At 73.8% G+C, this 57,671-nt stretch carries 46 protein-coding genes (1 of these 46 running past the window's edge); 21 read left to right on the plus strand and 25 right to left on the minus strand.

Annotated features, from left to right (window positions below; genetic code table 11):
- Nucleotides 1-313, plus strand: a 313-nt coding sequence (locus BU204_RS25935) for a sigma factor-like helix-turn-helix DNA-binding protein (protein ID WP_269844661.1), incomplete at its 5' end; no start/stop codon positions are given.
- Nucleotides 314-386: 73 nt separating this feature from the next.
- Nucleotides 387-3,530 (plus strand): ATP-binding protein, encoded by a 3,144-nt coding sequence (locus BU204_RS25940; protein ID WP_075128372.1) that lies wholly within the window; start codon nucleotides 387-389, stop codon nucleotides 3,528-3,530.
- Here the strand turns inward: BU204_RS25940 and BU204_RS25945 are convergent.
- Nucleotides 3,508-4,326 (minus strand): ABC transporter permease, encoded by an 819-nt coding sequence (locus BU204_RS25945; protein ID WP_233160588.1) that lies wholly within the window; start codon nucleotides 4,324-4,326, stop codon nucleotides 3,508-3,510. The two genes, BU204_RS25940 and BU204_RS25945, sit on opposite strands and share 23 nt — an antisense overlap.
- Entirely contained in the window at nucleotides 4,323-5,279 is a 957-nt protein-coding gene (locus BU204_RS25950) for an ATP-binding cassette domain-containing protein (RefSeq protein WP_075128373.1), read from the minus strand. Before BU204_RS25950 ends, BU204_RS25945 begins: the two co-directional genes overlap by 4 nt.
- A 173-nt stretch (nucleotides 5,280-5,452) precedes the next feature.
- On the opposite strand from BU204_RS25950, the gene BU204_RS25955 reads away from it, so the two are divergent.
- The 3 genes from BU204_RS25955 (at nucleotide 5,453) to BU204_RS25965 (ending at nucleotide 8,139) form a co-directional block, all read left to right on the plus strand.
- Nucleotides 5,453-6,364: a Ppx/GppA phosphatase family protein gene (locus tag BU204_RS25955; protein WP_075128374.1), complete on the plus strand. Its 912-nt coding sequence runs from the start codon at nucleotides 5,453-5,455 to the stop codon at nucleotides 6,362-6,364.
- Between the two features lie 93 nt (nucleotides 6,365-6,457).
- Entirely contained in the window at nucleotides 6,458-6,967 is a 510-nt protein-coding gene (locus tag BU204_RS25960) for a SigE family RNA polymerase sigma factor (protein ID WP_083661644.1), read from the plus strand.
- The gene (locus BU204_RS25965; RefSeq protein WP_075128376.1) at nucleotides 6,964-8,139 is read left to right on the plus strand and encodes a hypothetical protein; all 1,176 of its coding nucleotides are present in this window, start codon (nucleotides 6,964-6,966) and stop codon (nucleotides 8,137-8,139) included. Before BU204_RS25960 ends, BU204_RS25965 begins: the two co-directional genes overlap by 4 nt.
- A gap of 47 nt (nucleotides 8,140-8,186) precedes the next feature.
- Here the strand turns inward: BU204_RS25965 and BU204_RS25970 are convergent, their stop codons facing one another.
- The 13 genes from BU204_RS25970 to BU204_RS26030 form a co-directional block, all read right to left on the minus strand.
- Nucleotides 8,187-9,194, minus strand: coding sequence for a hypothetical protein (locus BU204_RS25970; RefSeq protein ID WP_143229745.1), 1,008 nt, complete (start codon nucleotides 9,192-9,194; stop codon nucleotides 8,187-8,189).
- 72 nt (nucleotides 9,195-9,266) lie between these two features.
- Complete coding sequence (locus tag BU204_RS25975; protein ID WP_075128378.1) at nucleotides 9,267-9,842, minus strand: 1,2-dihydroxy-3-keto-5-methylthiopentene dioxygenase; 576 nt, start codon at nucleotides 9,840-9,842, stop codon at nucleotides 9,267-9,269.
- Entirely contained in the window at nucleotides 9,839-10,456 is a 618-nt protein-coding gene (mtnB, locus tag BU204_RS25980) for a methylthioribulose 1-phosphate dehydratase (RefSeq protein ID WP_075128379.1), read from the minus strand. Before mtnB ends, BU204_RS25975 begins: the two co-directional genes overlap by 4 nt.
- Nucleotides 10,453-11,181, minus strand: a complete 729-nt coding sequence (gene mtnC, locus BU204_RS25985; RefSeq protein ID WP_233160589.1) for an acireductone synthase — start codon at nucleotides 11,179-11,181, stop codon at nucleotides 10,453-10,455. Before mtnC ends, mtnB begins: the two co-directional genes overlap by 4 nt.
- A gap of 8 nt (nucleotides 11,182-11,189) precedes the next feature.
- A complete protein-coding gene (locus tag BU204_RS25990; RefSeq protein ID WP_075128381.1) occupies nucleotides 11,190-12,176 on the minus strand; it encodes a translation initiation factor eIF-2B alpha/beta/delta subunit family protein in 987 nt (328 codons plus the stop codon).
- The gene (locus tag BU204_RS25995; RefSeq protein ID WP_075128382.1) at nucleotides 12,176-13,339 is read right to left on the minus strand and encodes an acyl-CoA dehydrogenase family protein; all 1,164 of its coding nucleotides are present in this window, start codon (nucleotides 13,337-13,339) and stop codon (nucleotides 12,176-12,178) included. The genes BU204_RS25990 and BU204_RS25995 overlap by 1 nt, the downstream gene beginning before the upstream one ends.
- Nucleotides 13,336-14,067: a phosphorylase family protein gene (locus BU204_RS26000; RefSeq protein WP_075128383.1), complete on the minus strand. Its 732-nt coding sequence runs from the start codon at nucleotides 14,065-14,067 to the stop codon at nucleotides 13,336-13,338. The genes BU204_RS25995 and BU204_RS26000 overlap by 4 nt, the downstream gene beginning before the upstream one ends.
- A complete protein-coding gene (locus BU204_RS26005) occupies nucleotides 14,064-14,954 on the minus strand; it encodes an ABC transporter permease (protein WP_233160590.1) in 891 nt (296 codons plus the stop codon). The genes BU204_RS26000 and BU204_RS26005 overlap by 4 nt, the downstream gene beginning before the upstream one ends.
- Nucleotides 14,954-15,958, minus strand: a complete 1,005-nt coding sequence (locus BU204_RS26010) for an ABC transporter permease (protein ID WP_075128385.1) — start codon at nucleotides 15,956-15,958, stop codon at nucleotides 14,954-14,956. The genes BU204_RS26005 and BU204_RS26010 overlap by 1 nt, the downstream gene beginning before the upstream one ends.
- Nucleotides 15,955-17,481, minus strand: a complete 1,527-nt coding sequence (locus BU204_RS26015) for an ABC transporter ATP-binding protein (RefSeq protein ID WP_143229746.1) — start codon at nucleotides 17,479-17,481, stop codon at nucleotides 15,955-15,957. Before BU204_RS26015 ends, BU204_RS26010 begins: the two co-directional genes overlap by 4 nt.
- Nucleotides 17,462-18,511 carry a BMP family ABC transporter substrate-binding protein gene (locus tag BU204_RS26020; protein ID WP_075128386.1) on the minus strand — a complete coding sequence of 350 codons (1,050 nt, stop codon included), beginning with the start codon at nucleotides 18,509-18,511 and terminating at the stop codon, nucleotides 17,462-17,464. Before BU204_RS26020 ends, BU204_RS26015 begins: the two co-directional genes overlap by 20 nt.
- 590 nt (nucleotides 18,512-19,101) lie before the next feature.
- Nucleotides 19,102-19,536, minus strand: a complete 435-nt coding sequence (locus BU204_RS26025; RefSeq protein ID WP_233160591.1) for a DUF3574 domain-containing protein — start codon at nucleotides 19,534-19,536, stop codon at nucleotides 19,102-19,104.
- 67 nt (nucleotides 19,537-19,603) lie between these two features.
- A complete protein-coding gene (locus BU204_RS26030; RefSeq protein ID WP_233160597.1) occupies nucleotides 19,604-20,476 on the minus strand; it encodes a S1 family peptidase in 873 nt (290 codons plus the stop codon).
- Between the two features lie 225 nt (nucleotides 20,477-20,701).
- On the opposite strand from BU204_RS26030, the gene BU204_RS26035 reads away from it, so the two are divergent.
- The 6 genes from BU204_RS26035 (at nucleotide 20,702) to BU204_RS26060 (ending at nucleotide 31,262) form a co-directional block, all read left to right on the plus strand.
- Complete coding sequence (locus BU204_RS26035) at nucleotides 20,702-21,547, plus strand: NTP transferase domain-containing protein (protein WP_075128388.1); 846 nt, start codon at nucleotides 20,702-20,704, stop codon at nucleotides 21,545-21,547.
- A gap of 16 nt (nucleotides 21,548-21,563) precedes the next feature.
- A complete protein-coding gene (locus BU204_RS26040; protein ID WP_075128389.1) occupies nucleotides 21,564-23,366 on the plus strand; it encodes an aldehyde ferredoxin oxidoreductase family protein in 1,803 nt (600 codons plus the stop codon).
- Between the two features lie 63 nt (nucleotides 23,367-23,429).
- Entirely contained in the window at nucleotides 23,430-26,375 is a 2,946-nt protein-coding gene (gene fdhF / locus BU204_RS26045) for a formate dehydrogenase subunit alpha (protein ID WP_083661645.1), read from the plus strand.
- Nucleotides 26,372-28,129, plus strand: coding sequence for an NAD(P)H-dependent oxidoreductase subunit E (locus tag BU204_RS26050; protein WP_075128390.1), 1,758 nt, complete (start codon nucleotides 26,372-26,374; stop codon nucleotides 28,127-28,129). The genes fdhF and BU204_RS26050 overlap by 4 nt, the downstream gene beginning before the upstream one ends.
- Nucleotides 28,126-29,346: a molybdenum cofactor synthesis domain-containing protein gene (locus BU204_RS26055; RefSeq protein ID WP_075128391.1), complete on the plus strand. Its 1,221-nt coding sequence runs from the start codon at nucleotides 28,126-28,128 to the stop codon at nucleotides 29,344-29,346. The genes BU204_RS26050 and BU204_RS26055 overlap by 4 nt, the downstream gene beginning before the upstream one ends.
- A complete protein-coding gene (locus BU204_RS26060) occupies nucleotides 29,343-31,262 on the plus strand; it encodes a molybdopterin biosynthesis protein (protein ID WP_075128392.1) in 1,920 nt (639 codons plus the stop codon). Before BU204_RS26055 ends, BU204_RS26060 begins: the two co-directional genes overlap by 4 nt.
- A gap of 3 nt (nucleotides 31,263-31,265) precedes the next feature.
- Here BU204_RS26060 and BU204_RS26065 read toward each other — a convergent pair whose 3' ends face one another.
- The 4 genes from BU204_RS26065 to BU204_RS26080 all read right to left on the minus strand — a co-directional run bounded on the left by BU204_RS26065 (nucleotide 31,266) and on the right by BU204_RS26080 (nucleotide 35,391).
- Nucleotides 31,266-32,189 carry a helix-turn-helix transcriptional regulator gene (locus BU204_RS26065; RefSeq protein WP_075128393.1) on the minus strand — a complete coding sequence of 308 codons (924 nt, stop codon included), beginning with the start codon at nucleotides 32,187-32,189 and terminating at the stop codon, nucleotides 31,266-31,268.
- Nucleotides 32,190-32,271: 82 nt separating this feature from the next.
- Complete coding sequence (locus BU204_RS26070; protein WP_075128394.1) at nucleotides 32,272-33,924, minus strand: bis-aminopropyl spermidine synthase family protein; 1,653 nt, start codon at nucleotides 33,922-33,924, stop codon at nucleotides 32,272-32,274.
- A gap of 24 nt (nucleotides 33,925-33,948) precedes the next feature.
- Complete coding sequence (locus tag BU204_RS42310) at nucleotides 33,949-34,221, minus strand: alpha/beta hydrolase (RefSeq protein WP_083661653.1); 273 nt, start codon at nucleotides 34,219-34,221, stop codon at nucleotides 33,949-33,951.
- A gap of 48 nt (nucleotides 34,222-34,269) precedes the next feature.
- Nucleotides 34,270-35,391: an alpha/beta fold hydrolase gene (locus BU204_RS26080; RefSeq protein WP_075128395.1), complete on the minus strand. Its 1,122-nt coding sequence runs from the start codon at nucleotides 35,389-35,391 to the stop codon at nucleotides 34,270-34,272.
- A gap of 128 nt (nucleotides 35,392-35,519) precedes the next feature.
- On the opposite strand from BU204_RS26080, the gene BU204_RS26085 reads away from it, so the two are divergent.
- The 3 genes from BU204_RS26085 (at nucleotide 35,520) to BU204_RS26095 (ending at nucleotide 38,365) form a co-directional block, all read left to right on the plus strand.
- Nucleotides 35,520-36,674 (plus strand): sensor histidine kinase, encoded by a 1,155-nt coding sequence (locus tag BU204_RS26085; RefSeq protein WP_075128396.1) that lies wholly within the window; start codon nucleotides 35,520-35,522, stop codon nucleotides 36,672-36,674.
- Nucleotides 36,671-37,324, plus strand: a complete 654-nt coding sequence (locus tag BU204_RS26090) for a response regulator transcription factor (protein WP_075128397.1) — start codon at nucleotides 36,671-36,673, stop codon at nucleotides 37,322-37,324. Before BU204_RS26085 ends, BU204_RS26090 begins: the two co-directional genes overlap by 4 nt.
- A 168-nt stretch (nucleotides 37,325-37,492) precedes the next feature.
- On the plus strand, nucleotides 37,493-38,365 hold the full coding sequence (locus BU204_RS26095; RefSeq protein ID WP_075128398.1) for a helix-turn-helix domain-containing protein: 873 nt from the start codon (nucleotides 37,493-37,495) through the stop codon (nucleotides 38,363-38,365).
- Here the strand turns inward: BU204_RS26095 and BU204_RS40250 are convergent.
- The 4 genes from BU204_RS40250 to BU204_RS26115 form a co-directional block, all read right to left on the minus strand.
- Nucleotides 38,329-39,567, minus strand: a complete 1,239-nt coding sequence (locus tag BU204_RS40250; protein WP_075128399.1) for an MFS transporter — start codon at nucleotides 39,565-39,567, stop codon at nucleotides 38,329-38,331. The two genes, BU204_RS26095 and BU204_RS40250, sit on opposite strands and share 37 nt — an antisense overlap.
- Nucleotides 39,564-42,029 carry a class III lanthionine synthetase LanKC gene (gene lanKC, locus BU204_RS26105; RefSeq protein ID WP_075128400.1) on the minus strand — a complete coding sequence of 822 codons (2,466 nt, stop codon included), beginning with the start codon at nucleotides 42,027-42,029 and terminating at the stop codon, nucleotides 39,564-39,566. The genes BU204_RS40250 and lanKC (BU204_RS26105) overlap by 4 nt, the downstream gene beginning before the upstream one ends.
- Nucleotides 42,030-42,171: 142 nt before the next feature.
- Nucleotides 42,172-44,730: a class III lanthionine synthetase LanKC gene (lanKC, locus tag BU204_RS26110; RefSeq protein WP_075128401.1), complete on the minus strand. Its 2,559-nt coding sequence runs from the start codon at nucleotides 44,728-44,730 to the stop codon at nucleotides 42,172-42,174.
- Nucleotides 44,727-45,779: a radical SAM protein gene (locus BU204_RS26115; RefSeq protein WP_075128402.1), complete on the minus strand. Its 1,053-nt coding sequence runs from the start codon at nucleotides 45,777-45,779 to the stop codon at nucleotides 44,727-44,729. The genes lanKC (BU204_RS26110) and BU204_RS26115 overlap by 4 nt, the downstream gene beginning before the upstream one ends.
- A gap of 226 nt (nucleotides 45,780-46,005) precedes the next feature.
- Between BU204_RS26115 and BU204_RS26120 the strand changes: the two genes are divergently transcribed.
- Nucleotides 46,006-46,968, plus strand: a complete 963-nt coding sequence (locus BU204_RS26120) for an LLM class flavin-dependent oxidoreductase (protein ID WP_075128403.1) — start codon at nucleotides 46,006-46,008, stop codon at nucleotides 46,966-46,968.
- 121 nt (nucleotides 46,969-47,089) lie between these two features.
- Entirely contained in the window at nucleotides 47,090-50,095 is a 3,006-nt protein-coding gene (locus BU204_RS26125) for a BTAD domain-containing putative transcriptional regulator (protein WP_233160602.1), read from the plus strand.
- 9 nt (nucleotides 50,096-50,104) lie between these two features.
- Here BU204_RS26125 and BU204_RS26130 read toward each other — a convergent pair whose 3' ends face one another.
- Together BU204_RS26130 and BU204_RS26135 are read right to left on the minus strand one after the other, a co-directional pair.
- Complete coding sequence (locus BU204_RS26130; protein ID WP_075128405.1) at nucleotides 50,105-50,800, minus strand: LuxR C-terminal-related transcriptional regulator; 696 nt, start codon at nucleotides 50,798-50,800, stop codon at nucleotides 50,105-50,107.
- A 136-nt stretch (nucleotides 50,801-50,936) separates the two neighbouring features.
- Nucleotides 50,937-52,139: an ROK family transcriptional regulator gene (locus BU204_RS26135; protein ID WP_075128406.1), complete on the minus strand. Its 1,203-nt coding sequence runs from the start codon at nucleotides 52,137-52,139 to the stop codon at nucleotides 50,937-50,939.
- A gap of 161 nt (nucleotides 52,140-52,300) precedes the next feature.
- Between BU204_RS26135 and BU204_RS26140 the strand changes: the two genes are divergently transcribed.
- The 5 genes in view from BU204_RS26140 to BU204_RS26160 are tightly spaced (at most 31 nt apart) and all read left to right on the plus strand, a layout consistent with a single transcriptional unit that may run on beyond the window.
- The gene (locus BU204_RS26140) at nucleotides 52,301-53,374 is read left to right on the plus strand and encodes a Gfo/Idh/MocA family protein (RefSeq protein ID WP_233160604.1); all 1,074 of its coding nucleotides are present in this window, start codon (nucleotides 52,301-52,303) and stop codon (nucleotides 53,372-53,374) included.
- Nucleotides 53,375-53,405: 31 nt separating this feature from the next.
- Nucleotides 53,406-54,896, plus strand: a complete 1,491-nt coding sequence (locus BU204_RS26145; RefSeq protein ID WP_075128408.1) for a sugar ABC transporter ATP-binding protein — start codon at nucleotides 53,406-53,408, stop codon at nucleotides 54,894-54,896.
- A 17-nt stretch (nucleotides 54,897-54,913) separates the two neighbouring features.
- Nucleotides 54,914-55,903 (plus strand): ABC transporter permease, encoded by a 990-nt coding sequence (locus BU204_RS26150; protein ID WP_083661654.1) that lies wholly within the window; start codon nucleotides 54,914-54,916, stop codon nucleotides 55,901-55,903.
- Nucleotides 55,900-56,898, plus strand: a complete 999-nt coding sequence (locus BU204_RS26155; RefSeq protein ID WP_075128409.1) for an ABC transporter permease — start codon at nucleotides 55,900-55,902, stop codon at nucleotides 56,896-56,898. The genes BU204_RS26150 and BU204_RS26155 overlap by 4 nt, the downstream gene beginning before the upstream one ends.
- A gap of 29 nt (nucleotides 56,899-56,927) precedes the next feature.
- Nucleotides 56,928-57,671: the 5' portion of a substrate-binding domain-containing protein gene (locus BU204_RS26160; protein WP_075128410.1), read on the plus strand. 438 nt of this gene lie beyond the right edge of the window; 744 of the gene's 1,182 nt are visible here — the first part of the coding sequence; its start codon is at nucleotides 56,928-56,930; its stop codon lies off the right edge, out of view.

A 57,671-nucleotide genomic window follows, 5' to 3' on the forward strand; every position in this document is an offset into this window, starting at 1 on the left:
TGCCCGGCTCCGCACGGTGATCGAGGCCTACTACTTCAACCAGCGGCCCATGGCCGAACTCGCCGCCGAACTGGGGGTCACCGAGTCCCGGATCTCCCAGCTCCGCGCCGAAGCCACCGTGCTGCTCCGCGACGCGTTGAACACCGTCCACACCACCAACCCCACCCCCGCCCCCGCCACCGCCACCGCGCAGGCTGAGGGATGCGCCGCCCGCCGCCGCACCGCCTACTACGCCGCCGTCGCCGCCCACGGCACCCTGCGCACCCGCCTCGCCCACACCACCACCACCGGCCTCCCCCTCGGCATCGCCTGACCGGACCAGCCTGAGCCGACCCAGCCTGAGCCGACCCAGCCTGAGCCGACCGGGCCGGCGCTAGCCTGGTCCGGTGACCATCGAGCTGGCCCTGCTGTCGCGAGCGTGCTGTCGCGGCAGCGAGATCACTCGGCCCCGGTTGCGTCACCTGTTCGCGCTTCTCGCCGACGACCTGCGGGCGGGCGCCAGCACCGCGCGGCTGGTGGAGGAGCTGTGGCCGGACGAGCGGCCGGTGCACCCGGCCAAGGCACTTCAGGTCCTCGTCTCCCACGCACGAGCCAGCCTCGGCGCGGACATCATCGCCAGCACACCCTCCGGCTACCGCCTCTCCCTGGGGCCCGACGAGGTGGACGCGGCGGCCGTCCTGGTCAGACTCGCGGCGAGCGTGCGCTGCGCGCGCACCGGCGACCACGCCGCGGCGCTCGAACACGCCGAGGCCGGTCTGGCGTTGTGGTCCACTCCGCCGGAGGTGAACCTCGAGCTCGGCGACCCCCTGTCCATGCTGCGTGCGGCGCGGGCCTCGACGTACCGCTCGCTCGTGCGCGAGCGGTCGCTGGCCCTGTCCCGGCTGGACAGGCGCGCGGAGGCGCTGGAGCTGCTCCTCGAGGTGGTGGGGGAGTACCCGCGCGATGAGGAGGTCCTGGCCGAGCTGCTTCGCTGCGAGGCCGCGACGGTGGGACCGGCCGCCGCGCTGGACCGGTACGAGGCGTACCGCCGCGCGGTGCGCGAGGAGCTCGGCAGCGACCCCGGTCCCGCTCTCCGCGCCGTGCACCACCAGCTGCTCCAGGGCGAGCGACCCCTGGTCCGCCGAGGCGTGCCGCACGAGCCGAACGCCTTGCTCGGCCGGGACGCGGACGTCCGCGCGGTGGCGCAGCTGCTGCGCACCTCCCGCGTCACGTCGATCGTCGGTGCGGGCGGGCTGGGCAAGACCCGGCTCGCGCACGTGGTGAGCCGGCGGGCGGAGCAGCGGGTCGTGTGCTTCGTCGAGCTCGCGGGGGTGGCGGGAGACGAGGACGTCGTCCACCAGGTCGCCTCCGCCCTCGACGTCGGCGAGCCCGGGTTCGCCTCGGTCGGGCGCGGCGACCCGACGGACGGCCTGGCCGGCATCGTGAACGTCCTGGCGCCGGGCCCTGCCCTGCTGGTGCTGGACAACTGTGAACACGTGGTCGCCGGGGCCGCCGAGCTGGTGCGGGCCCTGGTGGCGATGTGCGCCGACCTGCGGGTGCTGACGACGAGCCGCGCCCCGCTCGGCATCTCCTCGGAGTCGGTGTACCTGCTGCCGGAGCTCGAGCCGGCGACGGCCGTCGAGCTGTTCGGCCAGCGGGCGCGGGCGGCGCGGTCCGGTGTGGACCTGCCCGCCGACGTCGTCGCACAGCTCTGCGGTCACCTGGACGGGCTGCCGCTCGCGGTGGAGTTGGCGGCGGCACGCGTCCGGGTCATGTCGGTGGGCGAGATCGCTCGCGGCCTGGAGGACCGGTTCGCGTTGCTGCGCGGCGGGTCCCGGGACGCGCCGGAGCGGCACCGGACCCTGCACGCCGTCATCGACTGGAGCTGGCACCTCCTCGACGCCGCCGGGCGCACCGCCATGCGGGCGTTGTCGGTCTTCCCCGGCGGGTTCACCGGCGCGGCCGCGCGACACCTGGTCGGCGAGGACGCCCTGCGGGTGGTGGAGCAGCTGGTCGGCCAGTCGATGCTCAGGGTGAGCGACACCGGCGCGGGGGTCCGCTTCCGGATGTTGGAGACCGTGCGTGAGTTCAGTGCGGCCCGTCGTGCCGACGCCGGCGAGACCGAGGAGGTGACGGGCCGGTTTCTCGCCTGGGCCCAGGCCTTCGGGCTCGCGCACCAGGAGTCGGTCTTCGGCGGTGAGCTCGTCTCGACGGTGGCACGGATCCGAGCCGAGCAGGACAACCTCGTCCTGGCGCTGCGGTACGGGATCGACCGCCGGGACGGCGCGACCGTGGCGGCGGCGTCCGCCGCGCTGGCCGGGTTGTGGACGGTCGAGTCGAACTTCGGGCGGATGGCGACGTTGGGTGAGGAGACGGCCTGGGTGCTCTCCCACTTCCGACCCGAGCCGGTGTTCGTCGAGGTGACCAGGACGGCAGCGGTACTGGCCGCGGTGAGCGCGTTCCTCCTGCACGGGTCGGGGGCGGCGCGCTCGCTGCTCACCCTGCGCCGGCTTCCCCAGGCTCCGCCGGTCACCATGCCCCGGGCCCTGGACGTCGTGTTGCGTGCGGTGGCCCCTGCGCCGGACCTGTCCGCGCTGGACACGCTGTGCGGCAGCGCCGAGCCGCTGGTGGCGGGGCTGGCCAACGGCGTGGTCAGCCAGCTTCGGGAGACCGCCGACGACCTGGAGGGCGCGTTGGCGGCGGCCCGGCGCTCACTCGGCGCGTTCGAGCGCCTGGCGGTCCCGGTGCTCCTCGCGACCGCGCACTCCCGGATGGGCGAGCTGTGCCTGCGGGCCGACCTGCCGGACGAGACACGCCACCACGTCGGCGAGATCCTCGCCGTCGTGGACGAGGTCGGCGCGTGGACGACGGCCGCCAGGGCGCGGTGGGTCATGGTGCTCGCCGACCTGCAGCGCGGTGCCGTGGACGAGGCGGAGCGCGGGCTCGACCAGGCGCTGCGCGCCGGCGCGGACAAGGCGTTGAGCATGGCCATGTTCGACGTCGCAGTGCGCGCGGAGATCCTCCTGGCCCGGGGCCAGGTCGAGGCGGGCCTGCGGCTGTGGCGTCGGGTGACCGACCGGCAGCGCCGCGACGCCCGCCCGGACGACGGCGGCGACTGGTGGTCGCTGGAGGCCAGGGCGGTGACCGTGGTCGCCCACGCGCACCACAGGCGGCTGGACCTGGTCGAGGAGATCGTCCACGAGCTGCCGTTCCTGCTCCGAGCGGCCGCGACCGTCGCGGCGCCGTCGTCCTACTCGAACTTCCCCATCTGCGGCGCGCTCCTGCTGGCCCTGGGCATGGCGGAGGTCGCCCGCGGGCAAAGGCGGGTGGGCGTGCGGATGATCGCGCTCGCACACCGGTTCCGTTTCACCCGGAACTTCCAGCCGACCATGTCCGCCGCCCGTGCCACCAGGGTCGCCGAGAAGGCCGACGGGTCGGCGTACGCCGAGGCGGTGTCGTCCTACGCCGACCTCGCCCCCGGGGCGCTGCGCCCCGCGGCGATGGCCGCGCTTCGCGAGCGCGAGCTGGTCACTGCCTCGGATCCCTCCTGAACACCGCGCGGGCCCAGAGGTAGCCGGCCACTGCGGCGCCCGCGCACCAGGCGAACGCCAGGCCGGCGCTGGAGCCGACCGGGGTTCCGAGCAGCAGCCCGCGGAGCGTGTCGATCACCGGGGTGAAGGGTTCGTTGTTGGCGAACCAGCGCACGGCCCCCGACATCGAGTCGGGCGTGACGAACGCGCTGCTGACGAACGGCAGGACCTGGACCACGACGGTGAAACCGCCGACACCCTCGGCGTTCCTGGCCGAGAGCCCGACCGCGACCGCAAGCCAGTTGAGCGCGAGCGCCAGCAGGGCGAGGACTCCGACCATCGCGAGCCAGTCGAGCGGGTCGGCGGCCGGCCGCAGCCCCAGCGCCAGGGCTACCGCGACGACGAGCGCACAGCTGGCCATCGTCCTGGCCAGGGCACTGGCGACGTGTCCGGTGAGGACCGAGGCGCGGGAGATCGCCATGGTCCGGAACCGGGCGATGATCCCCTCGGTGGAGTCCCGGTTGACCGCCAGGGCGGTCATGGTCGCGCCGTACCCCACGGTCATGAGCAGGATCCCGGGGACGACGTAGTCGACGTAGCCGCGCCCCGGCGTGCCGCCGCCGAGGCCGGTGTTCAGCGCGCCGCCGAAGATGCCGACGAACAGCAGCAGCAACACCACCGGCATGGCCAACGTCATGATCACCATCGACGGGTAGCGGGCGAGGTGGCGCAGGGTGCGGCGCAGCATCGTCGCCGCGTCGCGGACGGGGTGGGGCACGGTATTCATCGGGCGGGTGGTCATCGGGCGGGTGCTCATCGGGCGTTCTCCTTCTCGGTGCTCGGGCGGCCGGTGAGGGCGAAGAAGACGTCGTCGAGGTCGGGGGTGTGCACGGACAGCGCGTCGACCTCGATCGAGGCGTCGTCGAGGCGGTCGAGCAGCGCCCGCAGCGACCGGACGCTGCCGTCGTTGGGCACGTGCAGGGTGAGCGCGTCCTCGTCGGCGGACCCGCCGAGCGCGCGAGCGGCCAGCTCGACCTCGGCGGCGTCGGTGAACCGGAGGCGGACGTGGCCGCCGGGCACCCGGCGCTTCAACTCGTCCGGGGTACCGGCGGCGACGAGCCTCCCCTGGTCGAGCACCGCGATCCGGTCGGCCAGCTCGTCGGCCTCGTCCAGGTACTGGGTCGTCAGGAAGATCGTCACACCGCCGGCCACGAGGTCGCGGATGATCTCCCACATCGTGCAGCGGCTGCGCGGGTCGAGGCCGGTGGTCGGCTCGTCGAGGAAGATCACCCGCGGGTCGCCGACCAGGGTCATCGCGAGGTCCAGCCGCCGGCGCATACCGCCGGAGTAGGTCGCGGCCGACTTGTGCGCGGCGTCCTCCAGGTCGAACCGCGCCAGCAGCTCGGCGGCGCGACGTCGTCCCTCCCCGCGGCCGAGGTGGTGCAGGTCCGCCATCAGGACGAGGTTCTCCGCGCCGGTGAGCAGGTTGTCCACCGCGGAGAACTGGCCGGTGACACCGATGGCCGCCCGCACGGCGTGCGGCTCGCGGGCGACGTCGTGACCCGCGACACGAGCCTCACCGCCGTCCGCCCCGATCAGGGTGGACAGAATGCGCACGGCGGTGGTCTTCCCGGCGCCGTTCGGGCCGAGCAGCGCGAAGACCGACCCCTCGGCGACCTCCAGGTCGATGCCGTCGAGCACCACCTGGTCGCCGAAGGCCCTGCGCAGCCCGGTCGCGACGACCGCGGGCTGGGACTGGCTGATGGACACGTCCGTCCTCTCGTCAGCGTGGCGCTGGTCGCCACGACCGCGCAAAGCATGTGCGCCGCCGGGTTCATCCGGGTTTCATGAGGGTTCACCGAGGTTTCACCGGTCCCGAGGTTTGGACACGACGTTTCGGGTGCGCCGAGGCGGGCATTCCGGTTGTCCCGTGAGGAGGTTCTGTGGAGGAACGCACGACAGCCGCCGTGCTGGATGTCGGTTGTTTCAGCGCGCACCTGGTCGTGGTCGGCCGGGACCCCGAGACGCTGCGTCGTCCGCTGGTGTCCCACAAGGTGCGGTTGCGGCTCGACCAGGCGCTGGACCCCGCCGGCCGGATCGACGCGGCCGGGATCGACTGCGTCGTGGAGGCCGTGCGGGGCGTTCAGGAACGGCTCGGCGACGTCCGGGTCTCGAGGTTCGTGCCCTACGCGACCTCGTGCGTGCGGGACGCGGCCAACGCCGAGGAGGTGGTCTCCGCGGTGGCCCGGCGCACGGGGGTCGAGCTGCGGCTGTTGTCGGGCCGGCAGGAGGCCCGCTACTCCTACCTCGCGGCGCGCCGCTGGCTCGGCTCCGCCGGCCCGCTCGGCGTGCTCGACATCGGCGGCGGCACGATCGAGCTGGCGCAGGGCGACCAGGTCCGCCCCGCGTTCGCCGGGTCGCTGCCGCTCGGCGCCCGCACCCTCACCCGCGCCGGGCTGGACAGCCTCGAGCGCGTCCCGGGCATGCGAGCCGACCTCCTCCGCGGCATTACCGAGGCCGTCCCGGACGAGGTGCTGGCCGCCTTCGCCGACGGCCCGGCGATCGGCTGCTCGAAGGTGTTCCAGCAGTTGGCGAAGCTCGCCAACGCCCGGGGATCCGATCCGTCGCGGCTGCGCCTCACCGACGTCCAGGCCTGCATTCCCCGGTTGGCCGCGCTCCCGCCGCACCGGCGGGCCCGGCTTCCCGGCATCTCCCGGCACCGCGCCCGCCAGTCGCTCGCCGGCGCTGTCGTCGCCGAGGCGGTCATGACTGCCACCAACCGCGACGTCGTCCGCATCTGCCCCTGGTCCAGCAAGGAAGGCCTGCTGCTCACGCTGCTCGAGTCGGCGCGGTAGCGGCGGCACACGTCCGCGGCCTGTCCCGCAACAGATCGGCCCGTTCGATGCGTGTCAGGGTTGGCCTGTCCCGACCTGCCCAGGAGTGGTGCCGTGACCTTCGAGGAGTTCGTCGCCCAGCGGCTGGACGCGTTGGTCCGGTACGCGACCGTGGTGACCTGGGACCCACACCTGGCCGAGGACATCACCCAGGAGGTCCTCGTCCGGGCGCAGGCCCGGTGGTCGCGGATCGGCCGGCTCGACGCCCCGGAGCCGTACGTCAAGCGGATGGTGGTCAACGAGTTCCTCTCCTGGCGACGGCGTCGGGCGGCGCATCTGGTGTTCCTGCCGCGCGAGACCCTCGACGGGGTGGCCCCGCCGACCTCCGACGGGACCGGCGCCGTGGACGACCGCGACATCGCACACCGGCTCATCGCCGGTCTCCCGCCGAAGCAGCGCGCGGCCATCGCCCTGCGGTACTACGAGGACCTGCCTGACGAGGAGATCGCCGCCCTCCTGGGCTGTCGAGCCGGAACCGTACGCAGTTACCTTTCCCGTGGGCTGGCCGCGCTGCGCGCCGCGATGCCGGCCGAGCGGGCGCGGAACCTCGAGGAGTGCCTGTGAACAGCGAGATCGACGATGAGATCGGAGAGGTGATCCGGGAGGCCGTGCGGGAGCAGGAGCGGCGGGCCGCGCCCGCGGAGCGGGTTCGCGCCGCCCTGCCCAGCCGGGCCGCCAGCTACGCCCGCCGACGCCGGACCGCCAGGGGCCTGACCGCGGTGACCGCGGTGACCGCCGCCGTGGCGGTCGCGGTCGCCGTGCCCGCCGTCCTGCGCGAACCCGACCGAGGTGGGGGAGTGGCGGACCCGTCGACCGCCACGAGCACGACCCGACCCGACAGCGCTGCCCCCGACCTGGGCTCGGTAGCCCTGCGGTTCGCGCCGGCCTGGCTGCCCGAGGGGATGGTCGAGCGGACCCGCGTCGGACCGCTGAGCGACGCGCTCGCCGCCAAGTCGGGCGTCACCCGGATCTGGTCGCGCGCGCCGCTGGACCCCGGCACCGGCTTCCTCGCCGGCGACGGGAACATCGGCCTCTACGCCACGGCGGCCCGGCCCGACGAGGGCGCCGCCCACCTGCCCCCCGTGACGCTGGGGGAGGACGGCAGGCCGGCCCGGACCGGCTCCGGACCCGAGGAGGTAGACATCAACGGTCGGCCCGGACGCGAGTACGGCGGGAACATGCTGGTCTGGCAGCCCGACGAGCGAACCACGCTCGCGCTCGTGGCCCCCGGCGTCGGCCTGTCCGACGAGGACCTGCTCCGGATCGCTCGCTCGGTCCGCCCCGACCCGGCCGTGCTACGCGCGCCGCTGCGCCTGAACTGGCTGCCCGAGGGCATGGTGGCACAGGACCTCACCGTCGCCGGCAACTCGGCGACGGAGTGGGAGGCGGGCGTGATGGCCGAGCAGAAGACCGACCCCGGCGCCGGTGCCCAGCGCTTCGTGGCCGCCCACGTGGGCACCCAGACTCGCTCGGGCGTCCCGCGGGACGGCGAGCGCCTGGAGATCGCCGGCCGGCCGGCGTACCTGAGCCGAACCGAGGGCGGCCTGGAAGCCCGCCCGGGAAACCGGACGGAATGGGTCCTGGTCGTGGACCTGGGGCAGGGCCGCCGGCTCACCGTCCAGGGCGGCACCGGCCAGCAGGCCGGCCGGACGCCCCCGCCCACGCGGGAGGACATGATCCGGGTGGCCGAGAACATCGAGGTGGCCGAACCCGACCTCACCTGGTTCGGCCGCTGAGCGCACCGGCTGGTCACCCGGCGACGGGTGACCAGCCGGACGCCGGATCAGCCGGCGTTGCGCCAGCTCGTGGCCTGGAACCAGGTCCCGCTGAAGTGGCTGTAGCCCACGACAGTGCCGCTGTTGTTGATGTCCATGGCGATGCCGTGGCTGTCGGACAGGGGGACGAGCCGGGTGACCGTCCCGTTGGCGTTCCAGCGCACCGCGTGGGCACGGCCCTCGGCGTCGTTGGCGCTGCCGACCACCGTGCCGGCGTCGCTGACCCCGCTCGCCTCGCTGTAGGGCCTGCCAAGCGTGGGGAGCACGGTCGCCGCACCGGTGAGGTTCCACCGGACCGCCACGCGGTCGTTGCCCGCGAAGCACGAGCCGACGACGTCTCCGGTGTCGTTGAGCCGGTAGGCGAAGCACTCCGGGAAACCGGCGGGGGTGTCGAGCTGGCTGACCGCCCCCGCGGCGTCCCACAGGACCGCGTGGCGGACGCCGTCGGCACCCCGCGAGTACCCGACGACGACGCCCTCGTTGTTGACGTCGTAGGCGATGCTGTCGTTCTCACCGCCCGGCAGCGTGGCCAGCCGGACCGGCTCGGCCGCCGTGCTCTCCCACCGCGCCGCCGACCTGTCGGGGAAGTTCAGGAACCCGACGACCACGCCCGCCTCGTTGGTGCCGCGGGCCTCACCGGCGTAGCCGGGGAGCTCGTGCAGCGCACCGGACTGGTCCCACCACACCGGCACCCGCCACTGGCTCGTGGCCGGCTCCGCCCACCCGACGACCAGGCCGGCGTCGTTGAGGTCGAGGGCCTCGCTGTGTCTGCCGGGGGTGGCGAGCCCGGTCACCCCGGACGAGCGGAACACCACGGCCCGGTTGTACCCACCCGCCGACGTCGAGTAGCCGACCGCGACGCCGTCGTCGCGGACCGACGTCGCCTGGCTGTAGGTGTGGCCCGGTAAGGCACCCAGGTCCGTGACCGTGATCGCGGCTGATGCCGGGACCGCGGTCGCGACCACGGCCACCGCGGCCAGTGCCGCCGCGGCGACTCCCCCATGAGAACGTTTCACGATTAACCTCCTGCGGTCGTGATCTTCAAACGGCCGCAGGCTATCGGGAAACGATCCTCCGCCGGGGGTGTTTCAGCGGGACGCGGTCAGGGCGTCGAAGTCCGGGAACGTGTCGGCCAGCCGGTTGCCGGTGAAGGCACCCACCCAGCCGTCGTCGTCGTGGAAGAAGCGGATAGCCACGTAGTCCGGCCGGGTTCCCATGTCGAACCAGTGGGTGGTGTCGGCCGGCACGCTCAGCAGGTCGCCGGCCTCGCACAGCACGGCGTACACCTTGCCGCCCACATGCAGGTAGAACACCCCGGACCCACGCGCGAAGAACCGGTCCTCGTCATCGTCGTGGGTGTGCTCGGCCAGGAACTTCTGCCGGGCCTGCGCGGCCTGCTCCGCCCACTCGGGACTGTCCTGCGGGGTCATCCGCGTCGCGTCGACCAGGACGTAGCCCTCGGTGTCGACCACGCGCCGCACCCGGTCGGCGTAGGCCTCCAGCACCTGCTCCTGCGTCGGCTCGGCTGGCAGCTCGTCCACCAGCGGCCACCGCTCGAACCGCACGCCGATCTCCTTGAGCTCGGCGGCGATCTCCTCGCCCTCCTCGGTCCGCAGCAACTCCCTGGTCGGGTCGTCGTCCGCCCACACGGTCAGCAGCGTCATCGCACATCCCTTCCCACACCGTCGATCCTCGTCTCGAGGACGAACCTGAGCAACCACTCCAGGCATTCCAGACGGTGCCTGGCCTGCCGGAGGTCGCCTCCCCAGACGTAGATCCCGTGCCGCGCGACGATCAGCGCCGGCGTGTCCGCGCGGAACCCCCGCTCGAACGCGTCCCCGAGCACCCGCATGTCCTGCCCGTTGGGGATCACCGGGACGGTGACCAGGTCGTCATGGGCCGCGCGACCGAAGCCCTTGAGCATCTCCAGGTCGCGCAGCGGCACCCCGTCCGGCCACCGCTGCGCCGCCAGGACCGGGGCGAGCGCGTGGACGTGCACGACGGCGCCCGCCCCCGCCACCGCCGCGATCCGCGCGTGCAGCCCGGCCTCCGCGGACGGCACGCCGCCGGACACCGCGGCGCCCTCGCCGTCCACGACCACCACGTCCTCGGCGGTCAGCTCGCCCTTGTCCAGCCCGCTCGCGGTCACCGCCAGCCGCAGCGGGTCCCGGCCCAGCACGACCGAGAGGTTGCCCGAGGTCCCGCGCATCCACCCCATGCCGGCGTAGCGGGCGGCCTCCCCGGCCAGCGCCGCGCCGGCCGCCGCCAGCTCGGTCATGCCGGCTCCACCGAGACCTCGGCGAGCGAGGCCACCGTCGGGTGCGGGCCGAAGTCGGCGTCGCCGAACGGCTCGCCCGGCCGGGCCACGCCGACCGTCCGCCACCCGGCCGACCGCGCCGCGTCCAGCTCCGCGGGGACGTCGGACAGAAACACGATCCGATCCGGCTCCGCGCCCAGCCGCTCGGCGATCGTCCGGTACGAGGGCTCCTCCCGCTTCGGCCCGGCGTTGACCGTGTCGAAGTGCTCGCGGAACAGGCCGGTCAGGTCGCCCTCGGTGGTGCGGGAGAACGAGGCGACCTGACCGGGTACCGAGCCGGAGGAGAACACGGCGAGCCGCAGACCGGCGTCGTGCCAGGCCCGCAGGGCCGGGGTCACGTCGGGGAACAGCTCGGTGGTGAGCTCGCCCGAGGCGAAGCCCCGCTGCCAGATCAGGCCCTGGAGGGTCTTCAGCGGGGCGGCCTTGCGGTCCTGGGCCATCCAGCCGTGCAGCACGGCCACGACCGCGGCCGTGTCCGCGTCCGAGGCGAGCCCGCCCAGCTCACGGGTCTCGGCGACCGCGGCGGTGGTCACCGGGTCGTCCGGGTGCGCCTCGATCCACGGCCCCAGTCGGGGCCGGGCGTAGTCGTAGAGCACCACGTGCACCTGGCTCGTCGCGGTGAGGGTGCCCTCGATGTCGAGGACGACCCACTCGGCGGTGATCGCCGGCACTGTGTTCGTCGGCACTGTGTCCTTCACTCCTGCTCGTGGTATCCGACCAGCTGGTCGGGGTCGAACGGGCCCCGGTCGGTGACCACCGTGCTCACGAACCGGGGCGGGGTCACGTCGAAGGCGGGGTAGAGCCCGCGGATCGCCGGGTGCACGACGCCCGCCGCGGTCAGCACCTCCGCGCCGGAGCGGTACTCGATCGGCACGTCGGCCGCGGTCGGCGCGAGCCGGTCGGGGGCCTGCACCATGGCCAGGAACGGCACTCCGTAGGCGTGTGCGGCGACCGCGAGGCCGAGCGTGCCGATCTTGTTGACCACGTGCCCGTCCATCGTGACCCGGTCGGCCGCGGTGACCAGCGCGTCGATCCGCCCGGACGCGAGCACGGCGGCACCCATCCCGTCGGTGATCAGGGTCGTCTCCACGCCCATCTCGGCCAGCGTCTCGGCGGTCAGCCGCGCACCCTGCAGGTACGGGCGGGTCTCGGTGCAGTGGACGGTGAACGTCCGGCCGCTCTCCCGGGCCGCCCGCACCAGCTCCACCAGGTACAGGTCCGCCCAGCAGTGGGTGAGCAGCGACGCGTCGTCGGGCAGCAGCCGCGCGGTGTGCCGCCCCAGCGCCCGGCTGCGTGACCGGTACCGCTCGTCGCCGGCGAGGGCGCCGGCCGTGGCGGAGCCGACCAGGTCCGCCTCGTCCACGGCGGACAGCACGGCATGGACGGCCTTGCGAAGGTGGTTGTTGGTGCGCCGGGTGGCGACCAGCCGTTCGCCGGCCTGCCGCAGGTAGGCCAGCGGGTCGGGGCGGGTGGCCGCCTCGCGGGCGGCGAGGACCATGCCCCAGAGCGCGGCGAAGTACGGCCCGGAGGACTGGGTCACCATGTCCTCGATGGCCTTGGCCACGTCCTCGACCGTCGCGCAGCGCACCCACTCCCGACGGGCGGGAAACACCCGGCGGTCCAGGATCAGCACGCCGTCGTCGGTGAGCCGGACGCTGTGCGCCAGGGTGGGCTCGTCCATCAGCTGTATCCCGTCGGCTCGGGGTGGTCCCCGGTGAGGAAGTGCGCGCCGACCTCCCGCGCCTTGTAGGACACCGGGTCGTGCAGGGTCAGCGTGCGGGCGTTGCGCCAGAAGCGGTCGAACCCGTAGGAGTTGGCGGTCGCCCTGGCCCCCACGAACTCGAACACCGTGGTCGTGACGTCGTTGACGAGCCGGGTGGCCACGACCTTGGCCGAGGAGATCGCCACCGCCGCCTCGCCACGCTGCTCGGGGGTCAGGTCGGTGCCGGCCTCGAACGCCGCGCCGAGGGCGGCCGCGGCGATGTCGGTGAGGGCGGCCGCCGCGCGGGTACGGGCGACCAGCTCCCCGTACCCGGCCAGGATGTACGGGTCGGCCGTCGCGGAGTCCACTCCGGACAGCGCCCAGGGTCGGGTCCTGGTCCTGGTGTACTCGGCCGCCTCCGCCAGCGCGCCCTCGGCGATGCCGAGGTAGACCTGGGTCAGCATCAGCTGGAAGCCGATGGCGGCGAGCGAGCCGCGCAGCGCGCCGGGCTCCTCGTGGCCGCCGAGCACGTCCTCCTCCGGCACGTGCGTGCCGGTGAACTCGACACCGCCGCTGGCGGTCAGCCGCTGGCCGAGGTTGTCCCAGTTCCCGAGGTAGGACACGCCCTCGGCCCTGGCGTCGAGGACGAAGGTGAGCTTGGCGCCGGTGTCGCCGCGGGTGGCGCTGACGACGAGGCGGTCGGCGACGCTGGCGCCGGTGGCGAAGTACTTGCGGCCGTCGACGGTGTACCCGCCGGGGACCGGGCTGAGCTTCAGGTCGGCGTCGAGCGGGTTGCTGACCCCCGCCCAGAACCACGCCTCGCTCACCGTGCCCCGCTGCAACCGCTCCACCAGCTCCGGGCGGTCGAACAGCTCGGTCCGCCAGAGCTGGAGGTAGTGGTAGCCCAGCAGGTGCCCGACCGACCCGTCGGCGGCCGCCACGATCCGGGCCGCCTCGTTGGCCGCGAGCCAGCCGGCGCCGGACCCGCCGCGGTCGGTCGGCACGAGCAGGGTGAGCAGGCCGGACTCGCGCAGCAGCGCGACCTCCGCCCGCGGCTCGGCCGCCGTCCGCTCCCGCTGTGCGGCGTCCGCGCGCAGGGTCGCCGCGACTCGTTCGGCCGCGTCCCGCCAGTTCGAGTTCATGTGAGCTCCACAAGTGCGTCCAGGGCGGCGCGGCTGCCGGCCGCGACCGCGTCGGTCACCACCTGCCGGTGCGGGTTGTAGCCAGTCGGGTTGTCGTTGTCCACCGCGGCGTTTCCATCGATCACCAGCACGCCGCCGGCCCGCAGGCCACGCAGCGCGGCGAACACTAGCAGCGTCGACAGCTCCATCTCGATCGCGATGACCCGGGCCGCCACGTAGTCGGCGACGGGCAGCCGGAGAACCATCGGGCTGAACGCCGCCCGGGTCCACACCACCCCCCGGTGCGCCCGAAGACCGTGTGCCGCGGCGGCGCCGGCCAGGGCCAGCACCGCCTCCGGCGTGGCGTAGGCGGGGAACTCCGGGTGGATCAGCTGCTGGGTGACGCCGTCGTCACGGACGGCGGCCTCGGCCACGACGAGGTCGCCGTCGGCGATGTCCGCGCGCAGCGCGCCGGCCGTGCCGAACCGGACGAACGTGTGCACCCCGGCCTCGGCCAGCTCAGCGAACTGGCAGACCGCCCCGGCGCCGCCGACGCCGTGCGAGGACACCACGACCGGAACGCCGCGCCAGGTGCCGGCGAACGTGCGGTACTCCCGGTTCTGCCCGATGAGGGCGGCCCCGTCGAGCAGCTCGGCCACCGCGCTCGCCCGGTCCGGGTCGCCGACGACGAGCGCGTGCGCGGGCAGCCCGGTCCGGGGGATCTTGGTGATCGGCAGGAAGTCGGTCATGTGCTCCTCTTCACGGTCCGGCGGGCGCTGAACACGAACAGCGCCACCAGGGTCACCACGTACGGCGCGGCGTCCGTGGCCTGCTGGGGGAGGCCGAGGCCCTGCAAGCGGAATCCGGCCGCCTCGGCGAGTCCGAACAGGACCGCCGCGGCGAGCACCCCATAGGGCAGGGCCCGGCCAAGGAGAACGGCGACGACGGCGATCCAGCCACGGCCGGCGGTCATGTTCTCCGAGAACAACGTCACGTTGCCCAGGGCGAGCTGGGCGCCGGCGAGCCCGCACAGCGCACCGGCGGCGAGGATCGCGCCGTAGCGGTACCGGTCGACCGGGACACCGAGGCTCGCCGCGGCCTCCGGGCGCTCGCCGACACCGCGCAGCCGCAGGCCCCACGGATGCCGGCCGAGGAACACCGCCAGCACGGGCACGGCCAGCCACGAGAGGTAGACCAGTGCCGAGTGTCCGGAAAGGACCTCCCCGAGGAACGGCACCTCCGACAGGCCCGGAACGGTGAGCGGGTCCAGGCCGGCCAGTGCCGGGTCGCTGAACGTGCCGCGGGTGCCGAAGACGGTCTGCACGAGGAAGCTGGTGAGCCCGACTGCGAGCAGGTTGACCGCGACCCCGAGCACGACGGCGTCACCCCGGAAGGTGATCGTGCCGACCGCGAGCACGAGGGAGTAGGCGGTCCCGGCGAGCGCGGCGGCGAGCACCCCGACCCACACGCTGCCGCCGTACCAGCTCCCGGCCACACCGGCGAAGCAGCCGACGAGCATCGTGCCCTCGAGCGAGATGTTGAACACCCCGGCCCGCTGGCACAGCGCCCCGGCCAGCGCCGCGAACAGGATCGGGGTCAGCGCGCCGAGCGCGGAGGCGAACAACGCGGCGTCCATCACGCGGCTCCCTTCCGGCCGCGCAGCAGCCCCGTCGCCGCCGCCAGGAAGATGATCAGCACCGCCTGCAGGACGGCGGTCAGCTCGCGGGGGACCTGGGTGGCCCGTTCGAGGGCGAACCCGCCGCTGGTCAGCGCGGCGAAGAACAGCGCCGCGAGCAGCGTGCCGAGCGGGCTGGCCGCGGCGAGCAGCGCCGCCAGCAGACCGATCCAGGTGTACTGCGGGGTGATCAGCGCGCCGTCGATGAACCGGTACGGGAACCCGAGCACGACCACCGCGCCGACCAGCCCGGCGAGCCCGCCCGAGCAGGCGAGCAGCCGGACGGTCAGTCGTGGCCGGTCGATCCCGGCGTACTGCGCGAACCTCGGTCCCCAGCCGGTCACCCTGGCCTCGAAGCCGGCCGGTGTCCGAGCGTCGACGACCGCGTACACCACGACCGCGGCGAGGACCAGGAACAGGCCGGCTGTCAGGCCCGTGTCGGCCAGCGCCGGCAGGTGGACGTCCGGGGGCAGCTGCTCGGACTGCGGAAGGCTGGACCCGGGGTCGCGCATCGGGAACCGCACCAGGTACGCGGCAAGCGACACCGCCGGGTAGCTGAGCAGCAGCGTGCTGACCAGCAGCGGCACGCCGAGAGCTGTCTCGCACACCGCGGCGAACGCCGCGTAGAGCGCGCCGGCCAGCACGCCCGCGAGCAGCGCCGCCACTATCCCGAGCACCCCGGGCACCTGTAACCCGACCGCCACGGCGCTGATCGCGCCGAGCACGAGCTGGCCCTCACCGCCGAGGTTGACCAGGCCGGCGCGCAGCGGGATGGCGAGTGCGGTGGCCATCCCGGCCACCGGCACGGCGTAGGCGAGCGTGTCCGGAAGACCGTCCGGGCCGAACGCGCCGACCACGATGGACTCGAAGGCCACCAGGGGGTTCGCCCCGGTGGCGGCGAGCAGGACGGCACCGAGCAGGGCTGCGGCCAGCACGGCGAGAGCGGTGGTGCGCAGACCCCTCACGGCGCGGTCACCCCGGCCATCGCCAGTCCGATCGCCTCCGCGTCCGCCTCGTCCTTGGCGAACTCGGCGACCACCCGGCCCTCGTACATCACCAGGACCCGGTCCGACAGGCCCAGGACCTCGCTCAGCTCGGCCGAGACCAGCAGGATCGCGTGGCCGGCGTCGCGGTAGGCGACCAGCTCGGTGTGGATTCCGACGACCGCACCGATGTCCACCCCCCGGGTCGGCTGCTCGACCACCAGCACCGGCGCCTCCTGGGCCAGCTCCCGGCCGAGGATCGCCTTCTGCTGGTTCCCGCCGGAGAGCGTGCGCATCGGTGCCGACACCCCCGGGGCGCGGACGCCGAACCGGGTGACGATCCGTTCGGCGTGGTCGCGTACCGCCTCGGGGCGCAGCAGACCCCGGCGCAGCAGCGGCGGGCGGCGGTGGAACCCGACGGCGAGGTTGTCCGCGAGCCGGGCCGTCGGCGCGGCGCCGACCTCGCCCCGGTCCTCCGGGACGTGCGCAAGCCCCGCCGCTCGCCGCTCCCGCACCCCGAGCGCGTGGACGTCCCGCTCGCCCAACCGGACCGTCCCGTCGGCGGGGAGCAGGCCGGCTATCGCCGCGACCAGCTCGGTCTGCCCGTTGCCGGCGACCCCGGCGACGCCGACGATCTCCCCGGCCCGCACGGTCAGCGACACGTCGTCGAGCACGCGGCGATCGCCGCGGCGCACGGTCAGGTTGCGGACCGTCAGGGCCTCCGCACCCGGCCGGCCCGGGGGGTACACGCGGTCCAGGTCGACCTCACGGCCGGTCATCGCGGCCGCGAGCCGGCCCTGGTCCAGGCCCCGGGTCGGCGCCGTCATGGTCACCCGGCCGTCGCGCAGCACGGTCACCGCCTCACCGACGGCCGTCACCTCGTGCAGCTTGTGGGTCACCAGCAGGACGGTGCGCCCGTCCGCGGCCAGCTCCCGCAGCACCACGAACAGCCGGTCGGCCTCGGCGGGGGTCAGTACCGCGGTCGGCTCGTCCAGGACCAGCACCCGCGCCTGCCGGTAGAGCAGCTTGAGGATCTCCACCTGCTGACGCGACCCGACCGGGAGGTCCCCGGCGCGGTCGCCGGGCCGCAGCCGGAGCTCGTGGCGCTCGATCAGCTCCCGCACCGCGGCCGTCGCGGCCCGGCGGTCGAGCAGACCGCGCCGGGTCGGCTCGGCCCCGTAGACCACGTTGTCCACAACGGACATCGAGTCGAACAACGCGAAGCCCTGCTGGACCATCCCGACCCCGGCGGCGATCGCCCGCGCCGGGGAGTCGAAGGAGACTTCCCGGCCGGCCAGCTCGATGGTCCCGGCGTCCGGGCGCAGCAGCCCGTAGAGGATCGACATCAGCGTGGACTTGCCGGCGCCGTTCTCACCCATCAGCGCATGGATCTCCCCGGCGGCCACGGTCAGGTCGACGTGGTCGTTGGCGAGCACGTCGCCGAAGCGCTTGACGATCCCCCGGAGACTGACGGCGGGCGGCTGGTCAGGACTGGGCTGGGTCATCAACGCTGATCGTGCCCGCGACGATGTCGTCGCGCAGCTTGCCGACCTGCTCGAGCACGTCGGGGTGGTCGGCGATCACGCACTGGGAGGACTCGACCTCCGGCTGCAGGCCGGTCAGCGAGATGCCGTCCTCCTTGACCCCGTAGGAACGGGTCTCGCCCTGCTCGCCGTCCAGGATGGCCGCGACCCCGTCGGCGATCACGACGTTGGTGCGCTTGATCACGTTGTCGACGACCTGGCCGGGGCTCGCCGGGCACTGGTTGGCATCCACCCCGAAGGCGAAGATCCCGCGCTCCTTGGCGGCCTCGAACACCCCGAGGTTGCCCGACGCGGAAGCCGCGCCCATCACGTAGTCGACGCCCTGTGCCGCCAGGGTGGCGGTGAGCTGCTTGGCCCGGCCGGGGTCGTTGAACGGGTTCGACCCGCCGATGAACAGCGGGCTCAGCGAGGCGGCCGGCTTCACCTGCTTCGCGCCCTCGCCGAACGGCGTGGAGTACCGGCGGAACTGCGGTGTGTCCAGCGCCACGATCGCGCCGACCTTGTTGGACTTGGTGAGCAGCCCTGCCTCGGCGCCGGCGAGGAACACGCCCTCGTACTCGCGGAACACCGCGCAGGTGACGTTGGGGTAGGTCTTCTCGGTGCAGGAGTCGACGAACAGGAACTGCTGCTCGGGATGCTGCTCGGCCTGCTGGGCCACCACGTCGGCGAAGTTGAAGCCGACGGCGACGATCACGTCCGGCTCGTCGCGCACCGCGGCGACGACGTTCTGCTGGATCGAGGCCGGATCGGTGCTCTGGTAGACCTTCTGGGTGCCGCCGCTGTCCTCGGCGGCCTTCTCGATGCCCTCCACCGCGAGCTTGAGGAAGTCGTTGACTCCCACCGGGTTCGGGGTGACCAGTACGAGCGAGGGCCCGTTCCCGTCCCCGGTACCGCTGCTGCCGCCCTCGTCGGGCGAGTTGGCGGCCGCGTTGCAGCCGGTGAGCAGCGCCGCCACCGCGACCAGACCGGCCAACGGGGTTTTCCGAGCCATTGCTTTTCTCCTCCACGCACATGATCGCGAGACCGCCACCAGCGCGGTCTCGAGCGGGAGCGTAGGCGCGGCGTCCAGTACGTGGCCAATGGTCCCACCTGGTGAGAGCCACTCGTCCACCCGTCCGGCAGTACTGAGCCGCTCCCTCGGCCGGGAATGGTCCAACGCCACAGTGTCGGCTTCAAGAGCGCCTGACGGCGTCGCTGCGCGATGGCTTCGCCACTCTTGACCCCGACGCTGTGGCGCTAGGGACGGCCTGTGCGAGGGAGCCGGGGGAGTGTAGGGAGCTTTTCTTGTTCGGTGGAGGCTGCCTAGGGCACGTCCTCAAAGCCCTCGATCGCGGTCTTCGCGCCCAGCCCGCCGCTGGCCGCGTTGTCGGACAGGCCGAGTACAACCCGGTACGAGGCCTGCCCTCCGCCTTGCCAGCGACGACCTGGATCACGAAGCCCATCGACCGGGACTTTGAGGACGCGCCCTAGTTCTCCCCGCTGCTCCCTCATACAGGCCGTCTCGTGGCTTCCCCCGGAGTACGACACTCACGGCCGAGGGAGCGGGTTCCCTGGCCGGGGAGCGACTCTCACCAACGGTGGTCAGAAGGACACGCGATCGGTGCTGTCGGCCCGCAGCACCGACTGCTGCTCGAACTGTCGCTTGTAGTCGGACCGGATCTCCTCGATCTCCCGGTTCGCTCCACGGTCGTCGCGCGGGTACAGCACGATCAGCTGGTAGGAGTCCTCCTTGCCGCCCATCCACTGACCGTGGGCCTCGATCCAGGTGAGACCGTCGGGGAAGGCCGGCGTCACCTCCTTGTCCAGGAACAGCTCGAACTCGGCCGGCGTGATCTCCGTCCCATCCGGACGGTTGCCGCCGAAGTAGAGCTCGGTGCGCTTCCAGAGCTCGCCCGGCACCTGGTCGGCCTTGGGGCCCGAGGACACGGCCGTGTCCGACGAGGCGGCGGCGGCCGAGGACATCCCGAGCAGCAGCGCGGTGACCATGCCCGCGATGGCAGTACGTCGTGTCGTCATGCCCGGCATTGAACGACACGACGGGGCGCGGCGACACCACCAACCGCACTGTGGGACGGGGGTGTCGCTACCGGGCCGCGTTTCCGGTCTGCTGGGCGATCCAGTCGGCGACGACGTCGACCCGGGCGATGACCTCGCGGCCGGGCTGGGGGCAGGGAGGCCCGCTGTTCACGATGGCCACCAGGAGACCGGTGCGGTTGTCGTCGGAGACGAAGAACGGCGCGCCCGAGTCCTGGGGGCAGGGGCTGTTCTCCACCGTGCGCGGGGCCACCGGCACCGCCTCCATGGTGGTCTCGCCGATCGAGGCGACGGTGAACCGTCCCCGCTTGAGGTGGTCGGAGGGGCCGAAAACGGTCGCGGAGAGGGACCCCCAGCCGGCGAACTGGAGCTGCTGCCCGACCGGCGGCGGGGTGTCGGCGAGGGCGAGCGGGGTGATGTCCGCCACTGGTGAGCTGAGCCTGACGACGGCGAGGTCGTTGACCGGGGACTGGCGGACGTCGACGACCTGGGCGATGTGGCCGCCGGGGTCGCTGTCCTTCAGCTTCCCGACGACGACGGTCATCGTGAACGGGGGCGGGCCGCCGATCCGGGTTCCTCCCAGGTCCCGGAAGCAGTGGCCGGCGGTGATCACCCAGTCCGGCGCGATCAGGGCACCGCTACAGGCCCCGGGCCGGACCCCGCCCTCGGGGGTGGGGATGTCCTGGGTGGTGAGCTTGGCGTTGAACGGCAGGATCGGGTCCGGGGGAGGAGGCGGGCTCGGGCTGCTCGGCGGGCGAGCGGGGGCGCTGCTGGTGGCGACCGCCTTGCCGCCCGGTGCCGCGGTCCGGTCGACCCCGGCCGCCGGCGGGTCGACGGTGAGGACGTAGCCGGCCGCGATCCCGGCTCCCAGGACGACCGCGGCCGCCAGCGCCCCCAGACGCCTGCCCGAACTCCCGCTCACGTGGTTTCACACGTCCGCGCACGCCGATCGGTTGCGTGTAATCGACCGCTGTGGCCGGGCTCGCACTGAACCGGGAGGTCGTGGGCGAGCGGCATCGCGTCTCCTGGGGACCGACGAAGGGGGACGCGCCAAGACTGCCTGGAACCCGCGCCGCGATCAACGGCCGCTATCACAGTAGGCCGGCGACGGGCGCCCTCGTGTCGCGGGCTGGCTACGATCGGGAAGATGCGGACTGCGGCCGGTGTGGTGCTCGCGGGTGGACGGTCGTCCCGGATGGGCCGGCCGAAGGCGGCGCTCGAGTGGCACGGGTCGAGCCTGCTGTACCGGGCGACGGCGGTTCTCGCGCGGACGGTGGACGGGCCCGTGGTCGTCGTGGCCGCGCCCGGCCAGGAGCTCCCGGAGCTGCCCGCGGGGGTGGCGGTGGTCCAGGACCCGGTCGAGGGGCGCGGTCCCATGCAGGGGCTCGCCGTCGGGCTGACCGCGGTGGCCGACCGGGCGCGGGGCGCGTTCGTCTGCTCCACCGACCTGCCGTTCCTGCACCCGGCCTTCGTGCGCCGGGTGCTGCGCGAGCTGACCGACGGGGTGGACGTCGTGCTGCCGGTCGCCCGGGGCTTCCGCCAGCCGCTGGCGGCGGCCTACCGGACGAGCCTGGCCGGCCTGGTCGCCCGGCTCCTGGCCGAGGGCGACCTGCGGCCGGGGATGATCTTCCAGCACTGCGCGGTCACCCGGCTCGAGGACGAGGACCTGCTCGCCGACGGTGCCGTCGCGCGGCTGGACCCCGCGCTGGACTCGGTGCTCAACGTCAACACCCCGGACGACTACGCCGCCGCGCGCGAACGGGAGCTGCCGGAGGTCACCGTCGAGTGCTTCGGGGCCCTGGCGCGGGGCGGCGGCCACCGCCCGCGTGGCGTCCGGGCGGCCACGATCGGCGCCGCGGCACACGCCGTCGGCCTCACCCTGGACCGGCACATCGTCGCCGCGGTCAACGGCGACCAGGTGACCAGGGACGACCGGCTCCCGCTCGTCGCGGGGGACAGCGTCGCGTTCCTCTCGGCGGACGCCGGCGGATAAGGCATACAGTAGACACATGGCCCCTGGTGGATTCTTCGGACGGGCCCTGGTCGTGGACGTGCGCGGGACCCGGGCCACCGGAACCCCGCTCGAGCTGGACGACCGGGTGCTGCGGTCCTACCTCGGCGGGGTCGGCCTCGGCACCTGGCTGATGCACCGGCTCGCCCCGCCGCGGGTGGATCCGCTGGCCCCGGCGGCGCCGCTCGCGTTCGTCTTCTCCGCGCTGGTCGGCACGCCGCTCACGACCAGCGCGAAGTTCGCCGTGGTGGCCAAGTCGCCGCTGACCGGACTGCTCACCGACGCGCTCGCCTCCAGCCAGTTCGCCATCTCCGGCAAGCTCACCGGGCACGACGCGATCGTCGTACGTGGCCGGGCCGAGGAGCTGTCCGTGCTGCTGGTCGACGGCGGCGAGGTGCGGCTGGAACCGGCCCCGGAGCTCGCCGGGCTCCCGGCCGCCGAGGCCGAGACCGCCGTGAAGGAGCGCTTCGGGCGCGGCTGGCGGACCGCGGCCATCGGCCCCGCCGGCGAGCGCGGCGTGCGGTTCGCGACGATCAGCCACGACGGTCGGCACGCCGGCCGCGGCGGGCTCGGAGCCGTGCTCGGCGGCAAGAACATCAAGGCCGTGCTCGTCCGGGCCGCCGCCCGGGTGCGGGTCGCGGACCAGGCCGGGGTGCTGGCGGCCGCCCGGGACCTGCGCGAGCGCAGCTTCGGCCCGGCGACCGCGAAGTACCGGGAGCTGGGGACGCTCGCCAACCTGCTCGCGTTCAACGCCGTGAGCACCCTGCCCACCCGCAACTTCACCGCCGCCACCTTCGAGGGCGCACCCGCGCTCGCCGCCGAGGAGCTGCACGAGCTGCGCGGGGTCGCCCGCAACAGCTGCGCGTCCTGCTCGATCGGCTGCGAGCACATCTACTCCCGCAAGGGCGGCGGCAGCCAGCGCATGGAGTACGAGAACGTCTTCGCGCTCGGTCCGCTGTGCGGGGTGTCCGACCCGGACGACGTGTTCGCCGCGAGCGCCCGCTGCGACGAGCTCGGGATCGACACGATCTCGGCCGGCGGAACGGTCGCCTGGGCGATGGAGTGCGCCGAGCGCGGCCTGATCGACGAGCCCTGGCTGCGGTTCGGCGACGGCTCGGCGCTGCTACGCGCACTGGACGCCATCGGGGCCCGCGAGCCGGGGCTGGGCGAACTGCTGGCGCACGGCTCGCGCCGGGCCGCCGAGGCCGTCGGCCAGGGCTCGATCGCGTTCGCGCCCCAGGTCAAGGGCCTCGAGCTGCCAGGCTACGAGCCGCGCACGCTGCAGGCCATGGCGCTCGGGCTCGCGGTCAACGCCCGTGGTGCCGACCACAACCGCTCCGGCGCCTACGAGGCCGACCTCTCCGGCGCTCTGGACCGGCTCGAAGGTGGTGTCGCGCACGTGGCAGCGGCCGTGGACACCGAGGACCGGGCCGCGGTGATGGACTCCATGATCCTGTGCAAGTTCCTGCGCGGCGTGTTCGAGGACCCGTTTCCGGAGTGGGCTCGGCTGCTCGGGCTCGTCACCGGATGGGACCTGGACGGCGGCGAGCTGCGGGTGGCCGCCCGGCGGATCGTGCGGGCCAAACGCGCGTTCAACCTGCGCGAGGGCGCGACGGCGGCCGACGACACCCTGCCGGCGCGGATGCTGGAGACCCCCCTCGAGCTGGGCTCGGGCCGCAGCGCGGCGCTGACCGCGGACCGGTTGCGCTCGATGGTGGCCGGCTACTACGTGGCGCGCGGGCTCGACGAGGACGGCCGGGTCGACCCCGCCGACCTGGCGGATCTCCTACTCGAGGCGTAGACGTTCCACTAGCGCCCCAGCGGGACGGTATGCTGTATGCAATAAGTGAGGGACGGAGCGAGGATGACGACTCTCGAGGACCCGGTCACCCAGGTCCGCACCGTGACCGCCGAGATCGACGGGCGTTCGGTGACCGTGCCGGAGGGCACCACGATCTACGACGCGGCCAAGGAGGTCGGCGTCGACATCCCGGTGCTGTGCCACAACGAGCGCTACGACCCGGTCGGCGTGTGCCGGATGTGTGTGGTCGACACCGGCGGCCGGGTGTTCACCGCCGCCTGCGTGCGCCCGTGCGAGGACGGCATGACCGTCCAGACCGACACCCCCGAACTGCGGCGCAACCGGGCCACGCTGACCGAGCTGCTGGTCTCCGACCAGCCGCCGCGTGCCGAGGACCCCAAGCAGACCACCACCGGCGACAACCTGCTGCTGGACCTCGCCGACCGGTTCGACGTCGCCCGGGAGACCACCGAGCTGCCCTGTGACTCCGGTCGCGGCCAGGACTCCTCCAACCCGGTCATCGACGTCAACCACGACGCCTGCATCCTGTGCGACCGCTGCGTGCGGGCCTGCGACGACATCCAGGGCAACGACGTCATCGGCCGGACCGGCAAGGGCTACTCGACCAGGATCGCCTTCGACCTGGACGACCCGATGGGCCAGAGCTCCTGCGTGACCTGCGGCGAGTGCGTCCAGGCCTGTCCGACCGGGGCCATCACCAACAAGGCGATCAACAACATCCCGATCCAGCCGCGCGAGCAGCTCGACGCCGTGGACAGCGTCTGCCCGTACTGCGGTGTCGGCTGCGCGCTGACCTACTACGTGGACCGCTCCCGAGGTGCGATCTCCTTCGCCGAGGGGCGGGACCAGCCGGGGTCCCAGAGCCGGCTGTGTGTGAAGGGCCGCTACGGCTGGGACTACGCCGCCTCCCCGCAGCGCCTGACCGTCCCGCTGATCCGGGTCGACTCGTCCTATCCCAAGGGGCCGCTCTCGGCCGACGTCCGGGGCGAGAACGACCGGGGCCGGGTCGAGGGCGGGAACCGCAGCGGCGGCGGCCGGGAGAAGAAGAAGGGCCGCGACGGCCGCCGCAAGCCCGGCGGGCTGGTCGACTACGACGAGGTCATGCCGCACTTCCGCGAGGCGACCTGGGAGGAGGCCCTCGACCTGGTCGCCAGGCGGCTCAAGGAGATCCACGCCTCCGATGGCCCGGGGGCCATCGCCGGCTTCGGCTCGGCGAAGTGCTCCAACGAGGAGGCCTACCTCTTCCAGAAGCTGATCCGGGTCGGGTTCGGCACCAACAACGTCGACCACTGCACCCGGCTCTGCCACGCCTCCTCGGTCGCCGCGCTGTTCGAGGGGGTGGGTTCCGGCGCCGTGTCGACCACCTACAGCGACGTCGCCAACGCCGACGTCGTCATCATCACCGGCTCGAACCCCACGGCGAACCACCCGGTCGCGAGCTCGTTCTTCAAGCAGGCCCGCCGGCGCGGCACGAAGATCATCTACGTCGACCCGCGGGCCAGCACGGTCGCCGAGCACGCCGACTACCACTGCCAGGTCAAACCCGGCACCGATGTGGCGTTCTACAACGCGGTCATGCACGAGGTCATCCGGCTCGGGCTGATCGACCGCGACTTCATCGCCGCCCGGGTGTCCAACTACGACGAGCTGGCCCGCACGGTCGCGGACTACCCGCCCGAGCGGGCCGCGCAGATCACCGGGGTCGACGCGGACCTCATCCGCGAGGTCGCGAAGGTCTGGGGCGAGGCAGGGGCCGCCGTCATCTACTGGGGGATGGGCATCTCCCAGCACACGACCGGCACCGACAACGCCCGCTGCCTGATCGCGCTGTGCTCGATCACCGGCAACGTGGGCCGGCCCGGCACGGGCCTGCACCCGCTTCGCGGGCAGAACAACGTGCAGGGCGCCTCCGACGCCGGCCTGATCCCGATGTTCTACCCGGACTACCAGGGGGTGGACCGGGACGCGACCCGCCGGCGGTTCGAGCAGGCCTGGGGCACCCAGCTGGACCCGAACCGCGGTCTCACGGTCACCGAGATCATCGGTTCGGTGCTCAAGCCGGGCGGGGTGCGCGGGATGTACATGCTCGGGGAGAACCCGTTCCTGTCCGACCCGAACATCAACAAGGTGCGCAAGGCGCTCGGGGCGCTGGACTTCCTCGTGGTGCAGGACATCTTCCTGACCGAGACCGCCGAGTTCGCCGACGTGATCCTGCCCGCCTCCTCCTACCTGGAGAAGGACGGCAGCTACACCAACACCGACCGCCGGGTCCAGTTGGGACGCAAGGTCATGGACCCGCCGGGCCAGGCCCGCGTCGACTGGGAGATCGTCCAGGACATCGCCCAGCGGGTCGGCCTGGACTGGAACTACTCCTCGGCGAGCGAGATCTTCGACGAGATGGTGTCGCTGATGCCGTCGTACGCGAACCTGCGCTACGACAACCTCGGGCTGTCCGGGAAGCTGTACCCGAACGCCGACCCGGAGCACTCCGACGGCACGGTCGTGCTGTTCGACGAGCGGTTCAACACCGACGACGGGCTCGCGCACCTGGTGCCGGCGCAGTGGCTGCCGGCCAAGGAGCTGCCCGACGCCGAGTACCCGCTGGTGCTCAACACCGGCCGGTTGCTGGAGCACTGGCACACCGGTTCGATGACCAGGCGGTCCTACGCGCTGGACACGATCTCGCCGGTCGCCGAGGTCTACCTGCACCCCAAGGACGCGGCCGACCGCGGGCTCGCGCACGGGGAGATGGTCCGGGTGCGCTCGCGACGGGGCGTCATCGAGCTGCGGGTCCGCATCTCGCACCGCGAGCAGCTGGGCAACTGCTTCATCCCGTTCCACTTCCGGGAGGCGGCGGCCAACCTGCTCACGATCGACGAGATCGACCCCTACGGCAAGATCCCGGAGTTCAAGTTCTGCGCGGTCCAGGTCGAGGCGCTGGGCGCGGAGCGGGTGGAGTCGACGGCGACGGCAGGGGTTGGCGAATGACGCTCAGTTCGGAACGTGCCTCGGGCGCGCGGGCGCGATGGGTGCCCGGGGTGGAGGCGCGGGCGGGGAAGTTCCCCGGGCCGTCGCTGATCCCGGCGCTGAACGCGATCCAGGCGCGGCTGGGCTGGCTGCCCCGCGAGGAGCTGGAGGAGCTGGCCCGCGAGGTGCGCCGGCCCCGGTACGAGATCGAGGGCATCGTCTCGTTCTACCCGCACTTCCGCACCAGCCCGCCGGCGAAGGTCGCGCTGCACGTCTGCCACGACCTGTCCTGCTGGCTGCGGGGCGGCGAGGAGCGGATCGCGGCGGCGCGCGAGCGCTACGGCCAGGACACCGACGTCGAGTTCGTCGAGGTGTCCTGCCTCGGGCGCTGCGACGTCGCCCCCGCCGCCGACGTGAACGAGCACCCGGTGGCGCTGTCCGACGTGGACGCGCTGGTGGACGCCGCGCGAACCGGCGGCGTCGGCGAGGCCACCGTCGGGCGGCGGGTCGAGCCCTGGCCCAACGACCCCTACCCGGCAAGCTCCGGGGTGGGGGAGCGGTACGCCTCGCTGCGGGCGCTGCTCGCCGGGGAGCTGGATCCCGGCTCGGTCGTGGCCACGCTCAGCGACTCGGGTCTGCGCGGGATGGGCGGCGCGGGCTTTCCCACCGGCAAGAAGTGGGAGCTGGTCGCGGCGGCCGATCCCGGCGGGGTGAAGTACGTCGTCTGCAACGCCGACGAGTCGGAGCCGGGCACGTTCAAGGACCGGCAGATCCTCGCCGACCAGCCGCACCTGGTGATCGAGGGGCTGCTGCTCGGGATGGCGGTCGTCGGCGCCGAGCAGGGCTGGGTGTTCATCCGGCACGAGTACGGGCCGGAGGAGCGCGTGCTGCGGGCCGAGATCGAGGCGCTGCGGGCGGCCGGCGTGGTCGGCCCCAACGCCTGCGGCAGCGGCCGCCGGCTGGAGCTCGACGTGTTCGTCTCGCCCGGCGGCTACATCCTCGGCGAGGAGACCGCGCTGCTGGAGTGCATGGAGGGTCACCGCGGCGAGCCGCGCAACAAGCCCCCGTTCCCCGGCAACTACGGCCTGCACGGCCGGCCCACGCTGATCAACTCGGTGGAGACGCTGGCCGACGTGCCGGTGATCCTCCAGCGCGGTGCCGACTGGTGGCGTGCCCAGGGCCTGGGTGACTCGGTCGGCTGGAAGTTCTTCGCCGTCTCCGGCCACATCACCAACCCCGGCGTGTACTGCGTGCCGATGGGCACGACCGTCCGCTCGCTGATCGAGGTCGCCGGCGGGGTGCCCGACGGCGCCGAGATCGGGGCCGTCCAGCCGGGCGGCGCCTCGTCCAACTTCATCGGCCCCGACCAGCTCGACCTCCCGCTGGACTTCGGCACGCTCGCCGAGGCGGGAACGATGCTCGGCTCGGGGGCGATGGTCGTGCTCGCCGAGGGCACCGACCTGCTGGCCGCGGCGACCAACGTGCTGCGGTTCTTCCGCAACGAGTCCTGCGGGAAGTGCGTACCGTGCCGGGTAGGGTCCACGAAGGCCCACGAGCTGCTGCGCGGCGTGCTCGACACCGGCTCAACCGAGCTGGACGAGGCCCAGCGCGGGCAGATCCTGCGACTGGAGGAGGCCATGCGCAAGACCTCGATCTGCGGGCTCGGGCAGGTGGCGCTGGGCCCGGTGGTCTCCGTGCTCGGCCTGGACAGGGGTGCCGCCGCGGCCCGTCCCCAACCGCGGCCGGGGGGCTCGACCGAACAGCCGGGACGGTGAGCGGGCGGGAGTTCTTCACCGCCCGTACCGTCGCCGAGGCACGGGCGGGCTTCCGGCCGCGCCGACGGACGGCGGTGGAGCACGTCCCGCTCGCCGCGGCGCTGCACCGCGTCCCGGCCGAGCCGGTACCGGCGCCGGCGCCCCTACCGGGCTTCGAACGCTCTACTGTGGACGGTTTCGCGGTGCGCGCTGCGGACACCTTCGGCGCCTCCGAGGGACTGCCGTCCTACCTGGACCTGCTGGGCGCCGTCCGCATGGGGGCGGCACCCGAGGTCGCCGTCCGCCCGGGCGGCTGCGTCGCCGTGCCGACCGGCGCGGTGCTGCCCGAGGGCGCGGACGCCGTGGTGATGGTGGAGTACACCGCCGAGACGCTGCCCGGCACGGTCGAGGTGACCCGGCCGGTCGCGCCCGGCGGCGGTGTCGTCGGCGCGGACGAGGACGTCGCCGCCGGCGCGGTGCTGGTTCCGGCCGGTCGCCCGCTGCGCGCGCCCGACCTCGGCCTGCTCGCCGCGGCCGGGGTCACCGCGGTGGCCGTGCACGCCCGGGCCCGGGTCGCGATCATCTCCACCGGCGACGAGGTCGTCCCGCCGTCCACCGTGGACCTCGCCCCCGGACAGGTCCGGGACGCCACCGCCTCCGCGCTCGCCGGGCTGGTCACCGACGCCGGCGGCGAACCGGTACCGGCCGGCATCGTCGCCGACGAGCCGGGAGCGCTCAAGGAACGCCTGCTCGAGGTGCTGCCCGAGGCCGACCTCGTCGTGGTCTCCGCCGGGTCGTCGGTGGGCGCCAGGGACGAGACGGCCGGCGCGGTCGCGGCCGTCGGCGACATCTGGTGCCACGGCCTCGCGATAAAGCCCGGGAAACCCACGCTGCTGGCCGACTGCGGCGGGGTACCGCTGGTCGGCCTGCCGGGCAACCCGCTGTCGGCACTGGTCGTGTTCGGACAGGTCGGCGTGCCCCTGGTCTGGCTGCTCGCCGGCTGCGACACCCCACCGCCGCCGTCCAGCACCCGGGCCAGGCTCGGCCGCGACCTCGCCTCGGCGGCAGGGCGGCTCGACATCGTGCAGGTGACCGTGCGCGAGGGCGTCGCCGAGCCGCTGTTCGGCCCGTCGGCGCTGCTGTCCGTGCTCACCCGGGCCGACGGCTACCTGACCGTCCCGGAACCGGCGACCGGCCTGGACGCCGGTACCGAGGTCGAGGTGGTCCTGTACCGATGAGTGCCGCGAGCCCGTTCGTCTCCGACGTTCCCGTCGCGCAGGCCCACGAGGCCTGGCGGGCGGCTCGGGTGGCGGCCGGCTGCCCGGCCGCGGTGGACGCGGTGGTGGTGCCGGTCGCGGAGGCCGTGGGCAGGGTGACCGCCGAGCCGGTGTGGGCACTGCGGTCCTCGCCGGCGTTCGACGCCTCGGCCATGGACGGCATCGCGGTGCGCGCCGAGCGGACGGTCGGCGCGACCGAGACCAGGCCGGTACTGCTCGCCCCGGACGAGTTCGAGGTGGTCGACACCGGCGACCCGCTGCCCGTCGGGTTCGACGCCGTCGTCATGCGCGAGCACGTGCACCGGACCGCCGACGGCGGGGCGGAGCTGCGTGCCGCGGTGCCGCCCTACCAGCACGTGCGCTCGATCGGGGAGGACATCAGCGCGACCGAGCTGCTCCTGCCCGAGGGGCACCGCCTGCGTCCGGTCGACGTCGCCGCCTGCGCCGCGGCCGGTGCGCTCGAGCTGGTCGTCCGCCGGGCGCCGGTGGTGGTCGTCGTGCCCACCGGCGACGAGATCCGGCCGTTGGGCGTGGAGCCTCGACCCGGCGAGATCCCCGACACCAACTCGCTCATGCTGGCCGCGCAGGCGCGGGAGGCGGGGTGCTCGGCCAGGGTGGCCGAGATCGTCCCGGACGACCCGGAACGGATCACCGAGGCCCTTGTCGCGGCCGCCGCGGCGGCCGACCTGGTCCTGCTGATCGCCGGGTCGAGCGCCGGCCGGGACGACTACACCGCCCGGGTGGTGGCCGGCGCCGGCACCCTCGCCGTACACGGCGTCGCCGTGCGCCCCGGCCACCCCGTGGTCCTGGGCGCCGTCGCGGGGACCCCCGTCGTCGGCGTGCCCGGCTACCCGGTCTCGGCCGCGCTCACCTTCGACATCTTCGCCGCCCCCCTGCTGGCCGAGCTGGAGGGCGCCGCGCCGCGGGAGCGTCCCTCGACCACGGCCTGGCTGGCCCGCAAGCTGCCCTCGGCCATCGGGACGGACGACTGGGTGCGGGTGCGCCTGGGACGCGTGCGCGACCGGGTCGTCGCCACCCCGCTGCCGCGCGGTGCCGGTGTCCTCACCTCGCTGGTGCGGGCGGACGGCCTGCTCGTGGTGCCCTCCGGTGTGGAGGGACACCACGCCGGAGAGCGGGTGCCGGTGGAGCTGTTGCGCGGGCTGGGCGAGATCGAACGCACGATCGTGGCGACCGGCTCGCACGACCTCGTCCTCGACCTGGCGGCCTCGGCGCTGCGCGCGACCGACCCGCTGACCACGCTGGTGTCTTCGAACGTGGGCTCGCTCGGCGGCCTGGCCGCCCTCCGCGACGGGCTCTGCCACGTCGCCGGCTCGCACCTGCTCGACCCGGCGACCGGTGCGTACACGTTGCCCTATGTGGACAGGCTGTTCGGTCCGGACGGAACCGTCGCCGTGATCCGCCTGGTCCACCGCGATCAGGGTCTGATCGTGGCGAAGGGGAACCCGTTGGGGCTCACCGGGATCACCGACCTGGTCGGCTCCGAGGTGCGCTACGTCAACCGCCAGCGGGGCGCCGGTACCCGCGTACTGCTCGACCACGAGCTGTCCCGGCGCGGCATCGACCCGGCGCGGCTGACGGGCTACACCCGAGAGGAGCACACCCACCTGGCCGTCGCGGCGGCCGTCGCCGCGGGCCGGGCGGACGCGGGTCTGGGCATCCAGGCCGCGGCCACAGCGTTCGGCCTCGACTTCGTCCCGGTCGCCCAGGAGCCCTACGACCTGGTTCTGCGGGCCGAGGACGTGGACAGCCCGCAGCTTCATCCACTGTGGACCTTGCTGGACCGGGCGGAGTTCCGGGAGCGGGTGGAGGAGCTGGGCGGCTACTCGTGCGCGGAGACCGGGAAGCGGCTGCGCTGAGCGCTACCGCCCGTCGGCCAGGCGTTCGAGCGTGCCCGCCCGGCTGAGGTCGTAGCCGCCGAGCTCCTCGATCGCGGTCCGCACCTCGGGTTCACGCACCGCGGTCAGCAGGGGGCGGGCCGCCCCGAGCGCCGCGCCGCCCAGCGCGAGGTCGAAGGACTCCCAGACCAGCGGCACGAAGTCGAGCCCGAGCCCGGCGGTGCCGGCCCGCGGCCCGAGCCCCGCGTCGGCGATCCCGGCTGCGACCGCCAGCGCGACCTCCAGGTGCGACCCCAGCTCCGGCCCGGCGACGTCGGCCGGCCGCACGCCGTGGGAGATGAGCAGCTGCTCGAGCAGGACCCGGGTGCCCGCCCCCGGCTCCCGCCGCGCGACCAGCGAGTGGGCGAGGTCGGCCGGACCGGTGATGCCCTTCGGGTTGCCGGCCGGGACGAGCAGGCCCTGCTCGCGACGCCACAGGTGCAGCAGGTGCGGGTCGCGGCCGCGCAGCAGCGCCCGCGCGAACGGAGCGTTGTAGCCGCCGTCGCGGTGGCGCAGGTGGATCGCGGCGCCGTCGGCCGCGCCCCGGCCGAGCGCGCGGAGCGCATGGAAGCTGCCGCGGCTGCCGACCGGTGCGACGGCCGGCCCGACGTGGTCGAGCAGCAGTTGCAGCGCGGGGTCGTCGCTCCCGGCGAGGCGGAACACCCGATCGGCCTCGAGCAGCCGCGCCGCCGCGATCACCCCGTCCGAGGCGACGCGGGCCCGTCGCCGGTCGGCCACCGTGATGACGCCCGCCTCGGCGAGGTACCGGTAGGCCCGCACGACGGTGGAGGAGGTCGCTCCCGTCTCCTGGGCGTAGCTCCGCACCGCCGGAAGCTCGGTGCCGGCGGGCAGCTCGCCCGCCTGGATCCGACGCGCGATCTCGGTGCCGATCTCCAGGTAGCGGCTCATCTGCCTCGCTCGGTGCGGAAACGCCTGGCCCGGCGCGTCTTTCTCGGACGGTTATCGTACCGAGCGGCCGGCGCCGGACGCCTCAGGCCGGTGCCTTCGCGCCGGCCTCCGCCTCGGCCAGCAGGCCGCGGACGGCGTGCCGGGGCAGGTCGACCAGTCGGACCTCCAGCCACGCTGGCCGGCTGACCGCCGCCGCCACCGCCGCGCGGGCCTCGTTCTTGGTCAGTGCCCTACCGGCGTGCCGGACGAGCGCCTCGCGCCAGACGTTGCCGGTCCGGCCGTGGGCGCGGGTGAGCAGGTGGTGGGCGATCGGCGAGGAACCAGCGCCGACGGCGCGAGCCTCGACGACGGCGTGGGCGGGGGTGGGGGTGCTGCGGCGCAGCCGCAGCGTGTACTTCGCCGCCAGTAGGTCGCTCAGCGCGTGCTGGGCCGCCGCGTTCCCGAGGTCGGGGTGGTTGTTCGGCACGAGCACCGCCACCCGCTCGGCGTTGACCGCGAGCAGCGTGCGCAGCAGCCACGGCCCCGGGTCCTCGGCCAGGTCGACGGCGACGGTCGCCGGTCGCGCCGACGCGGCCGGCAGCCCGGCGGTCAGCACCCGGGACAGCTCGACCGCGCTCGCCCCGTCCCGCCGCGGCCAGCCCGGGCCGACCAGCACCGGCGGTGCCCCGTCCGACGCGATCGTCGTGACCGCCTCGGCGACCTCAGGGTCGAGGGTGTGGGCGGCGCCCTCGAGGGACTGGGCGCCGTGGGTGTAGATGCGCACGGCCGCCCGCTCGAGCCTGCGGTCGAGGACCTGGCGGGTGCGGGCGGTGGGCCGGCAGACGTAGAGGTCGCTCGCGCTGCCCACCGCCTGCGCGCCGTGGTAGCGGTTGAACGCCGGCAGGATCGCCTCGGTCACCAGCTCCAGCTCCCCGACCGCGTGCTGCACCTTCATCCCCAGCGCCGGGTGCGCGGGGCTGAACCCGTAGGCCATCACCAGCCGGCCGGTGGTCCGGTCGCGCAGGCCCTGCACGCCGCGGCCGAGGAACAGCTGGACGCCCTCCGGGGTGTAGGGCGGGTCGGTCAGCACGAGGTCGGCCGATCCGGCGACGGACTCGGGGAGCCCGAACCGGAAGTCGGCGTAGAGACACCGCACGTCCAGCCCGCGGGCGGCCGCCCGGTCCTCGACGAACTCCAGCAGCCGCTCGTCGAGGTCCACGACCGTCACCGCGAGCTCGGGGACGAGCGCGGCGACGGTTAGCGAGGTCAGGTCGTGGTCGCCGACGCAGAGCAGCCGCGCGCCTGGCAGGTCGAACGTGCCGGCGAGCCAGAGCGCCCGGCGCACGACGGTCTCCGCGGTCACCGACACGTGGTCGAGGGCCGCCCTGGCCGCCGGCGCCGCGGCGATGTCGGCCCTGGCCGCCGCCAGCAGCTCGGGATGCGCGGCCAGCTGGGCGGCGAAGGGGTCGGCCGGACGGGTCGCGAGCAGGGCGGCGGTGGCAAACCGCTCCCGGTAGGCGTCGGCCCGGTCGGCCCGGAGCGCGGCGCCGGCCTCCGGGTTCCCGTCCAGGTCGGGCCGCGCGGCCGCCAGCAGCGCCTCGACGGTTCGGCGGGGGAGCGCGCACTCGCGAACCAGCTCGTCCAGGGTTCGCGGCCCCTCGGCCAGCAGCGCCACGGCCTCCCGAACCCGGCGGGCCCCGATGCCAAACCCGGCGACCACCTCGGCGACGGCGTCCAGCGGATTCGGGGGGTTCACGGGGAAGGAGCCTACCGGTGACGATCAGGGACAGCGGAGGTCGTGCGGGGGCAGTGCCCGCTCGAGCAGGTACCGGGTGAACGCCCGCCGGGTGCAGTCGACGCGGTTGGCGACGCCGTGGCCGAACCCGTCGTGGACGACGAGGACGGCCTCCGGCAGCTGGTCGGCGACGCGGCGTGCGCCCTGGTACGGCGTGGACGGGTCGTAGCGGGAGTTCAGCAGGAGCGCCGGCGGGGCGTCGGGCGCGTGTAGCGGGTGCTGTGGGTTGGTCGCGGGGACCGGCGGGTTGAGGCACAGGCTCGGCTTGCCGAACGCGGCCGAGCGGACGTCGGGCGCGACCCGCCGCTACGCCCGCGCCAGTGCCACCTGGTGCTCCCAGCTGGTCGCGTCGACGCGGGTGTCGGCGCACACCGTGAAGATCGGCAACGCGGCCTCCCCGGACGCCGGCGGGGCGTCGGCGGCGGCTGGCGCCGCCGCAAGGCCGGCGAGGACCGCGATCCGGTGCGCGACGTCGGGCAGGTCGGGCCTGGTCAACGGCGAGACGAGCCGGTCGGTGAGCGCGGTCGGGTCGAGCGGGCGGTCCGGCTCGGCGGGGTCGACGAGGGAGCCCTCGTCGGCGGCGGCGAACAGGTCGGCGACGATCCGCCGGACGACCCGGCCGTGCAGCTCGCAGGACGGGGTGTCGGCGCACCAGGTCAGGAACCGATCGAACGACTCCTGGGCGGCGAGTGCCGCGGTCACGTCGAAGCGGTCCGGGCTCGCGCCGTGGTCGTAGACGGCGTCCAGGGTCAGGGTGCGCAGCCGGGACCCGAACAGCTCGGCGTACCTCTGCCCGATCACCGTGCCGTAGGACAGGCCGTAGAGGTCGACCGTGTCCACCTCGAGCGCGGCGCGGATCGCGTCCACGTCGTGGGCGCTCTGCGTGCTGTCCAGGTGGTCGAACACCGGGCCGGTCCTCGCCCGGCAGTCCGTGCCGACCGCGGCCTGCGCCTCGAGCAGCTCGTCGAACTCGCGCCGCGACCGCGGTGCCGGCCGGTCCAGCTCGGCGACCACTGCGGCGTCACACCGGACCGGGCTGGTGCGCTGCACGCCGCGCGGGTCGAAACCGACCACGTCGAACCGTGCGGCGATCTCCGGTGGGAACAGGAGCCCGAACCACTGGTCGTCGACGACCGCGTCCACGCCCGAGCTGCCCGGCCCGGCGGGCAGGTAGACCAACACGCCGCGCCGCTGCGAGGGCTCGGTGGCGGCCCGCCGGGCGACGGCGACCGAGATCGTCTCCCCGTCCGGTCGGGACCAGTCGACCGGCGCCGGGACCGAGGCGCAGTCGATCCGCGGGTTGTCCGCGCAGGGCTGCCAGGAGACCGCGGGCCCGGGGGTCGCGGCCGCGGGAGTGATCACCGACGCGGTGACGACGGCGGCCGCGGCGAGACAGCGGCGCGCTCGACGGGTGGGGTGAGGTGTCATGCCCTCGACGGTGGCGGCCGCCGCCGGTGTCCGGGTCCCACTCCCGGCCGGAGTTCCGACCGGCCGGCGGAGGCCGCCTCCTACCGAGGGAGGAGGCGAGACCGGCGCGCCCCTTCTAGGGTCGGGGCGTGACGCCGCGGATCAGGAGCAGGTCACCGGTGCTGCTGTGGGCGCCGGTGAGGTTGCTGCCGTTGCTGCTGTCGCCGGCCTACCTCACCGTGCTGCACGGACCGCAGCCCACGACCGGGCGCGACTGGCTGTTCGGGATGGCCGCCACGACGGCGACGCTGTTCGGCGGGCGGTTTCCGCTCGCCGTCACCCTGGTCCAGTCGGTGCTGCTGGTCCTCGGCGTGCGCGGGGCGGACACCGCGACCATGCCGGTCGTCATGCCGATGCTGTTCGTCCTCGCGCTGGTCGCCGTCGGTGAGCTGTGGCTGCGGTGCGGCGGCTGGCGGCGGTGGGTCGGCACGGGCGGGTTCGTCCTCGCCCAGGTCCTGATCTACCTGCCGACCTACCACCCCGTGCTGTCCACCGCGTCGATTGTCGTGCTGACCGGCCCGCCGGTGCTGCTCGGTGGCTACGTTCGCTCCGTGCTGCGGGTGGCGGTGCGGGTGGAGCGGCAGCGCGACCAGGACGTGCGGGACGCCAGGGCGGCGGAACGGGCCGCGATCGCCCGCGAGCTGCACGACCTCGTCGCCCATCACATGGCGTCGGTCGCGATCCAGGTCGGCGCCGCCCGGCACGCCCTGGGCGGCGCCAACGAGCCGGTCGATGTGGCTCTGTCGCAGGCGCACGAGACGGCGAGGTCCGCGCTGGCCGACCTGGGCAGGCTGATGACCGCGTTGCGGGCGCCGGCGACCGGTCCCGCGGGGGTGGCGCCGGTCGAGCCGGGTGCGCTGGGCGCGGCCCTGCTGGAGGTGGTCGACCGCGCCAGGGCCGCCGAGCACCAGGTCGACAGCACGATCGATCCGGAGGTCGCCCGGCTCGACTCGATGCGGCGGTTGGCGGTGCTGCGCGTGGTGCAGGAGTCGATCACCAACGTGCTCCGCCACGCGGGCCGCCGGGCGCGGATCACCCTGTCGGTCCTGATGGGAGAGGACGGCGTGCGGATCCGGGTGCACGACGACGGCGGCCGGGGGGTGCGGGCCCAGCCGGTGTCCGGGACGGGGCTCGGCCTGGTCGGCATGCGGGAACGGGTCGAGCTGCTCGGCGGCACGCTGCGCGCCGGACCCGCCGGGAACGGCTGGGAGCTCACCGCCGCGATCCCCGCGGAACGACCGTGATCCGGGTGCTGCTGGTGGACGACCAGCACCTGGTGCGGGCGGGGCTGCGCATGCTGTGCGGCACGGCCGAGGACCTCGAGGTGGTCGGCGAGGCGGAGAACGGCCACCGGGCGACCGAGCTGGTCACCCGACTGCGCCCGGACGTCGTGCTGATGGACCTGCGGATGCCCGGCGTGGACGGCACCACGGCGACGGCCAGGATCGTCGCGGCCCAGCCCTCGACGAGGGTCCTCGTGCTGACCACGTTCGACGACGACCAGCACCTCTACCCCGCGCTCGCCGCCGGCGCCCACGGCTTCCTCGCCAAGGACACCCCGCCGGCGGACCTGCTCGCGGCCGTGCGGCGCACCGCGGCGGGCGAGGCCGTGTTCAGTCCGCACGTGCTCTCCCGCGTGGTGCGCGCGGCCGTGGCGGCGAGGCGGGCCGACGCCGAGCCGGACGCCGCCCTGCTGGCCACCCTCACCGAACGAGAACGCGAGGTCCTCGCGCTGGTCGGGGCCGGCCGCTCCAACGCCGAGATCGCGGACGCCCTGCACGTCGGCATCACCACGGTGAAGACCCACGTCGCCAACCTGATGACGAAGACCGCCGCGCCCAACCGCGTTCGCTTAGCGGTGCTCGCGACCCGCAACCACGTCACCCCCGGGTAGCGTGAAACGGGCCGGCGACGAAAATCAGTGCGTAATTCCCGCATTCTTCGAATATGTCCATCTGCTTCTGCCCACTCCCGATTTCGCGGATTTCCAGCTTGTACGACCACCGAATCGAGTGACGTTCTTCTGATCACTGAGCGTGGTTTTCTGTGCGAGGATCGCGCAATGACCAACCCGAGATCGATCAGCATGCAACGGCGGCTGCTGGGCGCGGAGTTGTTGCGACTGCGCGAGATCGCGGGCCTCACCCAGGACGAGGCGGCCGAGCGGCTGGGCAAGGCACCGAACAAGATCAGCCGGGTGGAGTCCGGCAAGATCGGCATCGACAGGTCCGACTTGGACGTGCTGCTCGACCTCTACCAGGCGTCGGAGAAGGACCGGCTCTGGTGCCGGGACCTCGCCCGCGCCGCGAGGCCGAAGCGGGGCCGGCCGACCGGCAGCACCGTCCACGTCGGACCCCGCTGGTTCCGCGCCTTCCGCGACCTGGAGAGCGACGCCACCGAGGTGATGAACGTCTGCTCGGAGGTCGTGCCGAGCATTCTGCAGACCGACACCTACGTCCGGGCCATGTTTGACGGGCAGGGTGTCGACCCGGCCGACCGGAAGGTCACCGACACCCTCCGGGTCCGTGCCGAACGTCGGCGTTTGCTGCACCGCGAGCACGCCGCCCGGTTCACCTTCGTGCTGAGCGAGTCGGCGCTGCGCCGCCAGGTCGGTGGCCCGCCGGTGATGGCCGAACAGCTGCGCCACCTCGCCGGGGTGGCCGCCCTGCCCAACGTCACGCTCCAGGTAGTCCCGTTCGACAGCCGCTCCTACGCGTCGCTGACCAACATCTTCACGATGTTCCGCTTCGACCACGAGATGGCCCGCGACCTCGTCTACGTGGGGATGCACGCCGACGCGATGTACCTGGACAAGCCGGACACGGTCAACAGCTACGCCGACCACTTCCGTCGCCTGCAGGCGGTGGCGCTCGAGCCGCCGGAGTCGCGACGCCTCGTTCAGACCGCCGCGGAGGAGTTCGCGGCGAAGGGGTGAGGCGGGCGCGGCCAGACGGAGCGGCTCTCCCTCGCGGTGGCCGCCGCGAGGACGGCGAGCAGTGCGCCGAAGCACAGGTAGGAGAGCTCGGCCGGGAGGCGTTCGAGCAGCAGGCCGGCGACCGCTGCCCCGACCGCGGGGGTCACCATCAGCACCAGGCCGACCGTGCTGTTCATCCTGCCCTGCAGGTGGTCGGGTGTCCGCACGACCTGTTCCAGCACGATGACCGAGCTGGACACCGCGACCGCCGCGCCGCACAGGGTGAGCAGGGGCGCCAGCACAACCGGGCTGGGGCTCACCGCCATCAACGGGACGACCAGCGCGCACAGCACCGACCCGCCCAGCAGCGTACGGCGGTGCGAGGTGCGGTCCATGACGCGGGGCGCCAGCACCGCTCCCACCAGCGCTCCGCCCGCCCAGAAGTCGTAGAGGACGCCGACGGTCACGCTGGAGGCGCCGTGGTCCACAGTGGCCACGACGACGGTGAGCGAGACACCCTCGATGGCGAAGTTCTGCGCCGAGGCGATCAGCGTGAGCGACCGCAGCGCCCGATCCCGCCACACGAACCGCAGCCCGGTCCGCACCGCGGCCCACCACCGCGCCTCGGCCCGCTCCTCGGGATCCACAGTCGAACGCAGGGCGTACACACTGGATGCCGAGACGACGAACGACGCCGCGTTGAGCCAGAACGGCAGGCTCGGGTGCACGGTGAACAGGAAGCCACCCAGGACCGGCCCCAGCAGGCCCGCGGCGTGAGCGCGTACCCGGTTGACCGCCAGCGCGGTGCCGAGCTTCCGCTCGGGCACGAGTGTGCGCAGCACCGCCAGCCCGGCGGCGCTGTGCGGCGCGGTGAGCAGCCCGAACACCACACCGGCCGCGAACAGGACCGGCATCGTCGCCCAGCCAAGCGAGATCGCGAGGGCGAACGCCGCGCTGGCGAGGACCCGACCGCACTCGCAGGTCAGCATCACCGTGCGCCGGTCGAAGCGGTCGGCGATCGGGCCGGCCGCCAGGAAGGCCACCGCCGTCGCGCCCGTCCAGACCGCCTCGACCAGCCCGACACGCAGCGGGGACCCGGTGGCGGCCAGCACCAGCAGCGGCAACGTGATCACCGCCGCGCTCGTCCCCAGCATGGACAGGCCCTGGCCCACCACCAACAGCTGGAAGTCCCGGTTGCGCAGCAGGCTGTCCGGCGCGCTCACGACCGGGTGCCCAGGCCGGGCAGCGGCGCCGGGCAGCCGTGCACCGCGGTGTGGACGGCCAGCAGAACGCCGGCGGTGCCGGTGGCGAGGTCCATCGACAGCCTCAGCATCCCGTCCAGCGTGAACGCCGGGTTCCCCCGGTGGCGTACGGCATGTGCCCCGAGCATCCGCAGGTGCCGGGCGGGGGAGGCGCCGAGGTGCGCGGTGCCGAGGAGCACGCCGGCCTGACCGGTGAGCAGGCCGCCGGTCAGCAGCAGTTCGGTGTCCAGCCCGTCGCGGACCAGCTCGCGCACCGCGGCCAGGTGCGGGTCGTGGTGTCGGCGGAGGTACTCCTGGACCGCGATGCCGATGCCCGCGCTGCCGCGCTCGAGCCCGGTGAGCCAGTGTTCGCCGTCCCTGACCTGCAGGCGGCGGCCTCGTGGCACGCCGCACCGCCCGAGGTCGCGGGCGAGCGCGGTCCGGGCGTGCCGGAGCCACGCAAGGTTCCCGTCCACGTCGAACAGGTGGGTGAACAGCAGCGCCGGACCGGACCAGCCGTGCATCAGGCCGGCCGAGGCCGCGTTCGTGCGCAGTCCGGCGGCGAGCTCCTCGCCGATCTCCGTCGCGTCCTCGCCGAAATGCAGCAGGGTGAGCCCGACACCAGCGAGGCCGCCGAACAGCCCGATGCCGCAACCGGTGAGGTCGATCTTCCGCAGGCGGTCCAGGGTCTCCAGTGCCTCGGCGTGGCGGCCCAGCTCGTCGAGGACGACGGCGGTGCCGGCCAGGCCGTCGAACAGTCCGGGACGGGGCCAGCGGGTGCGGCGAGCCGCCCGGACCAGCCATTCGACGTGGTCGTCGAACTCCGGGTACCGGTCGTGGCCGGTGACGTGCAGCGCGTGCAGCACCCCGGCGGCGCCGAAGGCGAGACCGGCGGCCTGGCGGTCGAACAGCCGGGCGTCCCCGGGGAACAACCGGTCCTCCCGCCCCGGGGTGGCGCTGTCCACGATCGCCGCGGCCATGCCGGTGAACAGCTGGTCCCAGCCCTCGGCGCCGGTGGGCCAGTCGAGCTGATGGGCCGGGAGGGCGCCCGGCGGGGTGAGCCGCGACCGCAGGTAGGACCCGAAGTCGGCGGGTACCGCGAAGCGTTCCTCAGCCAGCCGGACCAGCTGTCCGACCTTCTCCGGCGCGAACCGCAGCAGCTCGGTGAACGGCAGGAACATCGCGAGCCGGATGCACGCCAGGGCGTAGTCGTCGGCCGCCGTGCCCTCGCGGGCCCAGTCCGCGCTGAAACCCTCGGTCACCAGCGTCGGCCGGTTCTCCTCGCCGAGGGCATAGGCCGTCTCGAAGTCCACGAGGCAGACCCGGCCGTCCGGGCGGACCATGATGTTGCCGGGCTTGAGGTCGCCGAAGACGACGCCGCGTTCGTGCAGCCGGCCCACGGCGGTCCTGATCCGCTCGAAGGTCGCGTTCGCCCAGGCGCTGTACTCGGCGAGCTCCGCGTCGGTCGGGTCGGGTCGGAGCAGCGGGTGCCGCCTGCCCATCGCCTCGTGCAGCGGCTCGCCCTCGACGAGCTCCTCGACTAGGAAGTGGTGCTCCCAGTGGCGGAACCGGCCGAGCACCCGGGGAACGAACTCGAGGTCGGCGAGCCGGTCCAGCATCGCGTGTTCGCGGTCCAGGCGTGCGACGGCGTCGGCGTCGTCCATGTCGAGCCCGGCATGCGGACGTGCCTCCCGCAGGACGACGGTCCGCCCGAGCCCGGACCTCTCCACCGCCCGGTAGACCCCGCCGCCGTTGCTGAACAGCAGCGCCTTCTCCACCCGGTAGGGAAGGGGACCGCCGCTGCCCGCCCGCGCCGCCTCGACCTGGGCCTGGACGAAGGCGGGGATCCGCACCCAGGAGGGCGTCCGGAACGCCGTGCCGCGCAGGTCGGGGACCAGCACGCCGTCGGGCCGCGCCACGGCCGGTACGTGGTCGCCGGCCGGTGAGAAGCAGTACCGCATCCGGAACCCGCCGTACCGCAGGTACAGCGGTCCCTCGCCCCAGCGCAGGTCGTTGAGGATGTGCGGACCGACGACTCCTCGCAGCCGTTCGGAGAGCTCCTTGAGCGTGAGCTCGAGCGTGTGCTCGTCCGCCGGGTAGATCGTCACCAGCTTGCCACTGGACGTGCGGGAGGCGGACTTCCCGTTCAGCCGCGAGAGCATCGCCTGGCTGCGGAGGAACTTGAAGGAGATGCCGCGCCGCACGCAGTAGTCCCAGACCTCCGCCACGACCCGGGCGGCCTGGGAGCCGACGGCCGACGCGTGGATCTTCCAGCCCTGGTCGGGAAGCCGGGTGTCCTCGGGTTCGAGGTGGACCCAGCCGCCCTGCTCGGCTCGCCACCATCCCGGCGGAGCGGCGTCGCGGGCGTGGGGGAAGCGGGTCGCGTCGTCGTCGAGCCGGTCCAGGCTCTCGACGAAGAGCGGACCGGGCTGGGGCCGGCTCATGGCCGCATCGTCCTTCCTGCGAGACACCCGCCTCGCCGGGTTGGGCGAGCTGAGCGGCCGGGTGGTGTAGTCCCGGCCGCTCAGCCCGTCGTCGAGCGGGCTCGCTCAGCTCTCCAGGCGGCCGCTGGCGGTGCTGCTGGTGTTACAGGGCCACAGGGCCACGGAGTCGTCCTCCAGTTCCTGCAGCTCGAGAATCTCGATCATGATGTTCACCTCCTTCCCGGGTCGTGGGTCGGGCGTGGGGCCGCGGTCCGAGATGGGGCAGGACCTGCGCCCCCTCGTACGCGGCGGACAGGGCGAGCAGCACACCGGCCGAACCGGTGGCGAGGTCGGTCGACAGCCGGGGCATCCGGAAGCCGGGGAAGGCGACCTCCCCGAGGTGAGTCCGGGCGTGCCAGGACAGGAGCCGTACCTGGGTGTCGATGGCGGCCCGGTTGGCCTGCCGGTCCAGCGTCGCCAGCGTGGCGATGGCCCCCGCCCGTCCTCGGAACAGCCCGGCGTGCTGGACGTAGACGTGGTCGCAGGTGCGGCGAATCCCGGCGAGCAACGTCGACCAGCGCTCGCGCGGACGGTGCTCGATCAGGTGCGGTAGGACGAAGGCGAGGCCCCAGCTCCCGCCGTGCAGGTACGGCAAGGCCGTCCTGGACTGTCGCAGGAGGACGATCCCCTCCGGCCAGGTGTCGCACCGGTCCGCGTCCCGGCGCAGCGCCCGTTCGGCGAGGGTGAGGTAACGGGGGTCGCCGGTCAGCTCGTGCACCCGGCAGAAGAGCGCGGCGAGCCCGGTCGGGCCGTGCAGGAGTCCGACCGGCGCCGGCCGGCCCGCAACTGCGGGCAGCGGGTCGTCCTCCTGGCCCAGCTGGTCGACCAGGCGCATGGCCCGCTCGGCGAGGTCGCCGTCCCCGGTGACGGTGGCGAAGTGCAGCAGGTTGAGCGCGACTCCCGCTCGCCCGCCGAACAGGTCGCCGGACCGGGTGTCCTCCAGTGGGCGGCAGCGTTCGAGGACGTCCAGGGCCTCCTGCCGGTTCCCCAGCAGGTCCAGTGTGTACGCCACGCCGTGCAGGCCGTCGTACAGGCCGGGCAGCGGGTTCCCGTCCCGGCGGACGGCCCTGACCAGCCACCGGGTGTAGCAGTCGGGTACCTCGGCGCCCGCCCGGTGCATGGCGAGGAGCACGCCGGCGGCGCCATAGCCGAGGGGGTGTCCGCCGAGCATGCGCGGGCCGGTCGGCGTTCCCGGGAACAGGCGGTCCACGCGATCCGGTGTGGACGGAAGGTGGATTCCGCGGACCAGGGACTCCCGCAGTTCCGGCCAACTGAGCGGGAGCTCGGCGAACAGCTCGGCGGCGGTGTCGCGCTGTTCCGGGCGGCCGCGGGGGAGGAGGCCGGACAGGACGCGGTCGCCGAAGCCGTCCGGCACCGGGTAGTACCGGTGGATCGCGGCGACGAGGGTCGGCAGCTTCACCGGGTCGGTGTGGCCGACCGGGAGGAACACCGCCATTCGGAGACCGTTCAGCAGGTACTCGTGCGCCTCGGTCGCGGTCAGCCCGGCCGGGACGCTGAACTCCGGGTCGCCGTGGGCTGGCGCGCTGTCGTCGTCGAGGCCGGTCGCGGACTCGAGATCGACCAGCACGACCTCCCCGCCGGGGCGGACGACCACGTTGCGCGGGTTCAGCTCGCCCAGCCGCAGCCCGCGTGCCAGAACCTCCCGCAGGGCGCGGTCCACTCCGTCCAGTGCGTCGAGCGCCCATCGGGTGTACTCGGCCGCGCCGCGAGCGGCGTTCTCCGCCGTGGTCAACGGGGTGCTCAGGCTCCAGGCGAACAGGTTGGTCCCCTCGACGTACTCCTGTTCGAGGAAGTGGTGTCCAAAGAGGACACGGTAACCCCGGACCTGGGGGACACAGCCGAGGCCGGCAAGGTGGTCGAGTGCGTTCCGTTCCCGGGTGAGCCGGGCGACGGCGTCGCGGCCGCGGCGGTCGAGCCCGGCATGGGGCCGGGCCTCCTTGACCACGACCCGCCGTCCGTCGGACCGGGTCTGGGCGAGGTAGGTGCCGCCGCCGTTGCCCAGCCGCAACGCGCTGAGCACGCGGTAGGGCAGCTCCTCGGTCCTCGACTGCCGCAGCGCCTCGAGGTCGCGAGCGAGGACAGCGGGCAGGGCGACTCCCCGCGGTGGGACGAAGACCGCGTTGGTGGGCCGGCTGTCCTCGTCGTACCCGCCGTGCCGGACGTGCAACGGCCCCTCGCCGTGCACGAGTGCGCCGAGCACCCGCGGGCCCGCCGTCCCGCCCAGCAGCAGGGAGAGCTCGGTCAGCACGTCGGTCAGCGCCGCGTCGTCACCGGGGTGGAGGGTGATCGGCCGGCCGCTGCGGAACCGGTCCGCGTGGTCGGCGTTCAGCTCGCGGGCCGCGGTGGTGCTGCGGACGAGGTCGAACGGGATCTCCCGTTCGACGCAGTAACCCCACACGATCTCCACCGCCTTGCCGATGTCCTCGAGCCCCACGGCGACGTCCACGCGCCAGCCCACCGGCGGCGGCGTCACTTCCGCCGGGCACAGCCGCACGTACCAACCCGACTCGGTCCGCAGCCAGCCGGCGGGCACCGGCAGAGCGGTCACCGGGAACCGCTCGTCCTCGTCGGCCAGCATCTCCGGGCGCTCGAAGTAGACCGGGTCGGCGACGCAGAACGGCGGGTAGTCCTCGGCGATCACGACCGGGACGGGACGATGGCCAGCGGGACGGCCCGCCGCTCGATCCGCTCGCGGTCGGCCTCCGCGCCGAACCGGTCGTTGAGCCGCCGAACGGCCTCCGCCCACTGGCGGACGGTACGCACCGGCGCGAGTGTCTCGACGACGAACGGGTCGGTCCACCGGTCCATCGCTCGGCTCCAGACCACGTACGGGTCCTCCTCGAGCAGGTTGCCGACCGACCCCTCGTAGACGGGCATCCAGCGCACCGCCCCGTCCGGTTCGACCTGCATCACCGACGACTCCTCGCGGTGGCGCGAGCGGGACGGGGGCCGGACGAGACCGAGGTTGTCGGTCGTGCTGACGCTGATCTCCTCGCCCGCGGCGTCCTGTAGCCGCGCGCGGAACTCCGCCGACACCAACAGCTCCAGCTGGTCGTCGTGCAGGAGCTCGGTCTCGCCGAACACCACACCGCTGCCGAGCCCCGACGGCGCGGCGGCGTTGAAGGAAATGGCCTTGAGCCGGGGATAGCGCGAGCTCATCGTGGCGACGAACCGCTCGATCTCGTCGAAGTTGCTGCGGATCACCACGAACTCGAGCATGAAGGCGGGTGGCCTGCGTCCCTCGTCGACCCGGCGCCTCGCCGCCTGGTCCAGGAGCTCGAGTGCCCGCGACGCCCGGTCGAAGGAGCCCGCGCGACCGCGGATCCGGTCGTGCGTCTCCGCCGAGGCCCCGTCGACACTCACGCTGATCTGGTTGAACACCTCGGCGAGCTTGTCCGGCATCGACTCGTCGAACAGCCATCCGCTGGTGTAGATGCAGGTCGAGATCCCCGCCGCGGACAGCTTCTCGGCGATCGCGAGGATGTTCCTGATCAGCAGGGGCTCACCGCCGGCGAGCGAGACGACACTCGGCTTCAGCGCGATGAACGCGTCCGCGAGGCGCAGCATGTCCGCCGGATCGCGCAGCTGCCGGGACGGCCGCCGGCCCGACTCGGAGTAGCAGTGCACACACCTGAGGGGGCACGCGAAGGTGGTGTCCCAGATGATGATCTCCGGGCCGACGTCCTGCATGGGGTTCTCCTGGCTTGTCGAGCCACCCGCGTTTCTTCTCGGGTCGCTATCCGAGTGACGCCTGTTGGAATGTCACATTAGGTCGGCCGGGCATCCCGGGACGTAGGGGAGATTTCCCGGGTAGGGCGGGAGATTTCCCCGGGCTGACCGAGATTCCGCACTCGGGTCGGATGCGGTTGACGACGCCTAGAATCGCGGTCCTTCGAGGATGGTCGGAGAGGATTCCATGACCACGTATTCCGTTCTCGTGCCGTTCGCCCACTGCAGACCGGAGAGGACGTTGCCGTTCGCGGCGTTCGTCCAGTGGAGCCGGGCACTGCGCCTGTGGTTGGCCCAGGGCGACGGTGGTGACCCGCACCAGACGGTCGCCTTCGCCGCCGCGTCGGGTTTCCGGGTACCGGTTGGCACCGGGGTGCGTCTCATGCCCCACCGCCACCCGTTCACCGCCGCCCAGGAGACGCAGGCACTGGCGGTCGCGGCGGGACACCCGGTGGTGGCGGGGTTCGGCCCCGGGGCAAGCGTGCTCCAGCAGGCCCTGCTGGGCGCTCCCTACGCGAGCCCGCTGGGCGCGGCCCGGGAGTACCTGACGGTCGTGCGCGGGTTGCTGGCCGGCGAGGAGGTCGAGCACCGCGGGGAGTACTACACCTGCCTGGCGCGGCTGCCGTCGGTGCCGAGCCCGCCGGTCGAGGTGGGGCTGGGGGTGCTCCGTCCGGCAATGGCGCGCCTGGCCGGAGAGGTGGCCGACGTGGCCGTCAGCTGGCTCACCCCGGCGGCCTACCTGCGCGAGGTGGTGGTGCCGGCGCTGCGGGCCGGGGCCGAGGCGAGGGCGCGCCCGGTGCCCAGGCTGGTCGCGGTCGTCTCGACGGCTCTGGAACGGTCCGGTCGCGATGTCGGCGAGCTGGTGCTGGCCGCGCACACCCATCACCTGCGGATGCCGCACTACGCCGACATGCTCCGCCGAGCGGGCGTGGCCGTCGACCGCGCCGACCTGACGGCCGCCGCCGAGGCCGTGGTGAAGGGCGGGGCGTTCCTCAGCGGGACAGCCGGCCACCTCGCCGAGCAGCTGGCGGAGTTCCGGGACGCGGGCGTCGACGAGGTGGTCCTCAACGTCTCCGGGGTGTACGCCGCGGCCGGCGGCCGCGCGGCGCTGGAGGAGCTCGACGAGCTGCTCCGGGAGGCCGTCCCGTGACAGCTCGCCGCATGCCGTCACATCTCGGGCCCCGGCGACGAACCTGGGGGATGGACCGGCGGCCCCGAGGACCGCCGGTCGGTGACGGTGCGCGGCGGCTGGGGGCTGGATGGAGTTCGCGGTGCTGGGACCGCTCGCGATGACGCACGCGGGCGTGAGCGTCCCGCTGACCGGCGGGCGTCGGCGGCGGCTGCTGGCCGCGTTGCTCGTCAACGCGAACGCGGTCGTCCCGGCCGACCGCCTGATCGACATCCTGTGGGGCGCCGACGCCCCGGACACCGCCCCGCGCAACCTGCACAACCAGGTGTGGCGGCTGCGCGCCGCACTCGAGGACAGCGGCGGCGCCGCGCTGGTCACCGAGCCACCCGGCTACCTGCTGCGGGTGGAGCCCTCGGCGATCGACGCGGTCCGGTTCGAGGCGGCCCTGTCCGACGCGGCAGCGGAGCGCCTCGCCCGGCCCGAGCGGGCCGTGGAGCGGTTGACCACGGCGCTCCAGCTGTGGCGCGGTCCGGCCTACGCGGAGTTCGCCGACGAGGAGTTCTGCCGGTACGAGGCGATCCGTCTCGCCGAGCTGCGGCTGGTGGCCGTCGAGGAGCGGTTCGCGGCCGGCATGGACCTGGGTCGGTACGCCGAGCTGGTCGGCGAGCTCGACGCGTTCGCCGTGGAGCACCCGCTGCGGGAACGGGCGACGGAGCTGCTGATGACCGCACTGCACCGGTCGGGTCGCCAGGCCGACGCGACCGAGGTCTACCTGCGGTTCCGGCGGCACCTGGTCGAGCACCTCGGGGTGGAGCCGTCGCCGGCGTTGCGCCGCCACCACGAGCACCTCCTGCGGGCGGACCCGGTGCCGCCGGCCGCGTCGTGGCCGGCCGGGGCGACGCGGGAGCAGGTGGGCAACCTCCGGTCGGAGCTCTCCGAGCTCGTGGGCCGTGCGGCGGACGTCGAGGCGGCGCGCCGCACGCTCGCCCGCGCGAGGGTGGTCACGCTGACCGGGACCGGCGGGGTCGGCAAGACCCGGCTGGCGACCGGCGTGGCGGCCGCCCTGCGAGCCGACTTCCCGCACGGCGTGTGGGTGTGCGAGCTGGCCGCGGTACGCGACGGCTGGCTGGTGCCCGACGTACTGGCGACGACCCTGGGCGTGCGGGAGTCGCGTGGCGCCGACGTCACCGACGGCCTGGTCGACTTCCTGCGGTCCCGGCGGGCCCTGCTGGTGGTCGACAACTGCGAACACGTGCTGGACGCCGCGGCCGGCCTGGTCACGGCGCTCGCCAGGGGCTGTCCCGAGCTCACGGTCCTGGTCACCAGCCGGGAGCCGCTGGGGATCGAGGGCGAGCACGTCCTTCCGGTGCGGCCGCTCGCGGTACCGCCGCCGGCGGCGGGGCAGGACCCGGCCCTGGTCGCCAGGATCCCGTCGGTGGAGCTGTTCACCGACCGGGCCAGGGCGGCCCTGCCGACCTTCGCCCTCGGCGAGCACAACGTCGCCGCGGTCGTCGAGATCTGCCGTGGCCTCGACGGGCTGCCGTTGGCGATCGAGCTGGCCGCCACCAGGCTGCGGTCGATGTCGCTCGACGAGATCGGCGACCGGCTCGAGCGGCGCCTGGAGTTCCTGCACAGCCCCAGGCGGACGCGCGAGGCGCGGCACAGCACGCTCGGCGCCGTCGTCGCCTGGTCATACGACCTGCTCAGCCCCCGCGAGCAGGCCGTCTTCGACGCGCTGAGCGTGCTGGTCGGCTCGTTCACGCTGGACGACGCCGTGGCCGTCGCGGCCGACGAGGAGCTGGGCCCGGCCGAGGTGGTCGACGTGGTCACCGACCTGGTGCACAAGTCCATGCTGGTCGCCGACACCGACCGGGCGCCGACCCGGTACACCGTGCTGGAGACCCTGCGGATCTTCGGACGCGAGCGGCTCACCCGGACCGGGCGGCTGGAGGCCCTGCTGGGCCGGCACACCGCACTCTGCCTCGCCGTGGCCGAGGGGTCCGCGTCCGGCCTCGTCGGTCCGGACGAGGCGGCGTGGGCCGAGCGGGTCACCGGCCTGCTCGACGACCTGCGCGGCGCGCACACCCGGGCGCTGGCCGCGGAACCCGAGATCGCCGTGCGGCTCTCCGCCGCGCTGCTGCGGTTCACCTCGACCCACGGGCCCTCCGAGCTGTACGGCTGGGCCGACCGGGCGGTGGGTGCCGCGAGCGGGAGCCCTGGCCCGCGGCTCGCCGCCGCGCTGGCCGTCGCCGCGGCCGGCGCCGCACGAAGCGGCGACCTCGTCGCCGCGACCGACCTGGCCCGCCGGGGGTTGGACGCGGTACCGGTGCGGGACGATCCCGCACGCCGCTTCCCCCTGTGGGTCCTGGCCAGGGTGGCGTCCTTCGAGGACAGGCTCGCCGACGCCGCGCACCTGTACGCGGTCGTGGCCGAACTCGCCGGGCGGGCCGGCGACGACCAGTGCGCCGCCTACGTCACCGCGAGCGGCGCGCTCCAGCACGCGTACCTGGGCGCCACCGCACACGCGGTGTCGGTCGCCCGACGGGCCAAGAAGCTCGCGATGGCGACCCGCAACCCGACGGCCATCGCCTGGGCAGACTGCGTCCTCGGCGTGGCGTTGCGCGACAGCGACCCGGAGCGGGCCCTGGCGATTCTGGAGCGGGCCAACGAGGTCGGGCGGGCCTGCGGCAACGCCTACATTCCCGGCGCGGCGCTGAGCGCCTCCGCCGCGGTCACGACCAGGCACGACGACCCGTACCGCGCCGCCAGGCTGGTGCTCGAGACGATCGGCTACTGGAGCCGGCAGAACCACCGCGTCCAGCGGTGGGGCGTGCTGCGTACCGCGGTCATCCTGCTCACCCGGTTCGGCGACGACGTCGCGGCGGCCACGCTGCACGGGGCGGTGACGGCGAGCGGCGCGGCGGTACGGCCGACCGGTGTCGACGCGGAGCTGCTCGAGGCCGCGGTGGCCGGGATCGCCGAGCGCCTCGGTACCGAGCGGTTCGCCGCGGCCACCGCCCACGGCGCCGCGCTGCCCGAGGAGGACGTCGTCGCCCTCGCCCGGGTTGCCGTGGACCGGGCCCCGGCCGGACGGCTGCACGTGGTGCGGCCCCTGCGGCAGCCGCTCCCGCGCAGCCTGCCCGGCTGAGCCGCCCGGCTACCGGGCGGCGGTGGCGCGGCCGAGGCCGGCGTCCCTGGCCAGCACGATCGCCTCGCCCCGGTCGGCCACGCCGAGCTTTCCGTAGATGTTGGAGATGTGGTTGCTCACCGTCTTGGCGGCGAGCCGGAGCGCGCGGGCGATCGCCGAGTTCGGGATCCCGTCGGCGAGCAGCGCCAGCACCTCCCGCTCGCGCGAGGTGAGCTCCGGGAACGGGTGGCCGTCGGGCTCGGTGGACCGGGAGAGCAGGGCGGTCATCCGCGTCGCCACCTGGGGGCAGAAGATCGACTCGCCGGCCGCGACGCCCTCGACGGCCCGCACGATCTGCCCGTGGGTCGCCGTCTTGAGCAGGTAGCCACGGGCCCCGGCACGGACGGCGCCGAGCACGGCCTCGTCGTCCTCGGCCGCGCTGAACACCAGTACCCCGGTCCCGGGTGCGCGCAGCAGCACCTCGCGAATGGTCGCCACACCGCCCAGCTCCCGCAGGTCCAGGTCGAGCATGAGCACGTCGGGACGGTGGGCGAGTGCGTCGCGCACGGCGACGCGCCCGTTTGGCGACTGCGCGACGACCTCGATCCGCTCGACCGCGCCGAGCACAGCCCGGAGCCCGGCGCGGATCACCGGCTGGTCGTCGGCCACCACCACCCGCACGGCCGCCTGCTCGTCCGCCCGCTGCCCCGCACCGGACTCGCCCATGGGTGAACCTCCGCTCAACGCTGTGGCCCGACCCGTTGATCAGCATGGGGGCCCACGCTCTCACCGCGCCCTCTCGCCGCTCTCGCGGCGTCCGCCCCGGGTACGGGGCGCGAGACCGCGCGAACCGCGCCGTGCCTCAGGCCAGCTCGCGGTCGAGAACGGTGGGGGACAGGGCGTGCCGCACGACCATGGCCGCCGCACCCAGGACGCCGGCGTTCGGGCCGGCGTGGGAGGGGACGATCCGCAGCCGCTCGGTCGCGAGCGGGAGGGAGCGCCGGTAGATGGACTCGCGGACGCCGGCCAGCAGCATCTCACCGGCCTGGGCCAGCGAGCCGCCGACGACGATCACCGAGGGGTTGAACAGGCTCACCCCGGCCGCGAGCACCTCGCCGATGTCCCGGCCGGCCTGGCGGACCTGCTGGCCGGCGACCAGGTTGCCGGCCTGGACGAGGGCGACGACGTCGGCGCTGGTGGTGGCGTCGATGCCGGCCGACCGCAGCCTGGCGGCGACGGCCGGGCCGCTCGCGACGGCCTCCAGGCAGCCGCTGTTGCCGCACCGGCACGGGACGTCCCCCGCGCTCGGCGCCAGGATGTGGCCGAGGTCGCCGGCGGCACCGACGTCGCCGCGGTGCAGCTGGCCGTTGCTGACCAGACCGGAGCCGATACCGGTGGCGACCTTCACGAAGATCATGTTCTGCTCGCCGGGAAAGCAGCGGGCGTGCTCGCCGAGGGCCATCAGGTTGACCTCGTTGTCGACCAGCACGGAGACCGGGAAGTCTGCCTGCACCCTGGCCGGCACGTCGTAGCCGTTCCAGCCGGGCATGATCGGCGGATGGGTCGGCTTCCCGGTCGAGTGCTCGACCGGGCCGGGCAGACCGATGCCGACGCCGGCCACCGGCGCGGTCAGCCCGTGCTCGACGCGCAGCCGCCGCCACGTGTCGGCGAGCACACCGAGCACCGTGTCCGGGCCGTCGGCGATGTCGAGCGTCAGCTTCTCGGTCACCAGCGGCTCACCGGTGAGGTCCGCGACGGCGACCGTCGCGTGGGTGGCGCCGACGTCGGCGGCGAGAGCGAGCCTGGCCCGGGCGTTGAAGACGAACCGGCTCGCCGGCCGGCCGCCGGTGGCCGCGGCGTCGCCCCAGTCGGCGACGAGCCCGGCGTGCATCAGTGCGTCGAGGCGGGAGCGGACCGTGGAGCGGGCGAGTCCGGTCTCGGTCGCGAGCTCGGCCCGGGTACGGGCCTGGCCGTCGCGCAGCAGGCGCAGCAGCTCACCCGGCGACGTCGTGCCGTTCGACGTCCCGGTCGACGCCGTCGGGGGGTACGTCTGCCGGTCCTGCACTCCCCAATTAAACCCAACGCGGGCGCTTCTGCCCGACGAAACGCCAGCGTAGGCCTTCCATGAACCACTTTTGATTGACACGCGCCAGAAGTTCCGTTTACGTTCGCCGTATGTCTGTGACCCACCTAACAGCCCCTGGTGAGCGGGTCGACTCGGAGCCCGTGACCTTGCGGGTCGGGGTGGTGGGAGCGGGTTTCATGGGGCGGGTCCACGCCGAGGCGGCCCGGCGCGCCGGCGCCACCGTCGTGGCGGCCACCGCCTCCCGGCCGGACCGGGCGGCGGCCGCGGCCCGCGCGGTGGGCGCCGAGCGCGGCTACCCGGGGGTCGCCGAACTGCTCGGCACGGCCGGTGTCGACGTCGTGCACATCTGCACCCCCAACGCCACGCACGCGCCGGTGGCGGCGGCAGCGCTCGCCGCGGGAGCCCACGTGGTGTGCGAGAAGCCGCTGGCCACCGGGTTGGCCGAGGCCACCGGGCTCGCCGCGGCGGCGGTCGACCGGGTGGCGACCGTGCCGTTCGTCTACCGGTTCCACCCGATGGTGCGCGAGCTGCGGGCGCGGCTCGCGGCCGGCGAGGCCGGCACCGTGGCCACCGTGACCGGCAGCTACCTGCAGGACTGGCTGTCGCGGCCGACCGACGACGACTGGCGGGTCGACTCCGGCCTCGGCGGTGCCTCCCGCGCCTTCGGTGACATCGGCTCGCACTGGGCGGACCTGTTCGAGTTCGTCACCGGCGACCGGATCACCCGGCTCAGCGCCAGGACCGCCGTCGTGCACGAGCGCGGAACCCAGCAGGTCCCGCCGACCGAGGACCTGGCCGCGTTGTTGTTCACCACGGCCGCCGGCACCGTCGGCACGCTCGTCGTGTCGCAGGTGGCCGCGGGCCGCAAGAACCGACTGCACCTGGAGATCTCCGGCACGGACGCCAGCTTCGCCTTCGATCAGGAGGACCCGGAGCGGCTCTGGGCCGGCCGGCGTGCCGGCGGGCAGGTACTACTGCGCGACCCGGCGACACTGCACCCGTCGGCAGCACGGTACGTGCGCCTGCCCGCCGGTCACGCCCAGGGATACCAGGACTGCTTCGACGCCTTCGTCGCCGACACCTACGCCGCCATCCGCGGCGAGGCGCCGGCCGGCCTACCCACCTTCGCCGACGGCCTGCGTACCGTCCGCGTCACCGACGCCGTCCTGTCCTCGGCCGCCGGGGACGGGGAGTGGGTCGAGGTGACGCCGTGAACCCGGCCACCACGCGCAGGGAGTCGGCCCGGTGAGGACCACCATCACACTCGCGGGGATCAGCAAGTCGTTCCTCGGCGTGCCCGTCCTGCGGGGGGTGGACCTGGAGCTGCGCGGCGGCGAGGTGCACGCGCTGATGGGGGAGAACGGCGCCGGCAAGTCGACCCTGCTCAAGGTGCTCGCCGGGGTGCACCGCCCGGACGCCGGGTCGATCGAGATCGACGGTGTCGAGCACAGCTTCGCCGGGCCCGCCGACGCGCAGCGGGCCGGCATCGCGATCATCCACCAGGAGTTCACCCTGCTGCCGCACCGCAGCGTCGCCGAGAACGTGTACCTCGGGCGCGAGCCCGTGCGCCGGCTGCGGGTGGACCGCCGGCGGATGGTCGAGGAGACCGCGCGGCTGCTCGACTGGCTCGGCGAGGACGGCGTCGACCCCACCGCCCCGGTGTCCGCACTGCCGGTCGCCCAGCGGCAGGTCGTCGAGATCGTCAAGGCGCTGTCCACCGACGCCCGCGTGCTGGCGATGGACGAGCCGACCGCCGCTCTCGCCGACCACGAGGTCGAGCTGCTCTACGACCTCGTGCGCCGGCTGCGCCAGCGCGGCATCGCGATCCTCTACGTCTCCCACCGGATGCGTGAGGTCTTCGATCTCAGCGACCGGATCACCGTGCTCAAGGACGGCGCCTTCGTGACCTGCGCGCCGACCGCCGAGCTGACCTCGGCCGACCTCGTGCGGCACATGGTCGGGCGCGAGCTGGGCACGCTCTACCCCGAGCGCGCCGACCCGGCGGGTCTCGGCGCGGTCCGGCTCGCGCTGCGCGGCGCCGGCAACGCCCGGGTGCGCGAGGTCGACCTCGAGGTCCGCGCCGGTGAGATCGTGGGCGTCGCGGGGTTGCAGGGGTCCGGCCGGTCGGCCCTGGCACGGGCGGTGTTCGGCGTCGAGCCGTTCACCAGCGGGACGCTCGAGCTCGACGGGGTGGCCACCCGGATCACCAGTCCGCGCGGGGCGGTGCGGCAGGGCGTCGCGTTCGTCACCGAGGACCGCAAGGGCGAGGGGCTCGCGTTGCGCCAGTCGGTGCGCGACAACGCCCTGCTCGTGCGCCGCTCCGCGCTCCCGCCCCGCCGCGGGCGGGCCGCCGTGGACCTGGCCGCGCTGCTGGAGTCGGTCAACGTCGTGGCCCGGGACGAGCACCAGGAGGTGCGCTTCCTGTCCGGGGGCAACCAGCAGAAGGTCGTCCTCGCCAAGTGGCTGGCGGTGGACCCGGCGGTGCTGGTGGCCGACGAGCCGACCCGCGGCATCGACGTCGGCGCCAAGAAGGCGGTGCACCACCTGCTGCGGGAGCTGGCCGACCGGGGCGTGGCGGTGCTGATGATCTCCTCGGAGCTGCCCGAGCTGATCGGCATGAGCGACCGCATCCTCGTGATGCACGACGGCCGGCTCGCCGGTGAGCTGCCCGCCGGGGCGAGCGAGACGGCGGTGATGGCCCTGGCGACGGGGCACGGCGTGGGCGAGGTCGCGTGACGGTCCAGGAGAAGCCCCTGCCCGTCCGGACGGTGCCGGCCCGGACGAGGAGCCGGGGCTTCGCGTTCACGCCCACGGTCGTGGTCTACCTCGCGCTGGCGGTGCTGCTGGTCGTGGGCAGCGTGCTGGTCGCGCTGCGCGGCGGGGTGCTGCTCGACCAGGCGGGGCTGCTCAACATCTTCACCCGGGCCACGGCGCTGGGCCTGGTCGCGATCGGGCAGACGATCGTGATCCTGGCCGGCTCGCTCGACCTGTCGGTCGCCTACCTCGTCGGCCTCACCTCGCTGGTCGCCGCCGAGACCATGGCCGGCCAGGCCGGCATGATCGTCCCCGGCGTGCTGCTCGCGCTGGCCGTCGCCGCGGTCGTCGGCCTGGTCAACGGGCTCGTGATCACCGTCCTGCGGGCCAACGCGTTCATCGCGACACTCGGCGTCGCGCTCGTCCTGCGCGGCTACCTCGAGCACAACTACACCGGACCCGCGGGCGAGGTGCCCCGGACCTTCCAGCACCTCGGCTACGACCGGGTGGGTCCGGTACCGGTCGCGGCGCTGCTCATGCTGGGCATCGCGGCGATGTGCTGGTGGCTGCTCACCCGCTCCCGCCCCGGCTACCACCTCTACGCCGTGGGCGGTGACCTCGAGGTCGCCCGGCTCTCCGGGGTGCGGACGCGCCGCACGATCGTGACCGCGCACGTGCTGTGCTCGGTGGCCGCGGGGCTCGCCGGGATCTACCTGGCCAGCCGGCTCGGGTCCGGTGCCCCGTACGTCGGCACGGACGCCGGCTTCGACCTCGAGTCGATCGCCGCCGTCGTGCTCGGCGGCACGCTGCTGGCCGGCGGTCGCGGCGGCGTCGTCGGCACGATCGGCGGCGTGTTCATTCTGGCCACGCTGGACACCGTGTTCGACGACCTCGCCGTCGACCCGTTCTTCAAGGACGTCGTCCGGGGCGTCGTGCTGGTCACCGCGGTGGCCCTCTACGCCCGACGCACGGTGAGGAGGCAGTCGTGAGCTTCCGTCCGCGGCTGGCCGAGGGCACCGCGCCCGTCCTGGTCGTGCTGGTCGTGCTGCTGGTCGGGCTGGCCATCGCCGGCCCCGCCTACAGCTCGCCGGAGGGCTATCTCGCGCTGCTCAAGCGGGCCGCGCCGCTGATGATCCTCGCGATCGGCCAGTACTTCGTGATCGTGTCCGGCGGGTTCGACCTCTCGGTCGGCGCCCTGGTCACCGCCGGTGTGGTGATCGCGGCCAGGCTCATCGACGGCGAGGACTCGGCCACGGCGTGGGTGATCCTCCTCGTGCTGGCGTTCGGCCTGCTCGTGGGGCTGGTCAACGGGCTGGTCACCACCGTGCTGCTGGTGCCCTCGTTCATCGTCACGCTGGGCATGCTGCTGGTGCTCGACGGCGCGGTGTTCCTGTGGACCGGTGGCGCCCCGCGCGGGGCGTTGTCGCCGGGCTTCCGCGAGTTCGGCCGGGGCGCGGTCGACGTGCCGCTGCTGGGCGAGGTCCCGTGGTCGGTGCTGATCCTGCTCGCGATCCTGGCGGCGGCGGTGCTGTTCATGCGCGGCGGTACCGGCCGGGCGCTGGTCGCCGTCGGCGACAACGAGCAGGCGGTCCGGCTCTCCGGTGGGCGGGTGAACCGGCTGCGACTGCTGGCGTTCGTGCTCTCCGGTCTGCTGGCCGCGGTCGCCGCGATCCTGCTCGGCGGCTTCGCCGGGGTCTCTGCCCAGGTCGGCGCCGGCCTGGAGTTCCGTGCGATCACCGCGGTCGTGCTGGGCGGAGTCCTGCTCGGCGGCGGCCGCGGGTCGGTCGTCGCCGCCACCGCCGGCGCCCTGTCGCTGGAGGCGCTGTTCACCCTGCTGAACCTGCTCGGCGTCGCGGGCGCCCTCGAGTCGGCGGTCCAGGGCGTGATCATCATCGGCGCCGTCGCCTACGCCTCCCTGGGTGTCGGGCTGCGACACCGGTTCACCCGCACGACCACCAAGCAACCCGCGACAGCCTCCGGATAGCCCCCCACCCCGAGAGCCCGAGGAGATCGATGACCCCGACCAGGATCCTCACCGCGATGGCGGCGGTCGCCGCCCTGGTGCTCGCGGCCTGTTCCAGCGAGCTGCCGGAGGAGAACGCGCCCGGCGGCGACACCTCGACGGGCGAGGCGGCGAAGTCGGAGTTCTTCGACCAGGCCGAGTACGAGCGCCAGCTCGCCTTCCGCGACGCGAAACCCGAGGGCCCGGCGGACCGGCCGTGGGAGCAGATGCTCGAGCCGGAGCTGGTCGACACCGCCCAGTACGCCAAGCCGGGCGGGAACTACACGATCTGCTTCTCCAACGCCGCGGTGGACAACCCGTGGCGGCAGGTCGGCTTCAAGACCATGCAGCGCGAGGTGGAGCTGCACCCCGAGATCACCGAGTTCACCGTGCTCGACGCGGAGGCCAAGGACGACAAGCAGATCAGCGACATCCAGTCGTTGAGCGGCCAGAGCTGCAGCGCGATCATCATCTCGCCGAACACCACGGCCACGCTCACGCCGGCGGTGGAGGCTGCCTGTGACACCGGGGTGCCGGTGATCGTGTTCGACCGCGGCGTGAACACCGACTGCCCGGTCACGTTCATCCACCCCATCGGCGGGTTCGCCTTCGGCGCCGACGGCGCGGAGTTCCTCACCGAGCAGGTCCAGCCCGGCGGCAAGATCCTCGCCCTGCGGATCCTGCCGGGCGTGGACGTGCTGGAGCAGCGCTGGGCGGCGGCCAACGAGATCTTCGGCGAGAGCGAGCTCGACGTG

Source organism: Actinophytocola xanthii, assembly GCF_001921205.1.
Taxonomy (GTDB): Bacteria; Actinomycetota; Actinomycetes; order Mycobacteriales; family Pseudonocardiaceae; genus Actinophytocola; species Actinophytocola xanthii.

Bases quoted from the DNA above. Each gene is read 5' to 3' on its own strand.
- BU204_RS25945 (WP_233160588.1), bottom strand. From the start codon at position 4,326: ATGAGCACCCGCCCGATGACCACCCGCCCGATGAATACCGTGCCCCAC.
- BU204_RS25975 (WP_075128378.1), bottom strand. From the start codon at position 9,842: ATGACGCTGCTGACCGTGTGGGCGGACGACGACCCGACCAGGGAGTTG.
- mtnB (WP_075128379.1), bottom strand. From the start codon at position 10,456: ATGACCGAGCTGGCGGCGGCCGGCGCGGCGCTGGCCGGGGAGGCCGCC.
- BU204_RS25990 (WP_075128381.1), bottom strand. From the start codon at position 12,176: ATGGACGAGCCCACCCTGGCGCACAGCGTCCGGCTCACCGACGACGGC.
- BU204_RS25995 (WP_075128382.1), bottom strand. From the start codon at position 13,339: ATGAACTCGAACTGGCGGGACGCGGCCGAACGAGTCGCGGCGACCCTG.
- BU204_RS26000 (WP_075128383.1), bottom strand. From the start codon at position 14,067: ATGACCGACTTCCTGCCGATCACCAAGATCCCCCGGACCGGGCTGCCC.
- BU204_RS26005 (WP_233160590.1), bottom strand. From the start codon at position 14,954: ATGGACGCCGCGTTGTTCGCCTCCGCGCTCGGCGCGCTGACCCCGATC.
- BU204_RS26015 (WP_143229746.1), bottom strand. From the start codon at position 17,481: ATGACCCAGCCCAGTCCTGACCAGCCGCCCGCCGTCAGTCTCCGGGGG.
- BU204_RS26020 (WP_075128386.1), bottom strand. From the start codon at position 18,511: ATGGCTCGGAAAACCCCGTTGGCCGGTCTGGTCGCGGTGGCGGCGCTG.
- BU204_RS26025 (WP_233160591.1), bottom strand. From the start codon at position 19,536: ATGACGACACGACGTACTGCCATCGCGGGCATGGTCACCGCGCTGCTG.
- BU204_RS26035 (WP_075128388.1), top strand. From the start codon at position 20,702: ATGCGGACTGCGGCCGGTGTGGTGCTCGCGGGTGGACGGTCGTCCCGG.
- BU204_RS26040 (WP_075128389.1), top strand. From the start codon at position 21,564: ATGGCCCCTGGTGGATTCTTCGGACGGGCCCTGGTCGTGGACGTGCGC.
- fdhF (WP_083661645.1), top strand. From the start codon at position 23,430: ATGACGACTCTCGAGGACCCGGTCACCCAGGTCCGCACCGTGACCGCC.
- BU204_RS26050 (WP_075128390.1), top strand. From the start codon at position 26,372: ATGACGCTCAGTTCGGAACGTGCCTCGGGCGCGCGGGCGCGATGGGTG.
- BU204_RS26060 (WP_075128392.1), top strand. From the start codon at position 29,343: ATGAGTGCCGCGAGCCCGTTCGTCTCCGACGTTCCCGTCGCGCAGGCC.
- BU204_RS26065 (WP_075128393.1), bottom strand. From the start codon at position 32,189: ATGAGCCGCTACCTGGAGATCGGCACCGAGATCGCGCGTCGGATCCAG.
- BU204_RS26080 (WP_075128395.1), bottom strand. From the start codon at position 35,391: ATGACACCTCACCCCACCCGTCGAGCGCGCCGCTGTCTCGCCGCGGCC.
- BU204_RS26095 (WP_075128398.1), top strand. From the start codon at position 37,493: ATGACCAACCCGAGATCGATCAGCATGCAACGGCGGCTGCTGGGCGCG.
- lanKC (WP_075128400.1), bottom strand. From the start codon at position 42,029: ATGAGCCGGCCCCAGCCCGGTCCGCTCTTCGTCGAGAGCCTGGACCGG.
- BU204_RS26115 (WP_075128402.1), bottom strand. From the start codon at position 45,779: ATGCAGGACGTCGGCCCGGAGATCATCATCTGGGACACCACCTTCGCG.
- BU204_RS26120 (WP_075128403.1), top strand. From the start codon at position 46,006: ATGACCACGTATTCCGTTCTCGTGCCGTTCGCCCACTGCAGACCGGAG.
- BU204_RS26130 (WP_075128405.1), bottom strand. From the start codon at position 50,800: ATGGGCGAGTCCGGTGCGGGGCAGCGGGCGGACGAGCAGGCGGCCGTG.